62 protein-coding genes and 5 pseudogenes (2 of these 67 only partly in view) are annotated in these 56392 nt (G+C 38.7%); 43 read left to right on the top strand and 24 right to left on the bottom strand.

Going from position 1 to position 56392, the window contains the following annotated elements; translation table 11 throughout:
• Positions 1–438 carry the 3' portion of a spore coat putative kinase YutH gene (gene yutH, locus AZF08_RS13740; RefSeq protein WP_033672987.1) on the top strand. 564 nt of this gene lie to the left of the window's left edge, so 438 of the gene's 1002 nt are visible here — the last part of the coding sequence; its start codon lies off the left edge, out of view; the stop codon is at positions 436–438.
• A 410-nt stretch (positions 439–848) separates the two neighbouring features.
• Here the strand turns inward: yutH and AZF08_RS13745 are convergent, their stop codons facing one another.
• On the bottom strand, positions 849–1085 hold the full coding sequence (locus AZF08_RS13745; protein WP_000431179.1) for a NifU family protein: 237 nt from the start codon (positions 1083–1085) through the stop codon (positions 849–851).
• Positions 1086–1293: 208 nt separating this feature from the next.
• Between AZF08_RS13745 and AZF08_RS13750 the strand changes: the two genes are divergently transcribed.
• Both AZF08_RS13750 and AZF08_RS13755 read left to right on the top strand, forming a co-directional pair.
• Entirely contained in the window at positions 1294–1602 is a 309-nt protein-coding gene (locus AZF08_RS13750) for a YuzD family protein (RefSeq protein ID WP_033673568.1), read from the top strand.
• Between the two features lie 89 nt (positions 1603–1691).
• Complete coding sequence (locus AZF08_RS13755; RefSeq protein ID WP_033672985.1) at positions 1692–2492, top strand: nucleotidyltransferase domain-containing protein; 801 nt, start codon at positions 1692–1694, stop codon at positions 2490–2492.
• Positions 2493–2774: 282 nt separating this feature from the next.
• On the opposite strand, the gene AZF08_RS28695 is transcribed toward AZF08_RS13755, so the two are convergent.
• The gene (locus tag AZF08_RS28695) at positions 2775–2933 is read right to left on the bottom strand and encodes a YqbF domain-containing protein (protein ID WP_082245988.1); all 159 of its coding nucleotides are present in this window, start codon (positions 2931–2933) and stop codon (positions 2775–2777) included.
• A 296-nt stretch (positions 2934–3229) separates the two neighbouring features.
• On the opposite strand from AZF08_RS28695, the gene AZF08_RS13760 reads away from it, so the two are divergent.
• Positions 3230–3562 (top strand): zinc ribbon domain-containing protein YjdM, encoded by a 333-nt coding sequence (locus AZF08_RS13760; RefSeq protein ID WP_033672983.1) that lies wholly within the window; start codon positions 3230–3232, stop codon positions 3560–3562.
• A 152-nt stretch (positions 3563–3714) separates the two neighbouring features.
• Here AZF08_RS13760 and AZF08_RS13765 read toward each other — a convergent pair whose 3' ends face one another.
• The 4 genes from AZF08_RS13765 to AZF08_RS13780 form a co-directional block, all read right to left on the bottom strand.
• Positions 3715–3999, bottom strand: coding sequence for a zinc ribbon domain-containing protein (locus tag AZF08_RS13765; protein WP_033672981.1), 285 nt, complete (start codon positions 3997–3999; stop codon positions 3715–3717).
• A 70-nt stretch (positions 4000–4069) separates the two neighbouring features.
• Entirely contained in the window at positions 4070–4858 is a 789-nt protein-coding gene (locus AZF08_RS13770) for an ABC transporter permease (RefSeq protein ID WP_033672979.1), read from the bottom strand.
• The gene (locus AZF08_RS13775; RefSeq protein ID WP_033672977.1) at positions 4842–5501 is read right to left on the bottom strand and encodes an ABC transporter ATP-binding protein; all 660 of its coding nucleotides are present in this window, start codon (positions 5499–5501) and stop codon (positions 4842–4844) included. The genes AZF08_RS13770 and AZF08_RS13775 overlap by 17 nt, the downstream gene beginning before the upstream one ends.
• 69 nt (positions 5502–5570) lie before the next feature.
• Positions 5571–6641, bottom strand: coding sequence for an NAD(P)/FAD-dependent oxidoreductase (locus AZF08_RS13780; RefSeq protein WP_033672975.1), 1071 nt, complete (start codon positions 6639–6641; stop codon positions 5571–5573).
• Between the two features lie 552 nt (positions 6642–7193).
• Between AZF08_RS13780 and AZF08_RS13785 the strand changes: the two genes are divergently transcribed.
• From AZF08_RS13785 to AZF08_RS13830, 10 genes are all read left to right on the top strand, one after another.
• Complete coding sequence (locus AZF08_RS13785) at positions 7194–7433, top strand: YuzB family protein (protein WP_000595025.1); 240 nt, start codon at positions 7194–7196, stop codon at positions 7431–7433.
• 103 nt (positions 7434–7536) lie between these two features.
• Positions 7537–8763: a NupC/NupG family nucleoside CNT transporter gene (locus AZF08_RS13790; RefSeq protein WP_033672973.1), complete on the top strand. Its 1227-nt coding sequence runs from the start codon at positions 7537–7539 to the stop codon at positions 8761–8763.
• 166 nt (positions 8764–8929) lie between these two features.
• Positions 8930–9796: a diaminopimelate epimerase gene (gene dapF / locus AZF08_RS13795; RefSeq protein WP_033672972.1), complete on the top strand. Its 867-nt coding sequence runs from the start codon at positions 8930–8932 to the stop codon at positions 9794–9796.
• A gap of 41 nt (positions 9797–9837) precedes the next feature.
• Positions 9838–10191 carry a HesB/IscA family protein gene (locus AZF08_RS13800; protein ID WP_000611448.1) on the top strand — a complete coding sequence of 118 codons (354 nt, stop codon included), beginning with the start codon at positions 9838–9840 and terminating at the stop codon, positions 10189–10191.
• Between the two features lie 242 nt (positions 10192–10433).
• Positions 10434–11471: a tyrosine-type recombinase/integrase gene (locus tag AZF08_RS13805; protein ID WP_033672970.1), complete on the top strand. Its 1038-nt coding sequence runs from the start codon at positions 10434–10436 to the stop codon at positions 11469–11471.
• A 658-nt stretch (positions 11472–12129) separates the two neighbouring features.
• On the top strand, positions 12130–12693 hold the full coding sequence (locus tag AZF08_RS13810) for a hypothetical protein (protein ID WP_033672968.1): 564 nt from the start codon (positions 12130–12132) through the stop codon (positions 12691–12693).
• Between the two features lie 76 nt (positions 12694–12769).
• Complete coding sequence (locus tag AZF08_RS13815; protein ID WP_033672967.1) at positions 12770–13087, top strand: hypothetical protein; 318 nt, start codon at positions 12770–12772, stop codon at positions 13085–13087.
• A 12-nt stretch (positions 13088–13099) separates the two neighbouring features.
• Complete coding sequence (locus tag AZF08_RS13820) at positions 13100–13291, top strand: hypothetical protein (RefSeq protein ID WP_033672966.1); 192 nt, start codon at positions 13100–13102, stop codon at positions 13289–13291.
• Positions 13292–14002: 711 nt separating this feature from the next.
• The gene (locus tag AZF08_RS13825; RefSeq protein WP_033672963.1) at positions 14003–14209 is read left to right on the top strand and encodes a hypothetical protein; all 207 of its coding nucleotides are present in this window, start codon (positions 14003–14005) and stop codon (positions 14207–14209) included.
• A 126-nt stretch (positions 14210–14335) separates the two neighbouring features.
• Entirely contained in the window at positions 14336–15355 is a 1020-nt protein-coding gene (locus AZF08_RS13830; RefSeq protein WP_033672962.1) for a hypothetical protein, read from the top strand.
• Positions 15356–15441: 86 nt separating this feature from the next.
• Here the strand turns inward: AZF08_RS13830 and AZF08_RS30480 are convergent, their stop codons facing one another.
• Both AZF08_RS30480 and AZF08_RS13835 read right to left on the bottom strand, forming a co-directional pair.
• Entirely contained in the window at positions 15442–15618 is a 177-nt protein-coding gene (locus AZF08_RS30480; RefSeq protein WP_161486790.1) for a hypothetical protein, read from the bottom strand.
• A 436-nt stretch (positions 15619–16054) separates the two neighbouring features.
• Positions 16055–16624: a recombinase family protein gene (locus AZF08_RS13835; RefSeq protein WP_033672961.1), complete on the bottom strand. Its 570-nt coding sequence runs from the start codon at positions 16622–16624 to the stop codon at positions 16055–16057.
• A gap of 1258 nt (positions 16625–17882) precedes the next feature.
• Here AZF08_RS13835 and AZF08_RS13845 point away from each other — a divergent pair.
• From AZF08_RS13845 to AZF08_RS13885, 10 genes and pseudogenes are all read left to right on the top strand, one after another.
• Positions 17883–18287, top strand: coding sequence for a hypothetical protein (locus tag AZF08_RS13845; RefSeq protein WP_201030640.1), 405 nt, complete (start codon positions 17883–17885; stop codon positions 18285–18287).
• 604 nt (positions 18288–18891) lie between these two features.
• Positions 18892–19074 carry a Thoeris anti-defense Tad2 family protein gene (locus tag AZF08_RS13850; protein ID WP_033672957.1) on the top strand — a complete coding sequence of 61 codons (183 nt, stop codon included), beginning with the start codon at positions 18892–18894 and terminating at the stop codon, positions 19072–19074.
• Positions 19075–19377, top strand: a complete 303-nt coding sequence (locus AZF08_RS13855; RefSeq protein WP_033672955.1) for a helix-turn-helix transcriptional regulator — start codon at positions 19075–19077, stop codon at positions 19375–19377.
• Positions 19374–19838 carry a hypothetical protein gene (locus AZF08_RS13860; protein WP_033672953.1) on the top strand — a complete coding sequence of 155 codons (465 nt, stop codon included), beginning with the start codon at positions 19374–19376 and terminating at the stop codon, positions 19836–19838. The genes AZF08_RS13855 and AZF08_RS13860 overlap by 4 nt, the downstream gene beginning before the upstream one ends.
• On the top strand, positions 19810–20412 hold the full coding sequence (locus tag AZF08_RS13865; RefSeq protein ID WP_033672951.1) for a hypothetical protein: 603 nt from the start codon (positions 19810–19812) through the stop codon (positions 20410–20412). The genes AZF08_RS13860 and AZF08_RS13865 overlap by 29 nt, the downstream gene beginning before the upstream one ends.
• A gap of 21 nt (positions 20413–20433) precedes the next feature.
• Positions 20434–21192 carry a hypothetical protein gene (locus AZF08_RS13870; RefSeq protein WP_033672950.1) on the top strand — a complete coding sequence of 253 codons (759 nt, stop codon included), beginning with the start codon at positions 20434–20436 and terminating at the stop codon, positions 21190–21192.
• Positions 21193–21268: 76 nt separating this feature from the next.
• On the top strand, positions 21269–24631 hold the full coding sequence (locus AZF08_RS13875) for a phage tail tape measure protein (RefSeq protein ID WP_033672949.1): 3363 nt from the start codon (positions 21269–21271) through the stop codon (positions 24629–24631).
• A 148-nt stretch (positions 24632–24779) separates the two neighbouring features.
• Positions 24780–25358 (top strand): hypothetical protein, encoded by a 579-nt coding sequence (locus tag AZF08_RS13880; protein WP_033672947.1) that lies wholly within the window; start codon positions 24780–24782, stop codon positions 25356–25358.
• A 291-nt stretch (positions 25359–25649) separates the two neighbouring features.
• Positions 25650–25742 (top strand): annotated as a pseudogene (locus tag AZF08_RS29890) (iron-sulfur cluster assembly accessory protein); the annotation flags it as partial.
• A gap of 144 nt (positions 25743–25886) precedes the next feature.
• Positions 25887–26240: a YxeA family protein gene (locus AZF08_RS13885; RefSeq protein ID WP_033672945.1), complete on the top strand. Its 354-nt coding sequence runs from the start codon at positions 25887–25889 to the stop codon at positions 26238–26240.
• A 32-nt stretch (positions 26241–26272) separates the two neighbouring features.
• Here AZF08_RS13885 and AZF08_RS13890 read toward each other — a convergent pair whose 3' ends face one another.
• Positions 26273–26725 (bottom strand): DUF523 domain-containing protein, encoded by a 453-nt coding sequence (locus AZF08_RS13890; RefSeq protein WP_033672943.1) that lies wholly within the window; start codon positions 26723–26725, stop codon positions 26273–26275.
• Between the two features lie 85 nt (positions 26726–26810).
• Here AZF08_RS13890 and AZF08_RS13895 point away from each other — a divergent pair.
• Positions 26811–27689, top strand: a pseudogene (locus tag AZF08_RS13895) (helix-turn-helix domain-containing protein).
• A 16-nt stretch (positions 27690–27705) separates the two neighbouring features.
• On the opposite strand, the gene AZF08_RS13900 reads toward AZF08_RS13895, so the two are convergent.
• The 3 genes and pseudogenes from AZF08_RS13900 to AZF08_RS13910 all read right to left on the bottom strand — a co-directional run bounded on the left by AZF08_RS13900 (position 27706) and on the right by AZF08_RS13910 (position 30600).
• Complete coding sequence (locus tag AZF08_RS13900; RefSeq protein ID WP_033672942.1) at positions 27706–28953, bottom strand: MFS transporter; 1248 nt, start codon at positions 28951–28953, stop codon at positions 27706–27708.
• A 334-nt stretch (positions 28954–29287) separates the two neighbouring features.
• Positions 29288–29608 (bottom strand): annotated as a pseudogene (locus tag AZF08_RS13905) (GyrI-like domain-containing protein); the annotation flags it as partial.
• A 149-nt stretch (positions 29609–29757) separates the two neighbouring features.
• Complete coding sequence (locus tag AZF08_RS13910; protein ID WP_033672940.1) at positions 29758–30600, bottom strand: LysR family transcriptional regulator; 843 nt, start codon at positions 30598–30600, stop codon at positions 29758–29760.
• 119 nt (positions 30601–30719) lie between these two features.
• On the opposite strand from AZF08_RS13910, the gene AZF08_RS13915 reads away from it, so the two are divergent.
• Positions 30720–31460, top strand: coding sequence for an SDR family NAD(P)-dependent oxidoreductase (locus tag AZF08_RS13915; RefSeq protein WP_033672938.1), 741 nt, complete (start codon positions 30720–30722; stop codon positions 31458–31460).
• 114 nt (positions 31461–31574) lie between these two features.
• On the opposite strand, the gene AZF08_RS13920 is transcribed toward AZF08_RS13915, so the two are convergent.
• Positions 31575–32564 (bottom strand): NAD(P)/FAD-dependent oxidoreductase, encoded by a 990-nt coding sequence (locus AZF08_RS13920; protein WP_033672937.1) that lies wholly within the window; start codon positions 32562–32564, stop codon positions 31575–31577.
• A gap of 463 nt (positions 32565–33027) precedes the next feature.
• Between AZF08_RS13920 and AZF08_RS13925 the strand changes: the two genes are divergently transcribed.
• Positions 33028–34236: an NAD(P)/FAD-dependent oxidoreductase gene (locus tag AZF08_RS13925; protein ID WP_033672936.1), complete on the top strand. Its 1209-nt coding sequence runs from the start codon at positions 33028–33030 to the stop codon at positions 34234–34236.
• Positions 34237–34316: 80 nt separating this feature from the next.
• Here the strand turns inward: AZF08_RS13925 and AZF08_RS13930 are convergent, their stop codons facing one another.
• On the bottom strand, positions 34317–34751 hold the full coding sequence (locus tag AZF08_RS13930) for a DUF5391 family protein (protein WP_033672935.1): 435 nt from the start codon (positions 34749–34751) through the stop codon (positions 34317–34319).
• A gap of 260 nt (positions 34752–35011) precedes the next feature.
• Between AZF08_RS13930 and AZF08_RS13935 the strand changes: the two genes are divergently transcribed.
• The 5 genes from AZF08_RS13935 (at position 35012) to AZF08_RS13955 (ending at position 38580) form a co-directional block, all read left to right on the top strand.
• A complete protein-coding gene (locus AZF08_RS13935; RefSeq protein ID WP_033672934.1) occupies positions 35012–35518 on the top strand; it encodes an NUDIX domain-containing protein in 507 nt (168 codons plus the stop codon).
• Positions 35515–35832 (top strand): YuiB family protein, encoded by a 318-nt coding sequence (locus AZF08_RS13940; RefSeq protein ID WP_033672933.1) that lies wholly within the window; start codon positions 35515–35517, stop codon positions 35830–35832. Before AZF08_RS13935 ends, AZF08_RS13940 begins: the two co-directional genes overlap by 4 nt.
• A gap of 83 nt (positions 35833–35915) precedes the next feature.
• Positions 35916–36542 carry a 3D domain-containing protein gene (locus AZF08_RS13945; RefSeq protein WP_033672932.1) on the top strand — a complete coding sequence of 209 codons (627 nt, stop codon included), beginning with the start codon at positions 35916–35918 and terminating at the stop codon, positions 36540–36542.
• An 82-nt stretch (positions 36543–36624) separates the two neighbouring features.
• Positions 36625–36999, top strand: coding sequence for a DUF309 domain-containing protein (locus tag AZF08_RS13950; RefSeq protein WP_033672931.1), 375 nt, complete (start codon positions 36625–36627; stop codon positions 36997–36999).
• Between the two features lie 96 nt (positions 37000–37095).
• Positions 37096–38580: a leucyl aminopeptidase gene (locus AZF08_RS13955; RefSeq protein WP_033672930.1), complete on the top strand. Its 1485-nt coding sequence runs from the start codon at positions 37096–37098 to the stop codon at positions 38578–38580.
• 38 nt (positions 38581–38618) lie between these two features.
• Here the strand turns inward: AZF08_RS13955 and cdaS are convergent, their stop codons facing one another.
• Positions 38619–39224, bottom strand: coding sequence for a sporulation-specific diadenylate cyclase CdaS (cdaS, locus tag AZF08_RS13960; protein WP_033672929.1), 606 nt, complete (start codon positions 39222–39224; stop codon positions 38619–38621).
• 143 nt (positions 39225–39367) lie between these two features.
• Here cdaS and AZF08_RS13965 point away from each other — a divergent pair, with 143 nt between their 5' ends.
• Both AZF08_RS13965 and galU read left to right on the top strand, forming a co-directional pair.
• On the top strand, positions 39368–41092 hold the full coding sequence (locus AZF08_RS13965; RefSeq protein WP_033672928.1) for a phospho-sugar mutase: 1725 nt from the start codon (positions 39368–39370) through the stop codon (positions 41090–41092).
• Positions 41093–41319: 227 nt separating this feature from the next.
• A complete protein-coding gene (galU, locus tag AZF08_RS13970) occupies positions 41320–42198 on the top strand; it encodes a UTP--glucose-1-phosphate uridylyltransferase GalU (RefSeq protein ID WP_033672927.1) in 879 nt (292 codons plus the stop codon).
• Positions 42199–42253: 55 nt separating this feature from the next.
• Here the strand turns inward: galU and AZF08_RS13975 are convergent, their stop codons facing one another.
• Together AZF08_RS13975 and AZF08_RS13980 are read right to left on the bottom strand one after the other, a co-directional pair.
• Positions 42254–42844, bottom strand: a complete 591-nt coding sequence (locus tag AZF08_RS13975; RefSeq protein ID WP_033672925.1) for a biotin transporter BioY — start codon at positions 42842–42844, stop codon at positions 42254–42256.
• Between the two features lie 49 nt (positions 42845–42893).
• The gene (locus AZF08_RS13980; protein WP_033672923.1) at positions 42894–43637 is read right to left on the bottom strand and encodes a DUF3298 and DUF4163 domain-containing protein; all 744 of its coding nucleotides are present in this window, start codon (positions 43635–43637) and stop codon (positions 42894–42896) included.
• A gap of 95 nt (positions 43638–43732) precedes the next feature.
• Here AZF08_RS13980 and AZF08_RS13985 point away from each other — a divergent pair, with 95 nt between their 5' ends.
• On the top strand, positions 43733–44116 hold the full coding sequence (locus tag AZF08_RS13985) for a hotdog fold thioesterase (protein ID WP_033672922.1): 384 nt from the start codon (positions 43733–43735) through the stop codon (positions 44114–44116).
• Positions 44117–44260: 144 nt separating this feature from the next.
• Here the strand turns inward: AZF08_RS13985 and AZF08_RS13990 are convergent, their stop codons facing one another.
• The gene (locus AZF08_RS13990) at positions 44261–45637 is read right to left on the bottom strand and encodes a glycine--tRNA ligase (protein WP_033672921.1); all 1377 of its coding nucleotides are present in this window, start codon (positions 45635–45637) and stop codon (positions 44261–44263) included.
• A gap of 682 nt (positions 45638–46319) precedes the next feature.
• Positions 46320–47041, bottom strand: a pseudogene (locus AZF08_RS13995) (DNA alkylation repair protein); the annotation flags it as partial.
• A gap of 112 nt (positions 47042–47153) precedes the next feature.
• Here AZF08_RS13995 and AZF08_RS14000 point away from each other — a divergent pair.
• On the top strand, positions 47154–47615 hold the full coding sequence (locus tag AZF08_RS14000) for a hypothetical protein (RefSeq protein ID WP_033672919.1): 462 nt from the start codon (positions 47154–47156) through the stop codon (positions 47613–47615).
• A 285-nt stretch (positions 47616–47900) separates the two neighbouring features.
• Here AZF08_RS14000 and AZF08_RS14005 read toward each other — a convergent pair whose 3' ends face one another.
• Positions 47901–49235, bottom strand: coding sequence for an ArsB/NhaD family transporter (locus AZF08_RS14005; RefSeq protein ID WP_265182887.1), 1335 nt, complete (start codon positions 49233–49235; stop codon positions 47901–47903).
• 286 nt (positions 49236–49521) lie between these two features.
• Between AZF08_RS14005 and kapD the strand changes: the two genes are divergently transcribed.
• On the top strand, positions 49522–50145 hold the full coding sequence (kapD, locus tag AZF08_RS14010; RefSeq protein ID WP_033672917.1) for a 3'-5' exonuclease KapD: 624 nt from the start codon (positions 49522–49524) through the stop codon (positions 50143–50145).
• Between the two features lie 40 nt (positions 50146–50185).
• Here kapD and AZF08_RS14015 read toward each other — a convergent pair whose 3' ends face one another.
• Entirely contained in the window at positions 50186–50569 is a 384-nt protein-coding gene (locus tag AZF08_RS14015) for a kinase-associated lipoprotein B (RefSeq protein WP_033672916.1), read from the bottom strand.
• Positions 50570–50711: 142 nt separating this feature from the next.
• Between AZF08_RS14015 and AZF08_RS14020 the strand changes: the two are divergent.
• From AZF08_RS14020 to AZF08_RS14030, 3 genes and pseudogenes are all read left to right on the top strand, one after another.
• A pseudogene (locus AZF08_RS14020) lies at positions 50712–50864 on the top strand (DJ-1/PfpI family protein); the annotation flags it as partial.
• Positions 50865–50887: 23 nt separating this feature from the next.
• Complete coding sequence (locus AZF08_RS30770) at positions 50888–51064, top strand: hypothetical protein (RefSeq protein ID WP_063177297.1); 177 nt, start codon at positions 50888–50890, stop codon at positions 51062–51064.
• Between the two features lie 69 nt (positions 51065–51133).
• On the top strand, positions 51134–51673 hold the full coding sequence (locus tag AZF08_RS14030) for a superoxide dismutase family protein (RefSeq protein ID WP_033672915.1): 540 nt from the start codon (positions 51134–51136) through the stop codon (positions 51671–51673).
• Positions 51674–51708: 35 nt separating this feature from the next.
• Here AZF08_RS14030 and AZF08_RS14035 read toward each other — a convergent pair whose 3' ends face one another.
• Positions 51709–52860, bottom strand: coding sequence for a MalY/PatB family protein (locus tag AZF08_RS14035; RefSeq protein ID WP_033672914.1), 1152 nt, complete (start codon positions 52858–52860; stop codon positions 51709–51711).
• A gap of 118 nt (positions 52861–52978) precedes the next feature.
• Between AZF08_RS14035 and AZF08_RS14040 the strand changes: the two genes are divergently transcribed.
• The gene (locus AZF08_RS14040) at positions 52979–53230 is read left to right on the top strand and encodes a DUF1871 family protein (protein ID WP_033672913.1); all 252 of its coding nucleotides are present in this window, start codon (positions 52979–52981) and stop codon (positions 53228–53230) included.
• A gap of 137 nt (positions 53231–53367) precedes the next feature.
• Here the strand turns inward: AZF08_RS14040 and AZF08_RS14045 are convergent, their stop codons facing one another.
• Together AZF08_RS14045 and AZF08_RS14050 are read right to left on the bottom strand one after the other, a co-directional pair.
• The gene (locus AZF08_RS14045; protein ID WP_033672912.1) at positions 53368–54207 is read right to left on the bottom strand and encodes an alpha/beta fold hydrolase; all 840 of its coding nucleotides are present in this window, start codon (positions 54205–54207) and stop codon (positions 53368–53370) included.
• A gap of 112 nt (positions 54208–54319) precedes the next feature.
• Positions 54320–55300 carry a 2-hydroxyacid dehydrogenase gene (locus AZF08_RS14050; RefSeq protein ID WP_033673564.1) on the bottom strand — a complete coding sequence of 327 codons (981 nt, stop codon included), beginning with the start codon at positions 55298–55300 and terminating at the stop codon, positions 54320–54322.
• Positions 55301–55395: 95 nt separating this feature from the next.
• Here AZF08_RS14050 and AZF08_RS14055 point away from each other — a divergent pair, with 95 nt between their 5' ends.
• Positions 55396–55893, top strand: a complete 498-nt coding sequence (locus tag AZF08_RS14055; RefSeq protein ID WP_033672911.1) for an Lrp/AsnC family transcriptional regulator — start codon at positions 55396–55398, stop codon at positions 55891–55893.
• Positions 55890–56392, top strand: the start of a protein-coding gene (locus tag AZF08_RS14060; RefSeq protein ID WP_033672909.1) for an aminotransferase. 688 nt of this gene lie beyond the right edge of the window; 503 of the gene's 1191 nt are visible here — the first part of the coding sequence; its start codon is at positions 55890–55892; its stop codon lies beyond the right edge, outside the window. The genes AZF08_RS14055 and AZF08_RS14060 overlap by 4 nt, the downstream gene beginning before the upstream one ends.

The following is a 56392-nucleotide window of genomic DNA, read 5'->3' on the forward strand; positions in this document are numbered from 1 at the left end:
GCGGCAACGATTTGCCAAGAACGTTTTACACCTTTATTATGGCAGCAAACGAAGCGATTAAAAGTCCCTATTGATTGGGTATACGATCATCCAAGCAGAGATGTGGCAGAATGGATTCGATACGTATCAATGGAGAAGAAGAAAGATTGGGAACAAACAATTTTTCAGTTCGTGACTGACTACGAACGAAATTATCCATTCTCTTCTTTTGGGTGGCGTCTATTATTTGCGCGTCTTCTCTTTCCGTTGCAATACTTTGAAACGATAGAAGGATACTACTCAGCAGGAAATGAAGATCAAAAAAGTGTATATAGAGATCGCTTAGAAGCCATTTTACACGATGTGAACCGCTCAGAGCAATTTATGAGAAAATTTTATGAATCCCTTCGAATTCCTACTGATAAATTAGGTATTCGAAAATTGGATTGGTTATCTTAATAGAAATTTATAAAAAAGAGACCATAGTGGTCTCTTTTTTATAAATTATCTAGTTGTAGCGGCTAGAATTTCCGGCCGTTTCGCCTCCTCGGACGAAGCGAAAAGCGCTTCTCTGTCAGAGGGCTCCAACGTCCTGCGATTCTGAGCAAGCCGCTTTCACTTTTAGATTATCCAGCTCTGCCTCCTAGCCCTTCGCGTCTAAGAGCCTTCCGTACGAGAAAGTAAAAAGTACTTTCTGTACGAAAGAACCTTAGCCGTCAGGGCTGAACAGTCGGCTCCGCTTTTAGTGATATCCAGCTCCAGCGGCTAGAATGTTCGGTGGCTTCGCTTCTTCCGCCGAGGCAAAAATCGCCTCTATGTCAGAAGCTCCATCCTCCTCACATTCTAAGCAAGCCACTTCCGCTTTTAAATTAAAATACTTGTTCTACTTCGATTACGCCTGGTACTTCTTCAAGTAGTGCGCGTTCGATACCAGCTTTTAATGTGATTGTAGAACTTGGACAGCTACCGCATGCACCCATAAGGCGTAGTTTAACGATACCTTCTTCAATATCTACTAATTCAACGTCACCGCCATCACGAAGTAAGAACGGACGTAATTTATCTAATACTTCTAGTACTTGTTCTTGCATATTTGGGTTTTCCATTTTTATCGACTCCTTTCATCCATTTTATTATAATCAAGATACAGGGGAAAATCTATTTTTTCTGTTCCTGTTTTATTGTCAAAATATTGTAGCATGTTTACAATGTGTTTTTTCAGTATAGGGGACAAGAATGAAACTTGTAAAGAGATGTGTTTATAAGGTAAGACATCTAAGCGTATTGTTAGAGCAGAGAAGTGGGGGAGAAGGAATGGTAAATGTTCAAGTATATGGGGCAAAAGTAATTTGTGCGAGCTGCGTTGGAATGCCGTCTTCGGCCGAAACATTCGAATGGCTACAAGCAGCAATTGGTCGTAAGTATGAAGGGAAAGATGATAAATTCAAGTTTGAATACATTGATATTCAAGAAGAGCAAGAAGACACGGATAAGCAAGCATTTGTAGAACGTGTAATTGAAGAGGATTTATTTTATCCGGTTGTTCTTGTGAACGGGCAAATCGTTGGAGAAGGAAATCCTCGTTTGAAGGACGTATACGAAGAAATCGAGAAATATTTATAATATAAAAAGCCTTTGTGATTGCAAAGGCTTTTCTTATACATGTATATGGAAAAAAATTATAATAGGAGATTTTATCAAGGGGGATATATATGGAGAGTGTAGTGAAACATAGTCTGCCAAAAGAAGTAAAAGGCTTAATGGAGCAATATGTGGATGGATTACGAGCTATTTTTCTAAATGAAGAGTTAATCGGGGTATATGTATATGGTTCAATTGCGTTAGGGGCATTTCATCCGGATACAAGTGATGTTGATTTTGTTACGGTAACGAGACAACCAGTCAGTGAAGCCCAGAAAATACAAATAAGTGAGTTACATAAAAAATTGAGTAAAAGTATGCTCGGAAAAAGAATGGACGGTATGTATATTCCACTTGTTGATTTAGGAAAATACAATGAGGAAATGCCGCAGTATGTCTATTGTGCGGATGGGAAAATTAACGTAGGTCACTGGGATGTGAATGCTGTTACGTGGTGGACGTTAAAGAATCGTGGTATTACCGTCATTGGGAAAGAAGCGAGCGAGCTACCGTTTCAAACGCCATGGAGTAAAGTTGTAGAGACAATGAAATATAATGTGGAACAGTACTGGAGTGGAAAGGTATCACGCCCGTACTTATTTCTGATTGAAGAATGGGTGGAATCAGCTGTTGTGACGATGGGACGTATTTTGTATACATTAGAGCATAAAACAATTGTTTCAAAAGATGAGGGATTACAATATATGATGAGGTCTTCCACTGAAAAATGGCTGCCTTTATTACAAGAAGTTGAGCGGATACGTCATAATAAGGGAAAGAAACGAACGATTTCCGTTTGGAAACGGGCAGATATGACGAAGAGGTATTTGCTTAGTCAAATTGAGGAGTGTAGGAAGAAGTGGGAAGGGTAAAAAAGCAGCCATACTAGAAATAGTATGGCTGCTTTTTTGTATTGAATTTTACTTTGGCTATGCCAGTAGCATTCAATCAGTAGGTTTATCTTAATTCATATAACTTCCTCTACTTTAAAGGAAGTAAAAGTTTAACTTGGTGTAAAAAAACAATGTTTATATAAGTATTCTAATATATGAGTGTCGTGATTTTTACTATATACATCTATTTGTTTTTGTAATTTATTAAATGAGAAGAAGAATCCACCGAGGATTCTTCTTCTCGTTTTACGTGTAATTTTATTATGATGCGGAAATATTTTCATCTTTACGTACTTCAAAAAATTCATTTTTACACAGGTATTTAAAGATTCTTTGTGTAACTTGTTCCTCTTGATCTAATAAGAATCGATGATCAAAAGCATAAAAGGATTGCCCCTGAATTAGTTTCACATAATACATCACGTATACCTCCGTTATATACAATTACATATTTATCATTATGATATCCAATATTTGGATGGTGATACCTAGATATTCTGTAAATTGTATTTTAAAAGTGAAATGGAAATTAAGAATGTAAGGAGAACTTGTCATTAGAAGAAGAGTATGGCAGTATATAAAAATGTAGGAATTCCATATATTATTATGTGAATTTCAAGATATTACTTTCTATTCTCACGAAATTGTAAAAAAAGGAAATTGAATATAATTCTTATAGATTAGAATTAATGATAATGAGTGGAGGAAATAAAATTATGTCTAATTTACCAAATTGCCCAAAATGTAATTCAGAATACACGTACGAAGATGGAGCTCTTTTCGTTTGTCCAGAATGTGCGCATGAGTGGAATTTAGAAGCAGAAACTGAAGATACAAAAGTTGTGAAAGATGCAAATGGAAATGTGTTACAAGATGGTGATTCTGTATCAGTAATCAAAGATCTGAAAGTAAAAGGAACTTCATCGGTTATCAAAATCGGTACAAAGGTAAAAAGCATCCGTTTAGTTGATGGAGATCATGATATTGATTGCAAAATTGATGGTTTTGGAGCTATGAAATTAAAATCTCAATTTGTTAAGAAGATATAAGAAAGTTTTTATTGTAATAAATATGAGAAATAAAAGACGCTCATTAAGGAGAAATACCATCTTAATGAGCGTCTTTCTTGTAGTCTCACTTTATTAAGACTTAAATAAAAATGCTTGGATAGCAAAGACTCTAACATATTGTGACTAAGATGTTAGAGTCTTTTCGTCTTATTAGGTGTACCGCTCCATCGTTCTAGTTTATGAATACTTCTTGTAAAGAATTTAGATAAAAATCTCGGGAAGCCAAATGAAACAATTTTATTTTCAACAATTTGTTTCATTCCATCTACTGTGATATGAGGTAGGGTGAATGCTCCATTTTCATAACAATGACTGCAATACCTTGTACTTTTTTCTCCATTTTTTTCTGTGCCGCCGTCCTTTGCATCTTTTGAAAATGGCATGCCGCAACTTTGACAGTTTTTATACTTTTTCATGAGATCAACCTCTAAATTATATGTATTCTCAATGATTATAGTATGTTTATGTTAGAGACACAATTACCCTTTAAGACTTTATCTCTTTCAACTGACACCGCTTATTAAAGAATGTTTTATAACCAAGTTGTAAAAAGATGATAACAGAAAAAGCTGTACTCCCAGAAATCCCAAGTATAATAGCAATTTGATACTGAATAGCGGTAAATGGTGAAACACCAGATAAAATTTGTCCTGTCATCATACCAGGAAGGCTGATGATTCCCATTCCAACCATGGAATTAATCGTTGGTAAAATGGCTGAATCAAAAGCATCTCTTACAAGTGAGGCGGTTGCTTCTTTTGGAGTTGCTCCAAGCATAAGTGCACCTTCGATATGATCTCTTTTTGATTTCATATTGTTTAAGAAGTTATTTGCACCAAGAGAGATACCGGTCATGGCATTCCCAATTAGCATTCCGGCGATTGGAACGATATATTGCGGCGCATACCAAGGGTCGTGTCCAATAATGACAAAGATAAATAATAAGAGCGGTCCGATTGATCCAGCAATCATGGAAATGGCGGCAACTCGTTTTAATTCTTTTGACATAGGCACGTTTATCCGTTTATAGATGTTAAATATTGCAAATGTAGTAATAGAAGTAATGATAGCGATTGTATAAAATGGATTACTATTTTCAAATATGTATGTAAGTACGTATGCGACGAGCACAAGCTGAATGGTCATACGTAATGTTGCGATGGTGATTTGTTTTTCGCGCGGAATTCCTTTTAGTTTTACAAGTCCGATTAAAATGATAATGAAAATATATGCAGCGGCAAGTTGCCAAATTTGTAGTTCAATAACGCCCTTCAACTGCGAGCACGTCCTTTCGAGTAGCGCCGTTTGTTTTACTAATTTCGATAATATCATCTGCAATTTCTTCTGGAAGCTGTTGTGAATGGGTTATGAAGATAACGGTTTTCTTTTTTTGTTTAGCGACTGCAGCAAACTGTTTCATGACGCGCTTTTCTGTTTCAGCATCTAATGCAGAAGTTGGCTCGTCTAATAAATAAACGGGCGGATCCATTAGTAAAACGCGAGCTAAGGAAAGTCTTTGTTTTTCACCGCCAGATAAGGAGGAGGCATTATCTTCTAAGTCTTTGTCTAAACTAACAGTTGCAAGTGCTTGTTGTAAGGCATCGTTAGGCGGGAAAGTTTTTTCGGAAAAACGAAGCCCCATTAGCAAGTTATCTTTGACTGTTCCTTCAAAAATAGGTGGCGTTTGCCCAAGCATCACGACTTCGCGGCGCAGTTGAATGGGTGAATAGGACGGAATAGGCATTCCGTTATATTCAATAGAGCCAGCTGTTGGGGATTGTAAATCATTTAGCATACGGAGCAAGGTACTTTTCCCGCTGCCACTTTCACCGATAATACAGGTGATTTTTTCTTTGTGAATCTCTAAGTAAGGAATGTGTAGGATATCTTTATATGCTACGTCTTTTAATAGAAACATAATCTTCTCCTTTCTGATTCTATTTATATCGTAACAAAAAACAAGAGCGGAGCGCCCTTGTTTTTATTCTTAACCATTATGATATTTATACATCCAAAGAATACCGGACTTTAATAATCTAGGTACACGTCCCATTAACGGCTGATTTGCTAATAATCCGAAGCCATGCTTTTTACCGAGAGAGCCGAGAACACCTTTTAGTTTAATAACAGGTAGTTCATCAGGCAGTGGTTCATTGTTCCAACGTTTTAATAATATTTGGACAATTTGTTCACCTTGGCCCTCAGCAAGTTGTGCAGATGGTGCGTGCGGAAGTGAAGCACAGTCACCAACAACATAAACGTGTTCGTTATTCGGAATATTGTGATATTTCGTTAATGCGACCCGTCCACTATTATCTTGTTCGACTGGAAGGTTTCGAACAACTTCATTTGCTTGAATGCCAGCTGTCCATACGATTGCATCACATTCAAGTGGTTCATCATGGTTGTACACAATGTTTGGTTCTACTTTTGTAATGTTAGAGTTTCGTATAATTGTAACTTTATGCTTTACGAACCACTCTTCTACATATCTACTTAATTTCTCTGGGAACGGGAATAGAATGCGATCCTTTCGATCAAATAAGTAAATCTTTAAATCAGAACGGCTTTCACGAAGTTCACTTGCAACTTCAACACCGCTTAAACCAGCGCCAACAACAGCAACTGTTGCGTTTGGCTCTAAACTGTTTAATTGTTCGTATGTTTTACGCGTTTGCTCAATAGATTGCAGGCTATGCGTATATTCCTTTGCACCTGGAACGTCATGATACTTGTCTTCACAGCCAAGTCCGATAATTAAATCATCATATTGGATTTCTTCACCGCTATCGAGATGAACGGCTTTATTTTCGAGGTCGACATTCGTCACAGTGCCATATTGAATGTTGAGACGCGGATGCTCTGGAAACGGAATGCGAATATGCGTTTCTGAAATTGTACCCGCTACTAATGCATAATATTCTGTTTTAAAACAGTGGTATGGTACTTTGTCGATTAATGTCACTTGGACATCATCTGGAAGTTGATTGTTTGGAAGAAGCCGCTGCAGAATTCTCATCCCACCGTAGCCACCACCCAGTAATACGAGGTGTTTCATGATGGATTACCCCTTTTCTGTTGAAATATCCCCTAATCATACAATTATATATTGAAAAAATATTTTGACTTTACTCACTCAAATTATATCGAATTTGTGAACAAATAACAATGCATGAATGAGTACTCTGTTGTACAATAAGAGGAAAAGTGGAGCAAACTGTTTTAATTTGTCTGTTGAAGTTCTGTATTTAAAATAAACACCTTCTTTTAGGTTGGAGAGAGCGTCCGACGATGGATAGAAGCGGTCAGTGCCTTTTTTCGCCCCATGCCGTGTGAAACCAGAAGGAGGAAATGAGTGGAGATCTTTTTCTGTTTTCATAGCAGTGATGTGTATGTTGGGAAATCAAAGTGGATTGGCTCAACTAACCATAAGTGGGGGATGAAGAAAACTCCCACTGATGGAAGCTTCACTTTATATAGAGAAGATCTTTTGATTTGAAATGAAACAGTAAAGTAGCTAAATATTTTAGTAAGTGTAATTAAAACAACAAGAAACAGCTTAGTTTTCTTAATTATAGATTTATTTTTTAGAAATACAGGGGGGATAGTTTTGATTAAGCCATTAATCGAATTTTGTGTAGGTAACCTTGCGAGTGGTTCGCAAGCAGCATTAGAAAAATTAGAAAAAGATCCGAATTTAGATGTTATGGAATATGGTTGTCTCGGGTATTGTGGCATTTGTTTTGAAGGACCATTTGCACTAGTGAACGGTGAAGTTGTTCAAGGTGCAACGGTCGAAGAACTTGTAAACAATGTGTATGATTATTTAGATGAAAATCCGATGTTTTAAGACGTTGCTAATGAGCAACGTCTTTTTTTCCATCTGTTTCACCAGAGTAAAAGCTCTCTTGGAGGAAATGCTAACAAAGAATTTGAATCTTTGAGGTGACAGAATGAATATCATTTGGGGACTTGCTGGAATTATCGTTATTCTTCTTATTGGATATTTACTTTCAAATAATAGAAAGGCGATTTCACCACGTACTGTATTTGGGGGACTCGCAATTCAATTGTTATTTGGTTTTATCGTGCTTGAGTGGGAGATAGGCCGAATCATTCTAGAGAAAGTAACGCAGTTTGTGCAAAAAATTATGGATTTTGCGAATGCTGGTATTTTATTTTTATTCGGTAGTTTAGGGGATCCGACGAAGATGGCGGGATTTGTATTTGCCTTTCGTGTATTGCCAATTTTAATTTTCCTATCATCAGTCATTGCCATTTTGTATTATTTAGGAATCATGCAATGGATTGTTCGAATTATTGGAGGCGCACTAGCAAGGCTTCTAGGTACAAGCCAATCGGAATCATTATCTGCAACAGCAAATATTTTTTTAGGGCAAACTGAGGCACCGCTTGTGATTCGACCATATATGCCGCGTCTGACAAAATCAGAGTTATTTGCCGTTATGGTCGGTGGTTTAGCGTCCGTATCAGGGTCAACACTTTTTGGATATGCTGCACTTGGTGTTCCGCTCAAATTTTTATTAGCTGCGAGTGTTATGGCGGCACCAGCAGGACTTATTATGGCGAAACTACTGTTTCCAGAAACAGAAAAGCCGGAAGTACATAAGGCGCATGAGGAAGATACGAAAGATGATGACAAAAAGCCAGCAAACGTCATTGATGCAGCGGCACGTGGAGCTGCTGATGGGTTATCGCTTGCTTTAAATGTTGGAGCAATGTTAATTGCTTTTATTGCGATTATTGCACTCTTGAATGGAATTGTTGGTGGCATCGGTGGTCTTTTCGGTTATCCAGATTTGTCACTGCAACTTATATTAGGATATATTTTTTCACCGTTGGCGTTCGTCATTGGTGTACCGTGGACAGAAGCAATTACAGCCGGGAGTTTCATTGGAGAAAAGTTAATTTTAAATGAGTTTGTAGCATTCACTGATTTCGCTCCTCATATGGGGAAACTCTCAGAGAAAACAACAGCAATGATTACATTTGCACTTTGCGGATTTGCTAATCTCTCCTCTGTGGCCATTTTACTCGGTGGACTTGGAGGAATGGCACCGACTCGCCGCAGTGACATTGCTAAATTCGGATTAAAATCAATTATAGCCGGAACGCTTGCGAACTTATTAAGTGCTGCAATTGCTGGGATGTTTGTATAAATAAAAAAAGGCCCTTTTCGCGAAGGGCTTTTTTCTTACACAATTTGTGTAAGAACGGCTTCTATATACAAGCCGTTAAATATAAGAAACGGGGGACGTTCTTATTGTGTTCCAAAAGCATGCATTTTATACTTAAAACAACAAATTATTTTTGGAGTGAATGAGGATGAAACAATTTTCTTTTACAAAAATGCATGGTCTTGGAAATAGTTATATATATGTAAACATGTTTGAAGAACAGATTCCGGAAGAAGAACTATCTCTTGTGGCGGAAAAAGTTTCGAATATTAATACTGGAATTGGTGCAGATGGAATGATTTTAATTTGTCCATCAGAAGTTGCGCCAGTGAAAATGCGCATGTTTAATAATGATGGTTCAGAGGGAAAAAGCTGCGGGAATGGACTGCGCTGCGTAGCCAAATATGCGTATGAGCATAAACTAGTAGAAGAGACTGTTTTTACGATTGAAACATTGGCTGGAATTGTAACAGCTGAAGTAACAATAGAAGATGGTATCGTTACATTAGCTAAAATCGATATGGGAGCGCCGCGTTTAACTCGCGCAGAGTTACCGATGCTTGGCGAGGGAGAAACACCATTTATTCGTGAAGACTTCCTATACAATAATCATCGTTATGCGTTTACAGCTGTTTCGATGGGAAATCCACATGCGGTCATTTTTGTTGATGATGTGGAAAAAGCACCTCTTACAACACTAGGCCCAGTACTTGAGACACACGAAATGTTTCCAGAACGAGTGAATGTTGAATTCATTGAAATTGTAAATGAAGAGGAAATGAACTTCCGTGTGTGGGAACGTGGATCAGGTGTTACACAAGCTTGTGGAACAGGAGCATGTGCCTCTGTCGTAGCGGCAATTTTAAATGGGAAAATGGAACGCGGTAAAGAAATTACAGTTCATTTAGCAGGTGGCGATTTAATGATTGCGTGGACAGAAGAAGGGACGGTTCTGATGAAAGGACCAGCCGAGGTAATTTGCCGCGGAGTGTATGAGTACAAGATAGAAGCGTAAAGATGTATAATAGAACGAGAGAAGAAAGGAAGGTGGATTTCATGATTAATGTAACAGAACAGGCTGCATATCAAATTAAAGATATGTTAAAAGATGCTGAAGATGGAGAGAAATACGTTCGCCTTGCTGTACATGGCGGTGGATGTAGTGGGCTTTCTTACGGCTTAGGATTTGAAAGAGAACCAAATGAAGACGACACAGTTCTTGAATTTTTCGGTGTTGAATTTGTTATTGATAAAGAAAGTGCTCCGATTGTAAAAGGAGTTAACATTGATTACAAGCAATCTATGCTTGGCGGTGGGTTCACAATCGATAACCCGAACGCAATCGCATCATGCGGATGTGGATCATCTTTCCGTACAGCGTCGAATGCTGGTAAGCCGGAAGAGTGTTAACGCTAGAAAGTGCGTCAAATCAACGTTTTTAGTATCGAGATATTAGCGTGTAATCTTTTCGCAAACATAAAGCGCATAGAGTGAAGGTAAAGGAATGAGGGCGATAGATAACGTCTGAAATTCTAGCATACACAAGTAACTAAGTGTATCTACGTAACCCTACTGCGCATCTATAAGGATTGATAATACCGACCCTTCTTGACGGTGAATTACAAAATTCATTCGTTGAGGGGGTTTTTTTGTTGGCATTAAAACGTAAGAAGAAGCGAGCCGAGCGCACTACGCACAAGTTGTACCCTAAGATAACTTTACAGCAAGCGCTTGATATAGCAATAGCAGGTAAAAAAGCAGAGGGGCTGCGAGAACGAACGTTAACGGATTATATCAAGATGTGGCGATATTTTACCGATTGGCTTAATGAAAATTATTCCGATATAGAGTATGTTAACGAGCTTACAGCAGATATTTTCCGTAACTATGTTAATTATTTGCAGTACGATGCTATACGTTACGATGGTCACAAGTTTATTACCAATCGAGAAGAAAGAGGTCTAAAAGAAACGACAATTAATATACGGCTGCGTACATATCGCTCTATGTTGAATTACTTAGAGCGTGAGGAGCTAATAGAGTACAATCCGATGGATAATGTACGGCTGCTGCGTCAAGATGTAGACCTTACAAACTGTCTAACAGACGAAGAAGTAAAAGCGGTATTAGCGCAACCTAATCAGCGAGAATATGTAGGTTTTCGAGACTTTGTAATTATTAATTTGCTTTTAGATAGCGGATTACGTATTAATGAAGCTCTTAATTTACGAATGGAAGAGATTGACTTTAAGACACGCTTTATAACATTGACAGGCGAACGAAACAAAAACCGTAAGCCTAGATATGTACCGATATCAGCATTTGTTGCGAAGCTCTTACTACAACTTATCGAAGAGAATAGGGCGCATTTTAAAACAGACCGTATATTCCTTTCATGCTTCGGTGAGCTACTAGGGGCGAATCACTTTAATAAGCGTCTAAAGTATTACGCAGAAAAGGCAGGTATTAAAGGTAAGAAGGTAACTGCGCATGTCTATCGTCATACGTGGGCTAAAAATATGATTCTAAACGGTTGTGATCCATTTACATTACAGAAAATGGGCGGATGGGCTGATATGCGAACGATGCGCAGATACATTCAAATGGATACAGAAGAAATACGGCGTAGTCATGACGACTTTTCGCCAATAGCAAAGCTATATCAGCGAGCTACTAAAAGAGTTTACTAAAAAGAAAAAGTCCCCAGCGCCAACTGGAGACTTAAAACATTCGCATATAACTAAATAACCGACGATACCGTCATTCAGTACCTTCATTTTATCGAAAATTTTCGAGGAATGCAAGGCTTCTTAAGTGCTGTCTTTTTTAGGTACTGCTGCGGTAGAGTCACGACGTGGAAGCCGTACCAAGTCGTTAAATTAAAACACGTAAAAGGGGAGCTGAACCGCCGCAAACATCAGCGCTACACATTCAACACGCATCCCTTCCACGTGTGTGTAGGCTAGGTGGTCGCTACCATGCGAAAGCAAAAATGCGAGGAGTGGACGAGCTTTGTTACTACGGTAACAGGGTCTTCGGTAAGATATGTATCGTGGGAAGCTCTACGATATAGAAAGACCGAAGGGTGAGAAATCGCCAAAGTTGGAAGGGGCATACTTAGAAACCTCAGCAATCGACCGATGCTAGTATCGTGCTTTACCTCTTATTCGCATTGATGATTTTATCTTTGCGAGTAGGGGTAAGCTGCGCCGTTATTTCCTAGACGCTCTCCCTCTGCTAGTAATTTTGTTAACCATAGTCAAGTATAAAATCGAAAATATTAGCCATTGGCGAAGAGTTGCGGAACGGCGTAGGTAAACATAATACGCAGTAAGGGGAAGCAACATAATGGTAAGCAAAAAGCTAAACGCAGCAGCTATCGAAGCTAAGAGGGATACAGCGAGAATGTGGGCTATTAAATTGCACTATATGCCGCTAATAGAACGGCTAACATTCGAAAATTGGTACAAGATGAATAATGAAACGCATTTTATAGACGACTGTTACCGTAAGATTGAATACGCAGTGAGGTCGTTTGATATAAATAAAGGGAGCTTTGATAATAGAGTAAAGGCGCTTATATATCAGAGTGTAAGGCAATATTGTGGTAATCGAGGGAATAGGCGTAGAGTATTGCAGCTAGTTGGTGAAGGTTTGGACACAATAGATAAAATAGATACGAATACAGATGTAGAGGAAAAGGCGTTAGAAGCAATCGTAAGAGAAGAATTTTACGAGAAGCATTGTGAAAGGGAGACCGATAAGCTAATAGTGGATATCGTTTTTGATACGGATTACATAGAAAATAAGAGTGAAATTGCTAGAAGGTTAGCAGAGAAAACAGGACGTACATTCCATAGTGCTAGAGGCGCTGTGCGTTCATTTATAAGTCGTAAGAGGGTTGCGTCTTAGTGGATGATTAATTACATAAATTTACTGTTTGCGGTACAATAAAGAGTAGAATGTATCGGGATAAGGGGGAAATTGTATGTACATCAGCATAGAGAGAAAGGCAGAGCTGTTCGAAGGGCTTTTAAACCGTTTGCGAAGTGACCAAACTATTATGGTAGGTAGTCTTTCACAGTTTAACTTATCTAATGTGAATACAATAAGAAAGTTACATATTATTCGCAATTGGGATATTAAAACAGTCTATTGTCGTAAAACAGGAGTAGCTGAGGAGTATATTCAACCTTTAAATTCAGAGAAAATACGCCTGTTTTCGGGTGGGGTGTGTAAAGTCTGTGTGAAAAAGTGGATTAAAGAAGAGTTTGATAAGCTATTGCAGGAAGAAAAAGATAGATAGGAGCGGATATCTATGAGCGAAGACAAAGTAACCTTAACCATGCTAGCGATATTAACTGTAGCGCTGGTATTCGTCGGCGTCTCGTCTAAGTTCGATAGCCTTGTCGTTGATATCATCGCCGTACTGTTCCTGCTGGTGTCTACCGTAGTAGGTGCGGCGATTATAACCGAACGTAGGCTGCGCAAAAAGAACGCAAGGTGGTAGCGGTATATGCAGAGGCGTATGCGTAAAGAATGTTGTTTACGCTTTTGAGGCGAAAGCATTGCGCATATGCAGTGAATGCAAAATGAATTGTTAGTGTTAACGTTAATGTTAATACTAATGTTAATGTTTGTGTTGAAATATTCGAGAGAGCAACGGTATAATAGAAATAGTTGTACTGGAGTATACTTTAGTGTACTTTAGTGCACTTGAGCGCACGTGATTTCACTTAACTGCGCCTATTGCTTTTAAATGCTACCAAATTTTAATGGTACTTAATGTACTTCTTAGAATAGTTATTGGTATTTGAGGAATACTATATAAAGAAAAAAGCCTCTCAGTGCGCTAACACTGAAAGACTTTCAATAAAAAATATTACTTCTTTCCTTTGCTCATGTTAATCATTCCCATAACGACCATGAGTAAAGAACAAACCGCAGTAACGGTGATTGCGTCCATGTATGTATTCACCACCTTGCGAAAAGCCTTTCGTACGCTAATACGATGGGCTTTTTTTCATATACTTGTATTATAACCCATTCTGTTTATAGATTCCAAAAGTTATTTTTTATACAAAATCATATATAGCGTGTTTTGTTTTGAAGTTATATACAGTGCGATTTAATTAGAGTTAACAATGTAATTTAAGAGAGAGTGACGAAAAAATAAAAGGACGTAATGTCTTCTTACTTTTGAAAGGAGAGGAATGCGCATATGAAAATAAAAGTAAAAATAAAAAAAGGGAAAAAACATTCAGCTATACTTTTGTTAATAGCGTTCATAGGGCTAGTCGTTACGGATATTATCGGAAACTTGTATCTTGATGCAGCCGCAGTAATATTCGGGCTGGCTGTATTCGCAGCAATTATTACAGATATGATTGGAGAGTGGCGAAAGAAAAAGGAGAAGGGGACGCATTAAGGTTCGATTCAGTAAAGAAGGCGGAAGAAGCCTGTTATTCGATGAACAATACATAAATGAGTACATTCAAAATAATCATGCGTGGGAAGTTGAAGCACTGGACATAGTAAAAGGGGATATCAAATAATGAATACATATAAATCAATTAAAAAAGTAATGTTAGTAGGAATCACGGCAACAGCGCTATTAAGTGGGTGCGGTGGTTCCAACGAAGGTAACACTAACGAAGGTAAATCTAACGAAATCAATACCGAAAAGTCACCGAAAGAGGTTGCACAGGAAATGTACGAAGCTGAAAAGAAGTCGAAGGAAGTCGAAAAAGAGCTGAACGCATTACGCGAATCTGAGAACAGTGAATTCCTTATCGACCTTGACATCAAAATTGACGGTAAGAAGCCGCAGAAACTAACGTTTGATGTTGATAACGGCGGAAGTTTATCCATAGATTCATTTAAATCGTTAAAAGTCGGTATGAGTGCGGAAAAGGTAGCGAAAACACTAGATAAAAACGTTGCATTTGCGTCATTCATGCGCATCAAACAGTACGGAAAGAAGTGGGAAGGTACAATGTACACATATAAGTACGAATCTAACGGAATAGAAACGCGTATTGAAGTGTATTTCACTCACGAAGACGACGAATTGAAGTTATACGGCGCGCATCGTACGGAAATAAACCGCGCTAATGAGTGGAAACAAACGACGCTAGACAATAAACGTGGATTCATCGGACAAGGAGCGGATACGGCAAAGGATGCACCTAAGAATGATAGCGTAGCAGATACGACTAGCGAGGCTACTGACAAGCCCACATCGAGTAAGGCGGATACACCTGCAAAGAGTACAAAGTCTGCTATTCCTAACGATTATTGCGGACATGGACACGATGAAACGAAGCAAGAAGCGCATGGCTGCGATAAGATTATTGATGAAGAAGCGCACAAAAGACATCTGCAACAACAGGAACGAGAATATGAAGAACAACAGCGCAAGGAAGCGAAGCAATACCAATCGGAAATGACCGAAGAGGACAAGGCGAGAATCCTACGTCAAGAAAAGCGCTGGAATACGCCTAGTGGTGGTATTGGTGATAAGTGGCAAGATGAAATGAAGGAAATGGAAGAGCAGGAAGGTGCGCAACAATGAAATTAGTTTGGACATGGACACGATGAAGCGAATAGGATACGAAGGTGGGACGCTGTAATAGGCGTCTCTTTTCTTTGTATAAGGTATTATATAATCGCCGTAGTATCGCCCGAAGCGAATGCCTGCCCTACTGCCGTTTGTAGGCACATTTCTTCGTTAATATCCATTGTTTTAACGTCTGCACTCGCCTTCTCTTCGATATTTAGCAGTTGAGTGCGTACTTCTTTCGCAAGGCAATCGACAGGCTCGAAACATTTGTGCATAATAGGTACATTATTGGTACGTAGCATAGGATATCGGAATGTATCAGTATCTATTAATACGGAGTAATCAACGAAATGGCGTTTGATGCTCGATGATTAGTGGTATATAGCAGTACATATCGGTACATATTGAAATGTAGTATTATATAGTAATACTCGATGGGAGGGTTACGCCGAGAATGCGTGGCTCTTTTTATATGCGTAAAGTAACAACGATTTACGCCATGTAAACTATCTGATAAGTTAACGTAAGATGTCGCAAAGCTATGCGGCTCTAGGGGTTACGCTAGTTCGTGTGTAACTTAAATGATTACAACCGTTTACGCTACAGGCGAAATCACGGGGCTGTAAACCTGCTGCGAGGTCGGGCTGGGGACACTTTCTAAAACTCAAGGGGTCACGTAGACAACAAAAAAGACGCCCTTATGAGCGCCCCTTATACTTCTCGTTTTAAATCACGTTTCTTTATTTCACGATAGAGGATAGATTTACCTACGCCTGTACTTTCTTCGATTTCTTTAATAGTTTTATCGCCTTGTTTCCATATTTCAATCGCAAGCTCTACCTGTCCTTTCGCTTTACCCTTGCGCCCTAGTTTAATGCCTTTACGTTTCGCATTCTCTAGCCCTGCGTTACGCTTCTCCGCTAGTAGTTCTCTTTCGTTTTCAGCAAGCGCAGATAGAATCGTAAGGAACATTTTCCCGTTTCTATGCGTTACTTCCATTCCCAGTTCGATTACAAATAGCGTGATGTTTCGTTTCTGTAATTCGTTTACTAGCTCTAGTAGCTGCTGCGTATTACGCCCTAAGCGGTCTACACGAGTTACTACGATAGTATCGCCGTCCTGCGCAGTCTCGAGTAATCTTTCTAGCTCTGGACGCTTAAACGTTGCGCCTGTCATCTTTTCCTCTATAATTACATCGCATTTTCTAGTTTTTAATTGCTCTATTTGCGTATCTAAGTTTTGCTCTCTAGTCGAAACCCTTGCATATCCAAATGATGTCATTATGTATTCCCCGTTTTCTTATATTGTTGTACCTATTCTAACATATTATTTAGGGAATGAAAATAGGGAATGTTTAAACCCGCATAAAATAAGGGCGGCACTTCGATTCCCTTTTATTATACTTTTAGGGAAACATTATCAAACGCCCCTATATTCAATTATTACGATGACAGGGCGGCATATGTTCTCACATTTCTATCAATACGCCCGCATATATCCTTACACGCCGATACGGTACGGCATAGGGCGATAGGCGGCTGCACAGGCTTGCGCACACGGGCTTATATGCGATGAGGTACTGTAAAATTGTATTCGAACGTCCTAGAACGTCTCCATGAACCTTGTGCGTCTTTTTGCAGCGTCTATGTCTTTATGGTGGGCGCAGTACTTATACATGGACACGCTAAGGCTGCACGCTGCTGGGTGTATGGTACATGCGGTACTACCTAATGCTATGCGTCTTCTAGTATCGCAGCTGTAAGTATTAGAAGGTAATTGAATGCGAGGAAAGCAGCGAGTCTTTGCAATGTCTTTGTTTCTTTTAATCGTATTACTTTGCGAAGTCTTTTGCGTTGTCTTCGAAGAGTAAAGCAAAGTTGATCCTAAAAAGAAAAGCGATTAAAGATTGAATGCGAAGTCAATCGAAGTCGAGTCAGATTGCAAGCGCAGCAAAGAAGATTACTTGCGAGGAAAGAAGCGTCCGAAAAGGAATCACAATCAAAGCTTATCATCGAAGTGAAGAGCAGCGAAGCCAGTGGCGAGGACTTTGCGAGGAAGGAAGGTGGCGAAGCGAATACACCGAGCCACCCGAAGCGAATCGACCATTTCCCCCATGGTTGGGGGCAGATACCGCTGCAACTCGTGTACGCACCTTGCTTACATATTTTTAAATCTGAGGGGTTACGCATACCAGTATTACTAACTACCTGCGCCTAGAGAAACGGAAGGGCGGCTAGGGTTGTCCGCTCACTACAACGTCATACTACACTCTTTTTCTTCGGACTACGGCTTATGTCGTGGTCTCTTTTTTTGCGTAGAATACCAGCCTTTCGAATACTAAGCGCCTATAGGTACGCATGGGGCGGTTAGCCCACATCATAAAAACAAGAAGGAGAGAACGAGAATGACAGTAGAACAAAACAACCCAGTAACACAAGTAAATGATAAGCAGGGGCTGCTAGATGCAGGCGGCTATGATATTTACAACGTTAAGTTAATGCAAGATGTATTTCCTCGCATTATAAAGGAAGTACACAAGATGTACAAAGCGAAGGGAAAGAAAGTACCGCAGATACGTGACGTAATAGCTTTTTACTTCACACTACATGCTTATACCTATAAGAAGGACGAAATGGACAGCTTTTTCGGCGCATGTTTCCAATCGTATGAGGGGATTATGGCGCATCTAAAAGTAGATAGAAAGCGTATTAAATGGCTCGCAGACATATTAGAGGCAAACGGACTGATTAGACGAGAACGACGACGTGAGGGATTACGCAATAGAGTGCTATACTTCCCGAGCTATGCGCCCCGCATTTCCGATGATGGATATTTAGTAGACGAGAACGGCGCTAAAATCGTGCCTAATATGGAAGTTTACGAGCTTACGAAGCCAGTAGCTGCGCCAGTGTTGGTTAAGCCTACTAACGATAGTGCCGCTTAACCCTACTAACGATAGTACCGTCTACCCACACGGTAAATATATAAACGTTAAATATATAAACGCTAAATATATAAAGAGTTTGTCTCGTATTAACATACAAGACAATGTTAACGCAGTAACTACTAAGTATTTAAAGAGGAAGGAAAGAATGCGTATATAAAAGATAAAAGATATAAGAAGAGAAAACGAACAGTACCGCTAGACCACACTACGTGCAGCGAAGAATATAGCGGAGCGGATACCAAGTAGGCAGGAAGACTGCGCCTAGAGAAACGGAAAGGTTGGGTGAATTCTTTCTAGTGAATCAACTGCGTAAAAAATATAAAAAAGTTTCGTTCCAGTATACACGTTTTGAGTCTATAGCCGTACATATAGGTGAAGGGAATAGGGTACGCACCTGTTCTCAATCTAGTTAAGTAAGTACCAAGCTCGTATGCGCTTCGGGTTCGTACTTATTGCGCAGCTATATTCAATCCTGCCGTATTAGAGAGGGCGCTAGTTGCGGGGCGGGGCGCCCAACCCTAATTTTAACCTACGATGTCTGTCACTTTTTTTAAATATTAACCGTACATAAAGTATGGAAATACAGGAGGTAGTTACATATATGGATTTTCTTAAGGCAATGCAATTAGTAAAGCAAGACAAAAGATTAAGAAGAAAAGCATGGCGCAAAGGGGAATTTATTTATTTTCCCTATAGTGAGTGCGTTGTAATGAAAACTGGCTCAAAACGAATGTATAAGCCAACGAAAGAAGACGTCAACACAGATGATTGGGAGGTGTGTTAAATGAATGCTGCGACAATCCGTTTTACAAGAAAACTTCTAGATTTAACGCAAACCGAGTTAGGAAATCTGGCAGGTGTTAATCGACAAGCTGTAAATCGATGGGAGAGGGGGTTACAAAACCCGAATAGAGATAGTGTAAAGCGAATCCGAACGGTGCTTGGTGACGAAGTCCTTGCAAAGATAGACGTATTTATGTACGAACAGGAGCTAAAAGAGCTAAAAGATTCAGTTAAAGCGCAAGTAGCCGCACGAGCTAAAGTTAAAAGAAAAGACGGAAGTACGAAAGCGGGTGTAAATGTATGAGACCTCTCATGGTATGTAACGTCCACGAACTGTGGGGGCGCTCCTTCTTATACGCTTATGTATACGACGATAATTATTTACTCGCACAAATTATCTCGCCTGTAGAAGATGAGCCAATAGCCAAGAAGATACGAGAAATAGTGTGGAGCAACTGCGACGACTTACCAGCGTTCGATGTATGGACAAGCACCGAATCTATTTATCTAGCGTGTTTAGGTGAACCCGATATGACGGGACACTTTAAAACGCAGGAAGATACCTCGGAAACATTCAGAAGTTTCGAAGACGAGAAGATGCAAATAGCTCTAATCGACATGTATGAATTAAAAGATCCGAATGAAATAAAACAAATAAAACAAATACCGAAGTGGCGCACAGTATTAATCGAGTGGCTGCGTAAAGGTATTCAACTATTAGAGGGGGAAACGAAAGATGGAATGGGAACTATACGAGAAATATAAGGCACAAGACGATAAGGCATTAGAGTTCACAGAAAGATACGCACAGAAGGTAAGAGATGCGAAAGAGAGTGTAGCAGCTGCTGTAGTGGTATATGAAGATGTACTGCGCAAGGGGTTTGCAGGCGAAAGTGTCGGGACTCAAAAGAAGAAGGCGCTAGGGGATATCGACAAGGCTAAAGCTGCGCTGCAAGTAGCAGAGAAAGAGGCGAGTCAAGCGAATGAGTACGCCGAACAGGAGCTACAAGGGAGAATCACTGTAGAGGATTTATGGGCGGACTGGGATAACAGTATTGAACCCAAGGTTCAAAAAGAACGTGTACAACCAATCATAGAACGAGCGCAGAAGGCTATATTGGAATACTACCGTTCCATCGTGGCGTACTACGAGTTAAATAATGAGTTTAACGAAATAGGTTCTGACTTAAATAGTCTAGCTCGTGGACGTAAGGGTGCGCAGCGATACTTTTACGGAGTATTTCAAGATGCCGATATGCCAAAAATAGACGAGCATATCATAGAGCAGATTCATAGATATCAAAAGCTACCTGTAGCACTTCAAGAAAAAACTAACTAATTAAAGGAGACAGAGGAGACAATGGCAAACACTACTAACATTATTCAAGAAAACATCGACAAAGCTAGAGAAATTAAGAAAGGTACAACAAGTTTCATGAGCGGTTTAATGAACGAATTTTACCGCCCAGAGCGTAACGCAATCGAAATGGACAAAATGCTAACGTACGAAGGGAAGAAGGAAAAGGCGAAGAAACTTAGTGATAAGTACGAAGTAGCCTTTATGCGTGAGATGCAGAAGCGTCGTGATGAATACGAAGCGCTGCTGCAAGAAGCGAAACTAGAAGCCGAAAAAGTACTAATCGCTACTGCGCCAAAAGTCGAAGAACATACGCAGAAACTATTCGATTTAAAAGCGGGTAAAGTGAAAAGCGCAGTAATGTTCGCATCATCTAGTACAAGCGCTATTAAGTCGCTAGAGCAGCTCGTATCTGCTGAGAAAGAACCTGCATTAGCTCAACAGGCGCTAGCTTCCTTTATGGATATGTCGCAGCAAGTACTAGAGCTAACACCAGCAGGACAAAAGGTGGCAATACGTAAGCAACTGGGCGACATGTACAAGCGTTTAGAAGGTCAATCGGAAGTGGGAGATGCGACAGGAGCTAGAGCGGCTATTCAAGATATAGAGAGTCTAGCAGGTGCGCCATTCGCTATCGGATTCATTCAAAAGGCGGCAGCCGAAATTAGCGAGGATACAGCGAAATACATGAACGAGCCTAGTCGATACTTCGAAGAGAAAACAGGCTTTGTACAGGAAGTAGAATCGGTACGAACACGATAAAAGTTAAGGCGCGGGATGATTTAGACCCTCGCGTCTTTTTCTATGTGAAAAATACATAATACGGAGGGGAAACTAAATGGCAGGCGGAGCAAATGCGGGCGAAGTACGGGCTAGACTCGTACTCGACAACGTCCAGTTTAGACAAGGAGTACAACAAGCTCGAAACGATATGCAAGGGTTAAGCAATAGTAGTAGACAGTCAGCGCAAGGAATGTCAGCATTAACTACAGCTAGTGCAGCAGTAGGTACGGCAGTAGTAGCAGCAGTAGGCGCAAGTGTTGGCGCAGCAGCTAACTTCGAGCAATCAATGGCTCGTGTAAAGGCGATTAGTGGTGCAACAGATGGGGAGTTCGCAAAGCTATCGCAAACAGCGAAAGACCTCGGAGCAAGTACGCAGTTTAGTGCGACACAAGCATCGGAAGCACTTTCGTATCTATCTATGGCTGGTTTCAAAACAGAGCAGTCAATTAAGGCATTACCGTCGGTACTTAACTTAGCGGCAGCGGGACAAATGGACTTAGGACGAAGTGCGGATATAGTATCTAACATCATGACGGGGTTCGGTGTATCAGCAGACAATACGGGACACGCAGTAGATGTATTAGTTAAAACGATGACCAGCGCAAACACCGACTTACCAATGTTAGGAGATGCGATGAAATACGTAGCCCCAGTAGCATCAAGTTTAGGCATTTCGATGGAAGACACGGCTACAGCAGTAGCGAAGATGTCCGATGCAGGTATACAGGGTTCGATGGCAGGTACAGCGTTACGTGCGGCATTACTACAGTTAAACAGCCCAGTAGGTGCAGCACAGAAGGAAATGGAGAAGCTAGGTCTTAACGTTAAAGATGCGCACGGCAACATGCTACCACTACCACAAATTATCGGTAAAGTAAACGAGAAAACGAAGGACATGACAGACTCGCAGAAAACAGCGACAGCAGCCCACTTAGTAGGTACAGAGGCGGCGAGTGGGTTCGTAGCCCTGTTAAAAGTAGGCGAGCAAGGTCTAGCGGATTACTCGAAAGGATTAGAAAACAGCGCAGGCACAGCCGAGCGAGTGGCGAAGGTTCAGCAGGAAACGCTAAAAGGTGCGTGGGACGGTCTTACGAGTGCGGCGGAAGGTTTAGCTATCGGAATCGGCGAGAAGATGCTACCAGCATTTACAGCAGTAGTAAAAGGCGCAACAGGGTTCGTAGATGTACTAGCAAAACTAGACCCACAAATGGTAGGCGCAGGATTAGCAGCAGCGGGTACAGCGGCAGGGGTCGCGCTATTCGCGACGGGAATTACGAAGGCAATTACGGCAGTGCGTGCGTTTAGTGTCGCCCTAATAAGTAACCCAGCTACAGCATGGATTGCAGGGATATCTATCGCAGTCGGTGCGTTAACTGGCGTACTCGTTGGTGCGAAAAAGGAAACCGAAGAGTTTAAAGAGGTATCTTTCGATACTTATAAATCGTTAGACCAACAGAGCGAAGGATTAAAGAGTGCAGCAGACGAGTATGACAATCTTCGAAGTAAGGTAAATCTAAGCAACGAAGAGCTTTTAAAATACCGCAGCTTACAACAGGACTTAGAACGTGCAACAGACCCACGAGCTAAACAAGAAATCCAACAGGCACTAGATACGCTTATACAAAAGAGCGGTGCAAATAACGACCAAATTCAAAAGACTATCGAACTTTCGGACAAGGTTATAGAACAAGCCCCAGGAACAGCTCGCTCGTTCAACGATAGAGGACAAGCCATCGCCACAAGTACAGACGCAGCACGCCAGTACGTAGAGGAGTTAAACAAGGCGAAAGAAGCAGAGCTAGAGCTACAAAAAGCTAACGCTATGAAAAACCTACATAAAGACTTAACGACATATAAGGATTCGATAAAGACAGTAAATGACCTTATCGACGATACGCCGAATAAAGTCAAAAAGGTAGAGGAAGCACAAGCGAACCTTGCTACTCGTGAGGAAGTTATGGTTAGGGTGCGAAAGAATGGGTCAGAAAAACAGATAGAGTTACAGCAGCAAATCATAGACAAATCCAAAGATCAACTTAATACATCTAAGCAAGAGCTACAAGAACACAAGGCGAAAATCTACTCGAAACAAGCCGAAGTAACCCTAGCAGAGCAAGCGCTGCAAAAGGGTAATGCATCATTCGACCAAATCGTATCTATTAAGATGGCGCAAGCGGGCATTAACTACGAAAAGGGAAAAGAAATCGAAGCTATCGACGTAGCTATTGCGAAAGAACAGGAGAAAATCGGCAAGCTCAACGAAGTTAAGAATGCGAATGGCGGTTTAACCGAAGAACAACAAAAGCAGTTAGACGCAGCTAATCAAAATGTAAGCAAGTATGGAGAGTTAAAGGGCGCTATCGTACAAAACAAAAGCGAGCAAGAAACGTTCAACATGACAGTACGTGATGGTAAGCGAGAGGCGGGCGAACTACAGGAGATTTTAGATAAGCCAGTCGATAAAAAGGTTAACGTAGACACCGCCGAAGGTGAAAACAAAGTAACTATCTTAGACAGACTCGCAGCGCTAGAGCAGACGAAAAAGGTCAATGCCGATACATCGCAAGCGGATGGAAAGATTAACGATACGAATGCGAAGGCAGAAGAGGAAAAAACGAAGCCTTTAGACCTTAATCCAACGGTAGCAAACGCTAAGATTATCGAAACGAATCTAAAAGCTGAAGAGAAGAAAACGAAGCCGATTCTTGGTAATCCGATGGATGCGTTTAGCAAAATAGCGCAAGTAGATAGCAAAGCGGAAAGAGAGAAAGTAAAAGCAATCCTTGCAAACCCAGCGGACGCATTCGCAAAGATAAAGGAAGCCGACCAAAAGGCAGAGGCAGCGAAAACGAAGCCTATCGACGGAAACCCGACGCAAGCAAACGCTAAGATTCTTGAAACGAATCGAAAGATAGAAGAAGGTAAGACGAAGAAGGTAGATGCGAATACATCTAGTGCGGACTCTAAAGTAGAAAGCCTTAGCAAAAAAGCGTCAAAAGACGAAACCAAAAACGTATTCGTTAAGATATGGGAGACGTTAACAGGAAGCGGCGACAGTAAGCGACATAACGGCGGTACTACACAGAGTATTCGACCTAAGTACCATAATGGTGGATCACCGAGGGCGCAGAGACCTAATCGTCCGAAGTTCGACGAAGTGGACGTACGACTACTTAAAAACGAAATGGTACTTACCGCAGGGCAGCAGGAGAATCTATTTAACATGATTCGAACGTTTAACGCAGGTACGGCAATGAGCGTAATGAAGGCACAAGAAACGGCGACAAGTGGTAGTAGTGGAGTTTCTATAACGAATCATATCCACGAAATGAATGTCCGTGACGATAATGATATAGAAAAAATCGCTAAAGAGTTAGGGCGCTTAGAAAAGCAACGACAACGTGCTAGAGGGTATTAACATAAGTGAAAGTGGAGGGTGTGGCGCTATTCGCTACACCTTTTCTACTTTTATATGTTATATTGAGAAAGTAAAATTAAATTATTTGAATTATACAAAATTTACGCAAGGAGCGTAAATGTAGTCGGAAAGGAAAGGGCAATAAGATATGAAAATTCAAGAAGTGATAAAGGCGTTAAGAACGAATAGCGCTAAGGTAGTTGGAAAAGAAGTTGGTATATGTGATAAAAGGTTGTTAAGGGGGTTGAAAAACGCGGGGTATGAATATAGTAAAAAAAGTGGTGTAGGTTGGCGATTTACAGGGCAGGGAGAAGCTCCTTTACATCAAAACATAAAAGATTTTATAACAGACACTAATAACGCACCAAAAAGGGTATCCAACGTTGATATAAATAGCAGTTTCACAACTAACGAAATGAAAGATTTACGTAAAATGATGGAATGGTGGGGAAGCGTTAATGGAAAAGACGATGCGATTTCAAAGCGTAAAGAATGTGCTGTACAATCAGATGATTCTTCCAAAAACGTAGAGCCTCTTTACTCGCTATACATACGTACAAAAGAGCTTGCATCGAAAGACAAAGTGCGTAGGACGATGAATTTAGACAAAGAATTATGTGCGAGGGTAGATAGCTTTGAAAATCAGTACAGCTTAAATCGAGACGATATCGTAGAGGCTGCATTGCGGGTATTCTTTGAGAAATATAGCGACGAGTATAAGGCGTAAAGACTTAATTGCGAGTCTATGATGTATAAGTACGTTAAAGAGAAAAAAGAAAATTGAGGCGGGGTCTTCGTACTTACGTCTCCTTTTTATACATATGATTGCGTAAAGGTACGCCGAGATTCGATACATTTTTACTTGTCAATGCGGAAAAGTTTGGGTATGATGGAGTTAACGTAATAGACCGTTAAGTAAGAGCGGTATTATTAACCCTTAGAGCGAAAAACAATCATGCTAAATGCTTGAAAACATTGATATTATCGCATTTTAATCTGCGTTAAACAGACCGATAAATTCACAATCGATAACCCGAACGCAATCGCATCATGCGGATGTGGATCATCTTTCCGTACGGCGTCGAATGCTGGTAAGCCAGAAGAGTGTTAATCATAACCTTCTCACGAATAAGTGAGAAGGTTATTTTTTTGTTATCTTACAAAAGTGTAATGTTCATGTCATGTTTTTGAATTTCTCCTCAGACAAAAAGGGATTATGATAACAACATAATAAAAAACACATGAGGTGAATGACATGAAAAGATATATGGCACTTTTTAGTATTTTAGTTGTATTTGCTACGATGTTAGTTGGTTGTGACTTGAATCGTATGGGAAAAGATGAGTACTATGTTCAAATTACAGTTGATGGAAAAGAAGACAAAGGGAAGGCTAGTGATGGTACTCCTTATACAGATTATCAATATAAATTAGCTGGATTTGATAAAGATGGTAAAGAAAAAACAATGGAATTTAATGTGCAAAAGAACCTTCGTAAAGAAGCATTCTTACGTGTATTCCACTCTGATAAAAAAGGTGTAACAGCTTGGGAAGAAGTGAAGAAGGACGAGCTTCCTGCAAAAGTGAAAGAAAAGTTAGGCGTAAAATAATGAAGAAGGAGTTGACCTGTGGGTCAACTCCTTTATTTGTTTGCAAAATCCTCTTCTGAGATTACCGTAAATCCATGTCTTCGGAATAATGCTGTTGTTACGCCGTAACCGTTTTGTTTGTTCCCGTTAAATTCCCCTGTATAAATGGTAGAGCTACCACAAGACGGGCTACGTTCTTTCAAAATAATGTATTCGGGATTTAAATCTTTTATTTCTTTCAAAGCTTTATAAGCTCCTTGAATAAAAGCTTCTGTTACATCGTGTCCGTCCTTATCCATTACTTTGGCTTTTCCATCTAGTACATCGTCGCCATTGCCACCGATGATTTCTGCGGAAGGACGAGGTGTAGGCAAGCCTCCTAACACTTCTGGACAAACGAGAACAGTTTCTTCTTTCTGTAACAGTTCCTCTATTTTTGAGACGAGATTGTCATTCCCATCATAACGACAGGCAATACCACCTAAACAAGCACTAATTACAATCATGTTTTTTCTACCTCAGTTCATCAAAAATTATAAAAGAAGCGCCAATTATGCTTTTACACTCCTATTTATATAAGGGGTGATGAGAATGGGAACTTTCTATAATTTAATGAAAACATACAGCGAATTTCAAAGTAAAGAAGAATTTAATACATATCAGCAGCAAATTTTAACTCGTTATCAAGCAAATATAAACAAGACGGATTTTTTAGTGATTCGTTTTTTAGGAAAATATGCGATTAATGAGAAGAGAAAAACAGTTGGTGTTGCTTGTCCATTAATGACAACGATTGCGGATAAGATTGGGAAAAGCATTCGGACGGTGCGGCGCTCTGTTGCAAAACTAGAATAACTTGGGATTATTAAGCGAGTGCCTACAAAAGAGCGGCACAAGCGAGGGGGATATAGTGCAAACTTATATGTGTTTCGTAAAGATGCGATTGACCGCATGGATGACCGTATGAAAATGACCGCATGTAAAAAGGAGGAGAGTGTAGAAGGGAGTAAGAAGGAAGAGCTGCGAGAAGAAAGGGAAACGATTTATTATAAAAACTCTTTTCAAATACAAAAGAATAGAATAACGTATGAACTCGATGAAACATATTGTCGTCATGATATTCCAGATTGGTTTGTACATGCGATTGTACCGATGTCACGAAATCCGCAAACAATTAATACACTTTGGAGTAAGGTGGAGCTTGCTTATAAAAAGAGTGGTCTATTAGAGCAAGGTGTATGTTTGGAACAAATAACTGTGGATGAAGATACGAAGGAACAACTCATTCGGCGGATAAAAAGTGTTGTCAGAGCATACAAGTTAGGGGAGATTCGTAAAGATGTTAGGGCTCTTTTGTATAGTACGGTGCGAGCACTATTTTGGGATATTGGATTAGAGTGGGGTGCTGCGATCAGAAGGAGTACAAAGGTAACATTATTTGATCCATTTAAAAAAGAGTCATGTTTGTAGCACATGACTCTTTACATCAATCAAATTTACGTACAACGGGAACACGAATTGCCACAAATAATACGAAGACAATGACAGCAATTGCACCACTTTTCATAATCGTTACAATTGGAATACCAGCAGCGAGTGCAAGTGATGTGATTGCATAGGAAAGCGGGATAAAGCCCATGGACGATAGCATGAGCAAGCTCATAACGCGCCCCATCATTTCTTCTTTTACAGTAGCTTGAATCATCGCCATTAACGGGACGATTGCCATAGCAATTGTAATACCGTAAAATGCGCCTGCTAATAATGCTTGCCAAAGCGATGTACTAAAGTTAATTGATAAGAAGAACACGCCAGATAGCAGCATCATGATGATACAAAACAAGCCGCGTCTACGATTAATGTTCTTAAGACCAACAATGATAGCACCAATCCCCATTCCTGCACCAACAGCCGCTTCTAAATAACTAAATTGAAGTGAGTCACCATGCAAGACGTTTTTGACGAATAATGGGAAGCCGACTTGCATCGGACCGATTAAAAATAAGTTTAAAAAGGCACTGCAGATGAGGAATGTTGAAAGAAAAGGGGATTCTTTTACATATAAGATACCTTCTTTAATAGATGTAAACATTCCTTTGTCTTTATCAGGTTCGACTTGCAGTGTGAACTGGATTTTTTGGACGAGTATGGCGGCGACAATTAATAAAAGAATTGTAATCGTAAAGATTGTCTCATAATTACTAAATTTGATGAGAATCCCTCCGAGTACAGGCCCTAAAATGACCGATGCTTGATTCGTCATTTGTGTAAGTGAATTTGCTTGTGTTAAACGATCCTTTTCTACGAGTTCAGGCAGAATGGAACCGTCCGCTGACCAAAAGAAGGCATCTGCTAATCCGAAAAATAAAGCAAACAAAGCAAATGTATATAATGTTACATGACCGACGATGAACCAAACAAGAATCGTTGCTACAAGAATTGCACGAATGATATTTGAGTAAAACATAATGTTTTTTTTCGGGAATTTATCTGCCAGAGCCCCGCCAACAATCATAAAGATAAGTCTTGGCACGCTGAGAGCAACAAAGACAACGCCCAGTGAAGCTTCAAGGTTTAATGTTTTCGCTATGTACCACGTTTGAGAAAAGGTAAAAAAGGCTAAAGCAAAACTTGAAAAAAGAGTAGCTGCCCAGAGAAAAAGGAAATTTGTATTCTGTAATAACGGCTTCCCGTTTTCCTTTAAAGCAGATTTATTTTGTTGTAGTTCCTCCATATTGCTTCCTTTCTATGTATCAATTTTGAATGTGTATAAAATCCTATTAACAATCGTTGTATACAGTTTCTAATATTTCTATACTGTACTTTTCAATTGTAGACAATAATAGCACATTTGCCCAGTGGATTTTTTAGGGCAAAAAACTAAGAAGGTGCGAAAGGCACCTTCTTAGTATCCCGCATTAACGGACAGTAAGCCCCTCACCTCAAACTTCAGCGAGAGCCAAGAAGTTAAGTAGGGGATCAACTGTCCGTAAAAGCCCGATTGGTTCAACTAATAATCCGTGAGGGGATAAAGCCCCCCCACGGATTAAAGTTTCACTTTATATGGATTAGGCTAATGCAATATATATGTCAACTTGCGCATCATTTGGATCAATCGCTCTTTCATCATAGAGCTCAAAGTCAGTAGTGAAAGCACGCTTATTTTCTTTTGACCAGTTCCAAATGTCTTGCCATGTTTCATAAACAACTTCTGATACGGGCCCTTTACGTGTTGTAAATACCGCATATGTACTAGCGGGTATTGTAAGAGATGTCATATTTTCGGGTGTTGTTTCTAGGGAAGAGACTGGCATACCGATTGTATATTTATATGTTCCAGTTTCGTCGGACTCGTAATCTGAATACAATGCTATTGTTGCGTTTTGCTTACTATTTCTAGAGATTTAGATAATCTTGGTGAGGAGCTACTGTATTAAAACAGATATTCTAATAAAAGAACCCAACAATCTGGAGGACGGTTGGAATTTGAAGAGAGCGTATCTACAGCTTAAAGTTGAAAGAGGATAAATTATAAAAATTATAAATCTTGCAAAAAACGAATGAATTTCTTCAAACTTTGTGTTTGCTGTTTTTTACGCTTAATAACAAAACTGATCTCGATTTTTTCAGGTAATTCCTGATAATGAATTGTTTTTTCATTTGTTCGGCTATATATAATATCTGCTGGGAGTATGCTAATACCAAGTCCATCGTTAACAGCCTGCAGAATGGATTCAAGGGAATCAAATTCCATTATATTTGGCTGATTAAGGTTACTTGTACAAAACAAGTCTAGTAGCTGATTTCGATATATACAATTCGGATTGCTATTTACAATTAAAGTCTGATTATGCTGCGTTTCAAGTTGAGCAGTTTTTGGTGAAATGAGTACGATATTTTCAAAATAACTGTAAACGACTTCGAACTGTGAATCATTATAAGAACCACTTAGAAAAATCCCATCAATTTCTCCATAAGAAAGCATTTCTTGTAATTTGAGATTATCATTTGTTTTTATTTTTACATCAATATTTTTATGTGACTTCAAAAAAGAAGAGAGTAGATTAGGAACTTTAACAGCAGAAATTGTTTGAGATGCTCCAAGTGTTAAAGCTTCTCTCCACTTATTAGGATTTATCTTTGATTTAGCTTCATCCATTAAAAGCATAATTTGATTTGTATAATCTAATAAAACTTTTCCTTGCTCAGTTAACGTTACTCCTCTGTTATTACGCTTTAATAATTTGACGCCTAGTTCATCTTCTAAACTTTTAATTCGCTGACTTATATTTGGTTGTACATATCCTAGTTTTTCAGCAGTTCTAGATATCGATTGTAGTTCTGCAACATGTTTAAAAATCCACAAGTCATGACTGTCCAAAAATACATCCCTCCACTGATATCATTTAAAATGATATCGGCCTCATTATTCTGTATTATACTCCTCAAATGAACGAAGATACAATGGTATCAAACTAGATCAGGTGAGGAGAGTTTAAAATGGATGTAAAAGATAAAGTAGTAATTATAACAGGCGGTGGCACTGGTATTGGAAAGGCTGTTGCTTTGAAATTAGCCGGTGTAGGAGCAAAAGTTGTGATTAATTATAGTCGTTCAGAAAAAGAAGCGTCAGAAACTGTTAATGAAATTAAACAGCGAGGAGGTACAGCACGCGCCATTAAGGCAAATGTAGCAAAAGAAGAAGAAGTGAAGGCGATGGTATTTCAAACTGTTCAATTCTTTGGGACCGTAGATGGTTTAGTGAACAATGCCAGTATAACAGCTCAAATACCTATGGATGACTTAGATTCTGTAACAGATCAAGTGTGGGATTCCCTTTTTAATGTAAACGTAAAAGGGATGTTTCATTGTGTAAAAGCTGTTGTTCCTTATATGAAGAAACAAAAATCCGGTGCGATCGTGAATATGGGGAGCGTTGCCGGGATAACTGGATTAGGTTCATCTATACCGTATGCGGCAACAAAGTCCGCCATTCATACAATGACAAAATCATTGGCAATTGCATTAGCACCGGATATTAGAGTGAATTGCATTTCTCCTGGCGCAGTTCATACGAGATGGTGGTCAGGTAATGAAGCGAAGATGTATCAACTTGCGGGAAGCTTACCACTTAACAGAATTTCAACACCGGACGATATTGCAGAAGCTATCCTGTTTCAATTGACTCAGGAATCTATTACAGGACAGGTATTTACAATTGATAATGGACAGACGCTTTGAGATTTTAGAATATTATGTATGATGTAATGCAGTTCATAACGATTTTTTATTTATAAAATAAAGAAGGCACAGTTTCTGTTGTAGAAATTATGCCTTCTTTATCATATCTATAAATTAAAACATACTAGAGCTATGCATTGGTTGCAGTTTCGCGTTTGGATCAAAGTAAGCTTTTGCATTGTTTACTGCTGTTGGTGCTTCACCAAAGCCACATGCAATCAGTTTTACTTTTCCTTCATATGTACAAATGTCACCAGCTGCATAAATGCCAGGAATGTTTGTTTCCATTTTAGAGTTTACAACGATGTTGTTCTTTTGAATGTCTAAGCCCCAGTTTTTAATTGGACCGAGGGAAGAAACGAAACCGTAGTTTACGATGACATCGTCAACATCAATGACAACTTTCTCTTCTGTTTTCACATGCTGCAATACAACTTGTTCAATTTTGTCCTCACCAATTAGTTCAACTGGAACGTATGGTGTCGTTACTTCTGCGCGAGAATTCATTAAGGTTTCTACGCTATGTTCATGTGCACGGAATTTATCGCGTCGATGAACGATTGATACTTGTTCAGCGATTGGTTCTAACATCATTGTCCAGTCTACTGCGGAGTCCCCGCCGCCAAATACAACGACGCGTTTTCCAGCGAATTTATTCATATCTTCAACGAAGTAGTGTAAGTTTTTCTTTTCGAATTTTTCGATACCATCTAACTCTAATCGACGTGGTTGGAATGCACCGTTACCAGCTGTAATAATGACAGATTTAGAGTAGTGCGTTCCTTTATTTGTCACAAGCTTAAATACGCCATCAGCTTGCTTTTCAAGCGTATCCACTGCTTCTTCTAAGCAAACAGTTGGTTCGAATTTTTTCATTTGCTCTTTTAAATTATCCACAAGTTCTTGTGCACGTACTTTCGGGAATCCCGCTACGTCGTAAATATATTTTTCAGGGTATAGTGCGGACAATTGTCCTCCAAGCTGTGGTAAACTTTCAATGATTTTTACACTGGCTTGTCTCATTCCGCCATAAAACGCTGTGAATAATCCAGTTGGACCTCCACCGATAATCGTTATGTCATAAACTTTTTGATTTTCTGTCACTATTTATTCCCCCCATAGATGGAATTTTGATATTGATTCCATATATTTTTCATATGTATACGGAAATCCTGCAAATGATTGCACTTTAACATAGATGATAACATATTTCAGTTAAGAATACGTAAGGAAACGACTGAATTGTGTGTAAGCTTGTGCATAGATAGGCGAGAAATGTATAAAATATACCAATAGGAAAATACATGAAAAAAAGGCTTAAAAATCCTTGAAAACGCTATGTTATTTTAAAATATTGATAATTCTCTAGGTGCTTGAATTCTGAAATGAAACCGACTAAGATAGGAAAGTATTATGTTAATTTTTTATGACAAATTTCGTAAGATTTTTTGAATACGTATTGTTATAATTTAGAATGTGATAAATTCCACATTCTTGACAAAATAAGTTTTTAGGAATTTGGTCTTATTTTTTATTACTATTATATAAAGAAAAGGGTTGTGATTGAGTGAAAACTCCAAAAATCGTAGTTTTAGGTGCAGGTTATGGCGGGATGATTACGACTGTTCGTCTGCAAAAAACATTATCTGTAAGTGAAGCTGAGATTACGTTAGTAAATAACAACAGCTATCACTACCAAGCAACTTGGTTACATGAAAGTGCAGCTGGCACATTACATCATGATAAAATTCGTCTGAACATTAAAGACGTTATCGATACAAACAAAGTAAACTTTGTACAAGATACAGTTGTAGAAATTAAAGCAGCTGAAAAACGTGTTATCTTAAAAAATGGTGAGTTAGAGTATGATTACTTAGTAATCGGCCTTGGTTTCGAATCTGAAACATTTGGTATTAAAGGATTGAAAGAGCATGCATTCTCTATCACTAACATTAATGCAACTCGTCAAATTCGTGATCATATGGAATACAAGTTCTCTCAATATGCGACTGAAAAACGCGATGAGTTAGTAACAATCGTTGTCGGTGGTGCAGGATTTACAGGTATCGAGTATGTAGGTGAACTTGCAAACCGTATTCCTGAACTTTGCAAAGAGTATGATGTTCCACGTGAAAAAGCACGTATCATCTGTGTGGAAGCTGCTCCAACAGCACTTCCTGGTTTCGATCCAGAATTAGTTGAGTACGCTGTAAAACAGTTAGAGAAAAAAGGTGTAGAATTCCGCATCGGTACAGCAATTAAAGAAGCAACTGAAGAAGGTATTCTTGTTGCAAATGGTGACGATGCTGAATTACTTAAATCTGAAACTGTAGTTTGGGCAGCTGGTGTTCGTGGTAACGGTATTGTGGAAGAGTCTGGCTTTGAAGCAATGCGCGGACGTATTAAAGTTGATGAGTATATGCACGCTCCAGGTCATGAAGATGTATTCATGGTTGGTGATGCAGCGTTAATCATTAATGAAGAGATTAATCGTCCATACCCACCAACAGCACAAATTGCAATTCAAGAAGGGTACAACATTGCACATAACTTATCTGTGTTAATTCGCGGTAAAGGTGAAATGAAAAAGTTCGCATTCGATAACAAAGGCTCTGTATGTTCATTAGGACATGATGATGCAATGGGTGTTGTTATGGGTAAAAAACTAACGGGCTGGAAAGCTTCCTTCATGAAGAAAGTAATCGATAACCGTTACTTATTCTTACTTGGCGGACCGTTACTAGTTCTTAAAAAAGGTAAATTGAAGTTCTTTTAATATATAGTAGAAAAAAGCAGAAACGGCTATGAGTCGTTTCTGCTTTTTTGTGTAATACAAGCTTTTCTTAAACTTCTATTTCATCGTACATTTAGTGTATAAGTAGAAGTTCTTTTTGAGCGAAAAGCAACAAAAAACCAAATTACATTTGTGATTGATACCGCTGCGCAAAGAATGATGACTCCTAAGAAAGAGGAGGCGTTATAGTCACTTGCGCGTATTATAATAAATACGACTGCAAGTATCACAAGATTTACGAATAGCCCCATACCGCAAAGAAAAGCCATGATGAATCGCATTGCCTTCACTCCTGCGATATAAAGAAGTAGAGGTACGATATAAAATAGTAAAATCATGCCGATTGATTTCCACATGCCTAAAGAGTTAAATTTATTTGCATTAGGTCCTAAATCAGCAAGTGGTGAAAGTGAAATTGCGACTAGTATTGAGCAGAAAAGTAAGGCAGAAACAAATGTCATAAAGAGAATACTGTATTTCTTTGAGTGATTTGCCATTGTATGATGACTCCTTTCTTAATGAATATTTGCGGGGGAGCATCCAAAAACAGAGGAAATACTTTGAGATGAGTAGGTATTTATAATAAAGAAATCCCCTATATTCTCATTATATCAAAAATATGGAAAATTAATATAATAGAATGACACGGAGAAACGTGCGAAATCAGGAAGATTATATAATTCTCCACTTAAAATATAGTATAATATATGAAAAAGAATGAATATTCTGTTCGTTTGATTGGAAGGGGTTTTACATCATGGGGAAACGTGGGAATGTTTGGCTAGCTGTAAGCGGGCTTGTAACTACAAAAGATGGTCGTTGGCTCTTTGTTAAGAAGAAATACGGAGGTTTGAAGGGGAAGTGGTCATTACCAGCTGGTTTCGTAAATGAAGGTGAAACGATTGACCAAGCTGTGAAACGTGAAATTTTAGAAGAGACAGGTATCATTGCACATGTAAAAGGGGTACTTGGCATTCGCTCTGGTGTTATTCGTGATGAAATTAGTGATAATATGATTATTTTTTTATTGGAGCCAGAAGGAGAAGCGGTTACCGTCCAGGAAGAGGAACTATCTGAAGTGGCGTTTTTACATCCTAAAGATATTGCATACGATCAAAATACTTCTATATTAGTTCGATATTTATTAGAGGAGAATTCGGAATCGCTTCTTAAGGTGGATACTACATTAAATCCAGGAGATCAATTTGGTTATACGGCGTACCATGTGTTTACTGCGGGAGAGAAGGAGATGGGAAACAAGTGAGTATTCCAGTATTACTTATTTCAATGATGTTGTTTTTTATTCTTTTCTTTGGAATTGGTTTTTTGCTTAATATGATTTTACGTGCTACGTGGGTGATGGTTGTCATCTATCCGATTGTTTGTATGCTTATTATTAATAAAGCGAGTGTTTGGGAATATTTCTCAAAACCGAAAGAAACATTTTCTTCCTTTGGAACAAGTATATCGCATCTTGGACAAGCTGATATCTTTATTTTATCAACCGGATTAATCGGAGCGATTTTGTCTGGTGTTATCATAAAAAAATTGCGTCAAAGCGGCTATCAAATGTTTTAATCTCCAGTTTCTTGGGGATTTTTTTTGCATATTTCTACATCGTATGGGGAATGACTAACGATGAAGGAGTGTGGAATATTAAAATGTTAAAACGATATGGTATCCGCATTATGATGACTTGTTTACTTGTAGCAGCATTATGTGTGACATGGCAGGCGCTAACAGGAATCTCTCTACTAGAGGTTGTACGAACATATCAAGGAAACAAAGTGCAAGAAGTACATGCCGCAGAAACCTCAACCCGGGTTGTTCCGAGTAAAGAAGTGATAAGTGCTTTAGAGCAGGCAAATGAATGGTCTAAATATCGTGTAATGGAAGTCACGGCAACTGGTTATACATCAGGTATAGAATCAACTGGGAAAAGACCTGGACATCCAGAGTATGGTATTACATATTCAGGTGTAAAGGCAAAAAGGGATATATATTCTACAATCGCAGCTGACTTACGAGTGTTTCCCCTGGGAACTATTCTTTTTATACCTGGATATGGATACGGTGTTGTAGCAGATAAAGGCGGCGCTATAAAAGGGAACAGGCTTGATTTATATTATGAAACAGTAAAAGAAGTATATAGCCAATGGGGTAAGAAAAATGTAAAAGTGTATGTTGTAAAAATGGGAGATGGAAAGTTAACAGAAGATCAGTTAACGATGCTAAACCAAGATGAAACACTGCAGGTGTTTCGTGGTCAATATTTGAAACAGAGATAGTCTAGTGAGATTAACGCTAGACTTTTTTATTTTGCTGTGTTCAAAATAAAGAAAAATGAGAGCTATGCAAAGGAGTGGAGAAATGGAAGAGTATCCTTTCGCGTACTATGAGTTCTTTGTGAAATATAATGAAGGGGATTATTATACGTGCCATGACTTGCTAGAAGAAATGTGGCTAGAAGATCGTAGTAATCTATTTTTGAAAGAGCTATTGCAAATGGCAGTTGCCCAGTATCATTACAGCTATGGAAATGTAAAGGGAGCAAGGCTCATGATGGAAGTCGCGGAACAATATTTGACGCCATATTGCCCTATGTACTGGGATTTAGATGTTAAGCAAGTTGTGATGTTTATTCAAAGGTGTCGTAAAGTTATTCCTGAAAAGATAGAGAAGGTTTCATATGAAGAAGTTCATACTTTACCACCATTACCTGTACTTTTTCTATATATGAAGTGACAATGAAAATATTTGAAGTGCAAGAGAAGTTAGAATTATCGCATTTTAGGAAAAATACAGTTATAATGAAAATAGAGAAATCTAGGGGGTCTGAACATGTTTCAAGTGCAAAAAGAATTAGCAAGTCATGAAGCAGTAATTGTTGCTTTATTTGAAGAAGAAAAAACGAGCAGCTTTGTACAAGAGTTGGACAAAGCATTTGAGGGACAATTACAAGTTTTATTAGAAGAGAAAGAGCTTTCTGCAAAGAAAAAAGCAATTTCAAAAGTACATAGCTTAGGAAAAACAAATGTAAAACGTTACTATTTTGTTGGTCTTGGCAAAAAAGAATCATGTACAACAGAAACGTTACGCGCTGCGCTTAGTAAGACTTTTAAAACACTACAAGCTGCAAAAGTAAAAGACGCTGCGATTTTACTTGATTCTTTCGTAACAGATAAATTGGATGCAATCGATGTTGCGCATATTGCAGCTGAAGTATCTAACCTTGGTACGTATGAGTTACAAACATATAAAACGGACAAAAAATACAGTGTAGAGTTAGAAAAATTTGTAGTCATTACAGCAGAGGACGCAAAAGAGGTTGAGGCTGCGTTAACAGTTGGATATGTGCATGGACGTGCTACAAATTCAGCTCGTACACTTGTAAATATGCCGCCAAACGTATTAACAGCAACAAAACTTGCAGAATATGCAGTTGAATTAGCTGAAAAATACGATATGGATTATAAAGTGCTTGAGAAAGAAGAGATGGAAGAGCTTGGTATGGGTGCGCTGCTTGCGGTAAACCAAGGTTCTACAGAGCCACCGAAAATGATTGCTCTTATTTATAAAGGTAAAGAAGAGTGGACGGATGTTGTGGGGCTTGTTGGTAAAGGGATTACATATGATACAGGTGGTTACTCTTTAAAACCACGCGAAGGCATGGTTGGAATGAAAGGTGATATGGGCGGTGCGGCAGCTGTTCTTGGTGCCATGGAAATTATCGGAGAACTCCGCCCTGAGCAAAACGTAATTGCTGTCATTCCATCAACTGATAATGTTGTGAGTGGTACAGCATTTAAACCAGATGATGTGATTACATCTATGAGCGGTAAAACAATTGAAGTATTAAACACAGATGCAGAGGGACGTCTAGCGTTAGCTGATGGTATTACGTATGCGAAGAAACTTGGAGCAAATTATCTTATTGATATCGCGACGTTAACAGGTGGTATCATTGTTGCTCTTGGAAACCATACAACGGGTGCAATGACAAATGACGAAGCATTGTTTGAGCAAGTATTAGAAGCATCAATGGAAACAGATGAGCCGATTTGGCAATTGCCGATTTTCGAGCGTGATAAAGAGCGCGTTCGTGGCAGTAAATTTGCAGATTTAAATAATTCACCAGGCCGTGATGGTCATGCGATTATGGCTGGAGCGTTCCTTGGGGAATTTGCAGAAGAAACGCCATGGGTACATTTAGATATTGCTGGAACATCGGAGACAAAAGGTGCTCATGATTTAGGACCAGCTGGAGCAACGGGTGCAATGGTGCGTACACTTGCAACACTTGTTGAACGTTTTGGAGAAGAATAAGAACTTTGGAAAAGGCAGCTAAGGTAGCTGCCTTTTTTTCATAAAGAAATCGTATATAATGTTCCATCTAAAGCGAAGGACGTGCGGCCTGTTTCTTCAGAGACAACTAATATGAGTGAATCGCTTTTTTCTGATAAGCCGATGGCAGCACGGTGGCGTGTTCCTAGTTTCGAGTCAATTTCTGTATTTTTCGTTAGAGGAAGAATATTTGCTGCCGAAATGATATTATTGTTTTTTATGAGAACCGCGCCATCATGAAGTGGATTTCCTGGATAAAAGATAGATTCTAATAAAGGGACTGTTAAATACGCATTGAGCCTTGTCCCGGTTTGAATAAGGGAATCAAGAGAATCGTTCCTTTCTACAACAATTAAAGCACCATGTTTTCGATCTCCTAAATGCTGAATTGCTGTCGTAATCGTTGCATAGCTTGTTGTATAAGGGGATAAGTATGTTTTTATATAATAAGTAGCTGCAATTGTTTGGACATTACTTAGCAGATGATGGATTTCTTCCATTTTGCATAAAATACATTCACCCTCTTGTTCAATTGCTTGTTTCATGTGAAACAGTTCGGTTTCGACAATTTCAATCATTTGTTTCGTTTCTGTTTTTAACTCTTCTGATAATCCGCGTTCTTCCATTTTGCTCACCTTTTTATCTGAAGTATATAGCGTTAGTGTATACAAATAATAACAGTAAAATCCTGCTAGATTTTAAAATATATTGAGATACCTGTCGTTTTTTTCATATAATGAGGTTATGACATGCGAGAGGAGATAAGAAAATGGATTGGAAACAAGAATATAGTCGCTGGCTTTCATATGCGAATTTAGATGCAGAATTAAAAGAACAACTAGAAAACATGAAACAAGATGAAAAGAAAATAGAAGATAGCTTTTATAAGAACTTAGAATTCGGGACAGGTGGCATGCGCGGTGAAATTGGCGCTGGCACGAACCGTCTGAACGTTTATACAGTTCGAAAGGCGACAACAGGGTTAGCACATTTTATTGAAAAATTGGGTGAAGAAGCGAAGAAACGCGGTGTTGTTGTAGCGTATGATTCTCGTCATAAATCACCAGAATTTGCAATGGAAGTAGCAGCTACACTTGGTGCACATGGTATTACAACATATGTGTTTGAAAGTTTACGTCCAACGCCAGTACTTTCTTTCGCAGTTCGTCATTTACAAACAGTAAGTGGAATCGTTCTTACGGCAAGCCATAATCCACCTGAGTACAATGGATATAAAGTGTATGGAGAAGATGGTGGACAATTGCCTCCGAAAGAAGCAGATGAGTTAATCAGCTACGTAAACGCAGTAGAAGATGAATTAACAGTTGAAGTTGCTGATGTGGAACAATTGAAAGAGAATGGTTTATTACATATCGTTGGACAAGAAGTAGATGATGCATACTTAGAACAATTAAAAACAGTGATCATCAATAAAGAGATGGTACAAGAAGTTGGGAAAGACTTAAAAATTGTCTTTACACCACTACATGGAACGTCAAATATTCCAGCACGCCGCGGTTTAGAAGCAGTTGGATTTACAGATGTAACAGTTGTAAAAGAGCAAGAGTTACCAGATCCAAACTTCTCAACAGTAAAATCACCAAACCCAGAAGAGCATGCGGCGTTTGAACTTGCGATTCGTGATGGTGAAAAGGTAGGAGCAGATGTACTAATCGCAACAGATCCAGATGCAGACCGCCTTGGCGTAGCTGTTCGCAATCATGCTGGTGAGTTCCAAGTGTTAACAGGAAACCAAACAGGTGCGTTAATGCTTGATTATTTATTATCACAAAAGAAAGAAAATGGTACACTTCCAGAAAACGGTGTTGTGTTAAAAACAATTGTAACTTCTGAAATCGGACGTACGATTGCAAAAGCATACGGTTTAGATACAGTTGATACGTTAACTGGATTTAAATTTATCGGTGAGAAAATTAAGCAGTATGAAGAAAGTGGACAGTATGAATTCCAATTTGGTTATGAGGAAAGTTATGGCTATTTAATTCGTCCATTCTGCCGTGATAAAGATGCAGTACAATCTGTTCTATTTGCATGTGAAGTAGCAGCGTACTATAAATCACAAGGGAAAACATTATATGATGGTTTATTAGAAGTGTTTGCGAAACACGGCTTCTTCCGCGAAGATCTTGTTTCACTTACATTAAAAGGAAAAGATGGTGCGGAGAAGATCCAAGAGATGATGGCATCATTCCGTGAAAATCCACCAAAAGAAGTAGCTGGTTTAACAGTAACTTCAGTAGAAGATTATAAGGCAAGTATTATTACAACACTAGAAGATGGAAATAAAGAAGAGATTCACTTACCGAAATCAAATGTGTTAAAATATCAATTGATAGATGGTTCTTGGTTCTGCTTACGTCCATCTGGAACAGAACCAAAAATCAAGTTCTACTTTGGTGTGAAAGGTGATTCCTTACAAAATAGTGAACAAAAGCTACTTACTATTAAAGAAGATGTAATGAATCGTTTATAATAGAATAGAGTGTTATTTCCATGAATGGAAGAGAAAAGGGGAGAACGGAGAACGGCCTCCTCTTTTCATATATTTAGAAGAATCTTGCTCCTTTAAAAGGAGAAAAGAATTGATGTAGTATACTGTCTGTATGATTTACTTGAGGACGGATTGTAGATTTTGTGATTTCACACCATATAAGTAAGAGAATAAATTTGAGGATTAGAATAGAAGAGAGGGTATGTGTAATGAAAAAAGTGAGAAAAGCGATTATTCCTGCTGCTGGATTAGGAACGCGCTTTTTACCAGCAACAAAAGCAATGCCAAAAGAAATGCTTCCGATTGTAGATAAGCCAACGATTCAATATATCGTAGAAGAAGCAGTGGCGTCTGGAATTGAAGATATTATCATTGTTACTGGTAAAGGGAAACGTTCAATTGAAGATCATTTCGATAATGCATTTGAATTAGAACAGAACTTATTAGAAAAGAAAAAATATGAGTTGCTTGAAAAAGTACAAGCTTCTTCTAAAATGGTAGATATCCATTATATTCGTCAAAAAGAGCCAAAAGGATTGGGACATGCTGTTTGGTGCGCACGTAAGTTTATTGGTGATGAGCCATTTGCTGTTTTACTAGGTGATGATATCGTTCAAGCTGAGAATCCATGTTTACGTCAATTAATGGATGAATATGATAAAACACTTTCTTCTGTTATTGGTGTACAAACGGTTCCAGAGGCAGAAACACATCGTTATGGAATCATTGACCCATTAGAGCAAGATGGCCGTCGTTATCAAGTTCGACAGTTTGTTGAGAAGCCAGCGCAAGGTACAGCGCCTTCAAACTTAGCAATTATGGGACGTTACATTTTAACTCCTGAAATTTTTATGTTCTTAGAACAACAACACATCGGTGCTGGTGGCGAAATTCAATTAACTGATGCGATCCAAAGTTTAAATGAAATTCAACGTGTATTTGCTTATGACTTCGAAGGAAAGCGTTACGATGTTGGAGAAAAATTAGGCTTTGTTCAAACGACAATTGAAATGGCGCTTCAGCATAAGGAATTAAGAGAAGATATGCTTGTGATGATGAAGAACATTTTAGAAGAACAAACGAAATAAGAATTATAATAAAAAAAGAGTTACTCCATACGTAGGGAGTAACTCTTTTTCAGTGTTATAGTGTTGAATGAGAATGTTGATAAGCAGAACGACGCACTGCATAATATATACGAGGTGCAATGACAGCACTAATTACTGTAAAGATAATATCTTTAATAGCAAACCACATCATAATTATCCAAGCCGCTTTGTAACTCATATTTCCGCCCATCCAGACGTTTACAGCCGCATACATATAAGTAGTACCAATTACATACGTTAAGATAATTCCAGTCGCGGAAGCAATCGCAAATGTACCGAACTGCGGTTTTTCTTTTTGTTCTACAAGTTTTCCCGTTACATAAGCAACAACAATAAAGGCGATAATGAAACCGCCAGTAGGATCTAAAAGTGCTCCAAATCCAGCCTTAAAATTTGCAAAAATTGGTGCGCCTGCAACCCCAACAAGCATATAAACAGTCATAGATAAGGCCCCAAGTCTGCTTCCAAGAAGAAGACCAGCTAAAATTGCGAAAAATGGTTGCATAGACAGTGGAACACCAGCTACTTGTAAAAATGGCGCCCAAGATACAATATTCGCACCAATAGCCATAAGAGCGACAAACATAGCAGCCAGTGCTAAATCTAAAGCACGTAATCGGTTCATAATGTTAACCTCCTGTTGTTTTCGGTTAACAACATCGTAGCTAATTTATTTATCTATTGTCAATCAAAATGTTTTGATAGTTAGGTTTCAGTGATTCCCTAAGTAACGTGTATGGAATACGAAATTGAGGAATCCCGCTTGAATAAGGAGCAATCTCATATAATGAGAAATAGACGACAAGATGATCGGGCTCTAAATAATAGTTAAATTTCTTTGTGCTCATCACTTTTTCAGCAGCATCGGGAAAATAGATACTTTCATTTTGTTTAATCTGTCTAACGATTTCTGTGCGGATGATATCTTTATATGTACTGTCTTTTTGAAATAAATCATTCAAACTGAGTAACTTTTTTTCCTTTAAATCAAATGTATTTGCTTTCCATGTATATAATCCATGGGCTCCACCTGTATATTGATAATAATTTACATAGAGGCTAAGTAAGGGATATTTTTGCAATGTGACTTTATAGTCAACATTTGTGACATATGGATGAAAAAGAGAATCTGACTCTCCAACTTCTTTATAGTATGTTTTTGCCTCTTTTTCCAGCGCTTTTTTAAAGCGAGTTGCCTCTGTTTCATAGTACGCATTCAACTTATTTTGAAATTTTGAATCTGAAAAATTTTGAAAGTAGGGTCTGCTAATTTGATATTCAAAATAAGGTTTCTTACCTTTTTGTGTAATAGTCTTAATATCGATTGTCAGGTTAGATGTTTGGGCAGCATCCGTACAATTTGGTACAATAATGAGCAAGGAGAGTAACAAGGATAGTAGAAAGAATTTCTTTTTCATGTAGATGAACCTCCTTATATAATTTCTAAGGATAGTTTGAAAGTAAATAGGTAAAATTATACATTTTTTCTCGTGAGGAGAAGGGGGGAAACGATATGTCGAAAACATTAATGGACACACTTGGGATTGAGCTGTTAGAAATGACAGAAGAGAAAGTGGTAGCAACTATGCCAGTAGATGGACGTACACATCAGCCATTTGGTTTTTTACATGGCGGAGCATCCGTTGCATTAGCAGAAACTGTGGCAAGTGTTGGATCATATAATTTAATTGACCAAGAAAAGTGTATTTGTTTTGGACTAGAAATTAATGCGAATCATATTCGCTCTAAACGCGAAGGAATTGTAACAGCGATTGGAACCCCGATTCATAAAGGGCAAACAACGATGGTTTGGGATGTTCGAATTATTGATGAGGACGATGATTTGCTTTGTATTTCAAGATGTACAGTGGCTATTAAAGAGAAGCGCGAAAAATAAAAGAGGCTGCCCAGGGGCAGCCTCTTTTTTGTGAGCAAATGAATATATCGGCGTTTTTTCAAATATATCGATCGTTTCGCCGTATATATCAGCGTTTTTTCGAATATATCGGCAATTCGACACAACATATCGATCGTTCTTCAATTAAAACTGGATTTTCTTCTCTAAGAAGCCTTTTAGTTCGCTAATTGGCATACGAACTTGCTCCATTGTGTCACGGTCACGTACTGTAACAGCTTTATCTTCCACTGAGTCGAAGTCATATGTGATACAGAATGGTGTACCGATTTCGTCTTGACGACGGTAACGTTTACCGATAGAACCAGTTTCGTCATAGTCTACCATGAAGTCTTTTGCAAGTTCTGCGAACACTTCACCAGCGCCTTCAGATAACTTTTTAGATAGTGGTAAGATTGCTGCCTTATATGGTGCTAAAGCAGGGTGGAAACGAAGAACTGTACGAGAGTCGTTTTCTAATTGCTCTTCTTCGTATGCATCACATAAGAATGCTAATGTTACACGGTCTGCGCCAAGAGATGGCTCGATGCAGTATGGTACGTAACGTTCGTTCGTTTGTGGATCAATATAATTAAAGTCTTCGTTAGAATGTTCCATGTGACGTTTTAAGTCGAAGTCTGTACGAGATGCAACGCCCCAAAGTTCGCCCCAGCCGAATGGGAATTTAAATTCGATATCAGTTGTTGCGTTACTGTAGTGAGATAATTCTTCCTCACCATGGTCACGAAGGCGCATGCTTTCTTCGTTCATACCAAGTGATAGTAACCAGTTTTTACAAGTGTTACGCCAGAACGTGAACCATTCTAAATCTTCACCTGGTTTGCAGAAGAATTCAAGCTCCATTTGTTCGAATTCACGTGTACGGAATGTAAAGTTACCAGGCGTAATTTCGTTACGGAAACTTTTACCAATTTGACCGATGCCAAATGGAAGCTTCTTACGCATAGAGCGTTGTACGTTTTTGAAGTTTACGAAGATACCTTGTGCTGTTTCAGGACGAAGGAAGATTTCGTTTGTGCTAGATTCTGTAACACCTTGGAATGTTTTAAACATTAAGTTGAATTGACGGATTTCTGTGAATTCTTCGCTACCGCAATCTGGGCATTTTACTTCGTGTTCTTTCATTAATCCAGCCATTTGATCGAAAGTAAGACCATCAACGATCATTTCGATGCCTTTTGCATCTAATGCATCTTCGATTAATTTATCAGCACGGTGGCGCGCTTTACACTTTTTACAGTCGATCATTGGATCGTTAAAGTTACCAACGTGACCAGATGCTACCCAAGTTTTTGGGTTCATTAAAATCGCTGCGTCTAAACCAACGTTGTATGGAGATTCTTGAATGAATTTTTTCCACCAAGCTTTTTTTACGTTATTTTTTAATTCGATACCAAGTGGACCGTAGTCCCAAGTGTTTGCAAGACCACCATAAATTTCAGAACCAGGGAAAACAAAACCGCGATGTTTCGCTAAGTTTACAACTTGTTCCATTGAATACATAATAAAATCCTCCTTTTAAAAGTTAACGTATTGGCGATGACAGGGTGTACTTACTGAACGGGAAGTTTCTGAGCGAGCCGCTTGGGCTTTTCGGTATGATCTAGCTCCAGCGGCTAGACTGTTCGGTGGCTTCGCTTCTTCCGCCGAGGCAAAGAACGCCTCTATGTCAGAAGCTCCATTCCCCTCAAAGTCTGAACGAGCCGCTTGGGCTTTTCAATCAATACAAAAAAGCTCGTCTCTAGGCATTTTTGCCTAGGGACGAGCTTGTATATACCCGCGGTTCCACCCTAGTTGATGAGTGTGTAAACACGCATCCACTTTATCACGTATTGCTCAAGACTGCCGTTTCCTCGCTTTTTCAGGCTTTCACTATTCCTGAATCGCTTTTGTGCAAGTACTTATAAGTCCGTCATCGCTACTATATTTAATAATAATGACCATATTCTATCACGTTCCTTTTTAAATCACAATAGAGGAACGAGCGTATCTATATAAATACAAATTGAAAAAACGATATAAAACCATTCTTTTTAGGTGGGAGAGAGGATCCGGCCATGCATAGAAGCGGTCAGCTCCTTTTTCAGCCCCATGCCAAGTGAAAACAAAAGGAGAAAATAAGTGGAAATCTTCTTTTGTTTTCATAGCCGTGATTTGTATGTTGGAAAACCAAAATGGATATATATGATAGAGTTTCGCCTATTCCACTACTCTTTATTCTGTAGAAGCGCTCATTGCACTGCGAATATGTTTGATTGCTTCGCGCTTACTTAGGGGAGCGAGCTCGTTGTTTTGAACGTATTCCCATACCACATTAGGGCTTTTTTTCGCATATTCACGAAGTACCCAGCCAATTGCTTTTTGAATGAAAAATTCTTTTGAAGAATTGAGCTGACCGATAATCGAGAAGAGAAGTTGTTCATCAGTCTGTTGTTTATATTTGAGCTGGAATAAGATTGCGGAACGTTGTAACCATATATTTTCTGAGGCAATCCATTTTGGGATATAGGTAGAAATCGCTTCTGGATGTTTCAAGAAGATGTCTCCTAAGAATGTAGGGACGATACCATCAACGGAATCCCACCATGATTTCGTTATAATGAGCTCCTCTAAAAACGGGATGTGAGAATCATCTAGGTGCTTTTTATATTTCTGTAATATGTCGAGACTGGCGGCTTGAAATTCACGTTCTGGTAAAGACCAAAGTTCACGAATGATGACCTGGAAATCTTTTTTGTCTGGAAGGTTATGTACTTGTATGACTTCACGTAATAGTGTTCTTCTTTCTGGTGATTGAATACCAAGAAACGGGAAGTGATTTTTCATATAACGAGTCATTGGTTCTGCTTTTTCTGGATTTTGATGTGTGAGAAAGTGTTGCTTTAGGGCTTCGGTAAATGGGTGCATAAAATTGTTCTCCTTTCATGTTTTTGTTCATATTATACAGGGGAGTAAGTGGAATTTGAAAATATAAGTAATAGAGATGTGAAATATACTGAGGGTAGAAAGGAGAGGAGCGATGGAAGAGCAAAGTATATTAGCTGGTTTCTTTGCGCTTGGTTTTGCTTTTATTCTAATCACTGTAATCTGGGTTATTATTGCGTATTTACTAACGGCAGTTGCATTATATACGATGGCAAAAAATGATGGTGCTGACGATGGTGTTCTTGCTTTTATTCCATTTTTAAATAGTAAAATTTTGGGGGATTTAGCGAAAGAGAAGTTACCTGACTTTTTGAAAGAAGAAGCGGGATGGAAAGTGTTTGGTATATATGTTGCATGCTTCATTTTGAATTTTATTCCAATTATAAGTCTGCTAGCAACTGGTGTATCAATTGTTTTGTCCATTTATCTCATATACGCTATTTTAGAAAGATATGGAACAAACGCAATATTATTTACAATTATACATGTGATAACATGCTCTATTTTTTTACCGATTCACTTATTTATTATTCGAGATGAGCCAACGAAATATTAGAATTTACTGAGGATAAGCATGTTGCATATTGTCGAACGGTCGATATGTTGTGTCGAATCGCCGATATATGAGGAGAAGCGGTCGATATATGAAAAAGGCTATCGCATGTGGTGATAGCCTTTTTTGATAGTGATTCTAAGCGAGCCACTGCCGCTTTTTATGGAATCCAGCTCTAGTGGCTAGAATCTCCGGTCGTTTCGCCCCCTCGGACGAAGCGAAAAAGCACTTCTCTGTCGGGTGCTCTAACGCCCTGCGATTCTGAACGAGCCATTGCCGCTTTTTTATCTACATTAAGTAACGTAAATAAATATAAATATGAGAAATAATTAATGACACGATCATAATCGGGAAACCAACTTTTAAGAAATCCATGTAGCTAAATTTATGTCCTTCACGGCTTGCGATTCCAGCTACGATTACGTTAGCGGAAGCACCGATTAACGTTCCGTTTCCGCCTAGACAAGCTCCTAATGCTAATGACCACCATAATACATCGATTTGTGCATCAGAAGGTGATAGACCAAGGCCGACTGCCATATCGTTAATAAGCGGAATCATTGTCGCAACGAATGGAATGTTATCAATTGTTGCGGATGCAATACCGGATACCCATAAAATAAGGATAGATGCGTAGGAAATATCCCCGCCTGTTAAACCGATTACTTTTTGAGCTAACATTTTGATGAGGCCGATATCAATAAGTCCACCAACGAGTACGAATAGACCCGCAAAGAAGAAAATCGTAACCCACTCTACATGAGCAAATACTTCTTCAATTTCATGCTCTTTTACACCGATTAACATAAGTACAGTTGCGCCTGTTAAGGCGATTACTGCTGCATCAATGTGGAAAATGGAATGAGTCATGAAGCCTAGAATTGTAAGACCAAGTACTGTTAAAGATTTTTTCATTAATACAGGGTCTTTAATGTATTGTTTTTCATCTAAGCTCATTAACTTTTTAATTTGTACAGGATCAGCAATGAGCTGCTTACGGTACATAAAGTAAATCATTGTTGCGATAACAGCGATAATGATAAGTACGATTGGTGCTAAGTTGAATAAGAAAGCATTGAAATCTAAATGCTTATTTGCAGAACCAATCATAATGTTTGGTGGATCGCCAATTAATGTGGCAGTTCCCCCGATGTTTGAAAAAATAATTTCGGAAAGTAAATATGGAACAGGATTTACTTGTAAAATGCGCGTAATAGATAGAGTAACAGGAACAACAAGAAGTACTGTTGTTACGTTATCTAAAAATGCGGAACCAATTGCGGTAAGTAAAGAAAGAGAAATTAAAATTTTAATTGGACTTCCTTTTGCCTGTTTCGCTGCTTTAATTGCAACATATTGGAATACGCCGGATTTACTCGTGATATTTACTAATATCATCATACCGATTAATAGCGTAATCGTTCCCCATTCAATATGTTTTGTAAAAGCGTTGTGTAAGTCAACGACGCCAACAATGACCATAAATGCTGCACCAAGAAGCGCGATGACAGCACGATTGATTTTTTCTGAAATGATAATGGCATATGTAATTAAAAAGACTGCGATAGCGAAATAATACTGCCAGTTTGCGATTTCTTGCGTTGTTTCGTGCAAAAATCCCATCTCCTTTCGGTTACTTTTCTTAGTGTGTCATAAAACTTTCGAAAGAAACACACTTAACGCCATTATAAAGTAGAAAAATGTCGGATGTAAATGAAAGGGTTTGTTTTGCCATATTTTCTGTACAAATGAATTTTTCTCCTTTTTAAAAATATTTGCGGTTATTTGACATATACATAAGATACATCCAATCTGAATGTATAAAATATAAGTAGCATTCGAGCTTGTTCGTGTAGGATTGCTAAGTCGAAGGGAATGAAAGTAGACGGAATGATAAGGAAGGGATTATATGGATGAACAACAATTCTTATTTTTGGATTTTGAGTTCACGATGCCTCAAAATAGGAAAAAACCAAAGGGGTTTTTTCCAGAAATTATTGAGGTAGGACTTGTGTCAGTTGTGAATTGCGTAGTGGAAGATACGTATTCATCGTATGTAAGACCGGAAACCTTTTTAAGTTTAACAGATCGATGCAAAAAATTTTTAGGGATTAAGCAGGAAGCTGTGGATGGAGGGATTTCTTTTTTGGAACTTGTCGAGAAACTAGTCCAATATGAAAAAAAATGTCAGCCTACAATTGTGACTTGGGGAAATATGGATATGAAAGTGTTAAAGAATAATTGTGAAACGGCAGGCGTAGCGTTTCCTTTTTCAGGTCAATGCCGAGATTTATCACTTGAGTATAAGCGTTTTTTTGGTGAACGGAATCAAACAGGGTTATGGAAGGCAATTGAGGCATACGGAAAAGTGGGAACAGGAAAGCATCATTGTGCACTCGATGATGCGATGACAACATATAATATTTTTAAACTGGTAGAAAAGGACAAAGAATATTTAGTAAAACCAGCCCCCCCGACATTAGGCGAGCTCGTCGATTTTTCAAAAGTATTAAAGAAAGTGAGTACACAATAAAGACCAAATTACAAATTATGTAATTTGGTCTTTTTGTTTTTTACAGTTTATAATCTTGTTTTAATTGTTGCAGAGTTTGTAAACTCCGCTGTGCGAACGGAGAATCATCTTCTTGAAAGGCACTCATTTGTGTTTCTAATGCCGCTTGCAGGGATTCTTTATAATCCGGAATATCTCCCTCGTACTTTTTCACCATTTGCTGCGGAACGTTGGTTTGCTCACGATAAGCCAAAGCACGTCTTTCATGGAAAAATGGCACGTCAGCTTGTTTTACATTATGTAAATCACCTTGCACCGGATGCTTTAAAACGGCTAATACTTTAACAACATAGCTCCCGGGACGACTGTTTGTAATTTCGCCGATATATTTTCCTGTTTTATAAATACCAGTAACGATTTCCCCAATTTCCAAAGTTTCTTTCATATTTTTCACCTCAATTTTATAGTACGGAAAGCTGTGAATGGAGTCAAAGAAATCATTTACAGGAACATGAATTTGAGAAGTTAAGTGCGCTTGTGAATTGAGAGATGTTATAATTTATAAAAAAACAGAAAATTCTGAGGGGTTGAAGGTATGTAACATATCGACCGCTGCAGGGTGTTTAGCTGCACAAGATTTAGTATCTTGGATTATTGAATCGCTGGTCGGAGAAGACATGGTTCATAAGGTATTGGAAAGTGTACAACCAGTAGGTGAAGCGTTACAGATAGAAAGGTAGTAAAAAACAAAGGAGTGATTGTTATGATGCCTTTATATTTTCCAGAAGATAAAACCGAATATATTATTCCGGGGATTGTGTGTGTGTTATTTATAGTTGGTGCAATTGCAACATGGCGCATGTTCATTCGCGTATCAAAGCGAGAAGCAGAGCGTTTGCAGCAGGTTGAAGAAAAGCTGTTAGCTGAAAAGAAACGCTGATTCGTTTTTGTATGTTTCCCTCTAAGCTCGGACAATCTAAGAGCAGAATGTATTTTGGAGGGAATTATGATGAAAAAACAGCTTTTATTTGGATGTTGTGCGCTGTTTCTTATAGCAGGTTGTGATAAAGGAAATCTAAAAGAAATCGATGTGAAATTATATAATGCTTCTGGTGATACAGTTGGGACAGCGAAAGTGACCCAACAAGCAAGTGGAGTGAAAATATCGATTAAGGCGGAAGGGTTTGCGCCAGGGCCTCATGGATTACATATTCATGAAGTGGGAGAATGTAAAGCACCTCGTTTTATATCGGCTGGTAATCATTTTAATCCAGATGAGAAGAAGCATGGACTGATGAACCCAAAAGGTGCGGAGAATGGTGATCTACCGAATGTTGTAGCAGATGATTCAGGAAAGATTAAGGCGGAAATTGAGGCGCCTCATATATCACTTGAAGAAGGGAAAACGACGATTCACCGAAAAGATGGTGCGTCTATTATTATTACTGAAAATCCTGATGATGGGATGACGCAACCCGCTGGAAATTCAGGTGATCGAATTGCTTGTGGTGTCATTGTAGAAAAGGCATTAGATACTAAGAAAAAGTAGAAGCTACCTTGAGCAGGGTAGCTTTTTTCATTTAACTATGAAAATGTATACCTAAGTCTGTTTAAAATTTCTTCTAGTACCTCTCTTGGACAACCGATGTTAATACGAATATACTGTCCTCCGCCTGTCCCATATTTTTCGCCGGGTTCAACGATAATTTTCCCTTTTTCTTCGAGGTGTTTTGTTCGCTCCTTTTGAGAGAGTCCGAGGCGTGAACAATCTACCCAGAGTAAAAACGTACCTTCAGATTTGGTGACAGAAAGGGTAGGGATATTCTTTTCAATAAATTCACGAGCGAACTGAGCGTTTCCTTCTATGTATAAACGAATTTCTGCCAGCCACTCATTACATTCTGTATAGGCGCTTTGCATTGCTGTATAAGCAAATGTATTTAACCCGTGAAAACCTTGTCTTTGTTGCACAGATGTAAAGGCATCTCGAATTTTTGGATCTGGAATAATAATAATTGATGCTTGTAATCCGGCAATATTAAATGTTTTACTTGGTGCCATGCAAGTAATAGTGCGTGCTGCTAATGATTCAGACAAGGAAGCGAATGGCGTATGTGTATAATTTGAGAAAATGATGTCTGCATGAATTTCATCTGTAATAACGGTTACTTTATATTGTTCACATAATGTTCCAAGCTTTGTAAGCTCATCTTTTGTCCAAACGCGTCCAACCGGATTATGTGGACTGCAAAGGAGCATAAGTTTTATCCCTTGCTTAAACTGTGTCTCTAAATGCTCAAAATCCATTGTGTATGAGTCGTTTTGTAAAAGTAATGGACTTTCACATACAAGGCGGCTATTTTTTGTAACCATATCAAAGAATGGGGGATAGATAGGTGGTTGTACAAGTACGGATTCACCCTCGTTTGTCAAAGCTTGGACACTTGTACTAAGAGCCGGAACGATGCCTGCGCTAAATACAATCCACTCTTTTTTTATCTCCCAATTGTATTGGCTTTTTGTCCAATGACAAAGAATATCTGTGATTTCTTCAGGAGGTATTGTATAGCCGAAAATAGGATGTTCAAGCCGTTTTTGCAGTGCGGTTTGAATTGGTTTTGGTACTTCAAAGTCCATATCAGCAATCCAAGCATGAAGAAGCTCTTCACTTTTATGTGTATCCCACTTTGTACTATGGGTTCCGCGGCGATTAATCGTTTTGTGAAATTGCTGCATATGTTGGCTCCCTTTCTCTTTAAAACCGTTAATTTGTGAAAGTTCTCTTTCTTCTTCTAGAATAGCTGATATGATACGATAAAGAAAAGATTAAAAAAGTGGAAAAGGCGGGAAGTAGATGGGTGCATATGAAAAGATGGTAGAAATGGTGAGAAATTGGGATCCTTTTCAAATGGGGCCTGAATTTTATGAAACAGAAGCAAGTGATGTTGTGAATGTGGTAAGCGCGTTTGACGACCCGAAATATATTGCAAAAAAAATACAAAACATTTACTTTATGTCGTTTGAAGAAGTACTAGCTATTGAGAAGTGTGAGAAATTAGCAGAGGAGCTACTTTTATTAAAAGAAGGCGGAAGTTGCTCATTGTAGGCTGTCGGAAATTCCGGCAGCCTTTGTTTTTTCAAAAAATCTATGTCGCATTTTGTAGAGTGGTCGATATGTTGTGTCGAATCGCCGATATATGAGTGGAAACGGTCGATATATTAAACAACGCTAATATGCGGATACTACTGTGCGGAGAATGCCATGATTTCTTCATATACATGCTCTGGTTTTTCCTCTGGTAGTAAGTGACCTGTATTGTCGTATGAAATAAACTTAGAGTTTGGCAAATCTTCGTGCAAACGATGGCCAACATGAACAGGAACGACGCGGTCCTTCTCGCCCCAAATGAGCAGAGTTGGCGTTTCAATTTTTCGTAATTCAGCTGATGACAAATCACCCTCGCGATCCCTGATCATTCTTGTTAGAGCAAGGAAAATTCGATTGTCGTAAAAGGGAGCAGCGTAACCTTCCATCATTTCATCATCAATTAAATTATGGTCATGAACGACATTCATTAAATTATGAACAATGCCTCTTCGCACGATCCAGTTCTTTACATACAAATGGAAAAACGGTAAATAGGAGGAATAAATAAGCGGCAAATTTGCCCGTGTTAAGTAACTAGAGCTACATAGTAAAATGGTTTTTGTAATTAGATCAGGCCGTATGCGATTGACGTAAAGTGAAATCTGTCCACCCATTGAATGACCAACTAATATAATCTTGGTAAGATCTAAGTGTTCGACTAAATCGATAATGACTGTCGCTAAATTATGATAGGAATATGTGAAATGATTAGATTTATCGCTTTTTCCAAATGGTGGTAAATCAAGAGCGAGTACTGTTCCTTCTTTTGCAAGCAACGGAATTAATCTTCGATAACTAAATGAAGAAGAGAGAAACCCGTGAATGAGTACGAAAGTTGGGCGTTCTTTTTTATTACTGTGTTCATATAGCTCATAATGAACAGTAGTACCGCGAGTGGAAAAAGTGAAGTAAGGATGCTCTGGTTCGTGGTTCATTTTTTGTCACTCCATTGATTTTTTGTTCATATCATCTCCTATTAGAAACGGATTTATGATGACAAAAAAAGGCAAGACGGAGGGCCATCTTGCCTTTTACATATTATAAGTTTTATCCACGTACAACATTTGGTGGTGTATTTCCCTGTAACCCAGCAACTAAATTTTCAGCAGCGGTCATTGCCATTTTTTGTCTTGTCTTTAATGTCGCAGATCCAATATGGGGTAAAGTAACAACATTTGTTAAAGATAAGAGTGGATTATCTTTTTGGACAGGTTCTTGTGTAAAGGTATCAATGCCTGCTGCAAAGATTTTCTTTTGTTTCAGTGCATCGATTAATGCCAATTCATCTACTGTTTTACCACGGGAAGCATTAATGAAAATCGCTGTTTCTTTCATTAATGAAAATTCCTTCTCTCCAATAAGATGATATGTTCCTTCGGTTAATGGCGTTAGAAGAACAATGAAATCAGATTGCGTTAATAGTGTGTTTAAATCACAGTATGTGGCATCGAATTTTTGTTCAGCCTCTTCTTTACGACGGCGATTATAGTAAAGAACATTCATGTCGAATCCGAATTTTGCCCGCTTGGCAACCGCTTCTCCAATTCGGCCCATTCCAATAATCCCAATTGTACTATGGTGTACATCGAGTCCGAAGTGCTCTTTTGAAATTTCGGCATTCCAATTTCCGCTTTTTACATAAGAATCAAGCTCGCATACGCGGCGGCCGGCCGATAACATAAGAGCGAAAACAAGGTCAGCAACTGTATCATCTAATACATATGGTGTATTCGTTCCAATCACATTTTTGCCCCGCATCGCTTCTAAGTCAAAATTATCATAGCCAACAGAAATGTTACTCACCACTTTTAGGTGAGGGGCTGCTTGTAATAACTCTTCATCGATCTGTGAACCGAAGTTAAGTAAGCCATGTTTATCTTTCATTTTGTCTAATAAAATTTCACGTGGTATTTTTTCATTACTGTCCCATGTTTCATAATCACAGTGTTCAGAGAGATATGTTTCTACAAATTTTGGAACGGGTTCAGCAATATATACTTTTGGTTTCACGGTTTCATCCCCTTTCATTTTTATTTTTACATAATTCTCTAAAAAAATCTTCTTTTCAAACATAAAAGGATATCTGTATAATTTAGACACAAACAAAAGGGAGGGTGAATTATATGATGACTGAAAAAGAATTGGAATTGTTAGCTTGTCTTGAAAAAAGCAGTCGTTTATCCGTAGAAACTTTAGCGAAAATGTTAAATATAGAAGTAGCAGTAGTAAAAGAAATGGTGGAGAAATTAGAAAGAGAAAAAATCATTGTTGATTATGTTACACATATAGATTGGACAAAGGTGAGAGAGCATAGCGGCTTAACAGCGATGATCGATGTGAAAGTTACACCAAAGCATGGAGTTGGCTTCGATGCAGTTGCAGAGCAAATTTATCGTTATTCAGAAGTGAAATCGGTTTATTTAATGTCAGGGACATATGATCTTTCTATTACGTTAGAAGGAAAAAGTATGGCTGAAGTGGCAACTTTTGTTTCTGAGAAGTTAGCAACGATTGAATCTGTTGTTTCCACAACAACACACTTTATTTTGAAAAAATATAAGCATGAGGGACTTATCTATGACAAAACTGATGATGATAAACGAATTGTGGTGGCACCATGAAACAATTTGAACTATCAAGAGCAGCAGAGTCTTTACAACCATCGGGAATTCGTAAGTTTTTTGACTTAGCAGCTGGTATGAAAGGTGTTATTTCACTTGGAGTAGGAGAGCCGGATTTTGTTACACCATGGCATGTAAGACAAGCATGTATTCGCTCGTTAGAGGAAGGATACACAGCATATACTGCAAATGCAGGATTATTAGAGTTGCGTCAAGAAATAGCAAAGTATCTTCAAAAGCAATTTCATGTTTCATATGATCCGAACGAAGAGATTATTGTTACAGTTGGAGCAAGTCAAGCATTAGATGTTGCGATGCGTGCCATTGTAAATCCTGACGACGAAGTCATCATTATTGAGCCAAGTTTCGTATCGTATGCACCGCTTGTTACATTAGCTGGTGGTGTACCAGTTCCAGTAGCAACTTCTTTAGAATCGGCATTTAAAGTACAGCCGGAGCAAATCGAAGCAGCCATTACAACAAAAACAAAGGCAATTTT

It is taken from the genome of Bacillus gaemokensis (assembly GCF_001590835.1).
Classification (GTDB): domain Bacteria; phylum Bacillota; class Bacilli; order Bacillales; family Bacillaceae_G; genus Bacillus_A; species Bacillus_A gaemokensis.

What these genes read in the sequence shown, in the direction of transcription:
- AZF08_RS13775 (WP_033672977.1), bottom strand. Translation starts at nt 5,501, where the DNA reads ATGTTTCTATTAAAAGACGTAGCATATAAAGATATCCTACACATTCCT.
- AZF08_RS13980 (WP_033672923.1), bottom strand. Translation starts at nt 43,637, where the DNA reads ATGAAAAAGAAATTCTTTCTACTATCCTTGTTACTCTCCTTGCTCATT.
- AZF08_RS13945 (WP_033672932.1), top strand. Translation starts at nt 35,916, where the DNA reads ATGTTAAAACGATATGGTATCCGCATTATGATGACTTGTTTACTTGTA.
- AZF08_RS13935 (WP_033672934.1), top strand. Translation starts at nt 35,012, where the DNA reads ATGGGGAAACGTGGGAATGTTTGGCTAGCTGTAAGCGGGCTTGTAACT.
- AZF08_RS13755 (WP_033672985.1), top strand. Translation starts at nt 1,692, where the DNA reads ATGGAGAGTGTAGTGAAACATAGTCTGCCAAAAGAAGTAAAAGGCTTA.
- AZF08_RS14035 (WP_033672914.1), bottom strand. Translation starts at nt 52,860, where the DNA reads ATGCAGCAATTTCACAAAACGATTAATCGCCGCGGAACCCATAGTACA.
- AZF08_RS13950 (WP_033672931.1), top strand. Translation starts at nt 36,625, where the DNA reads ATGGAAGAGTATCCTTTCGCGTACTATGAGTTCTTTGTGAAATATAAT.
- AZF08_RS13975 (WP_033672925.1), bottom strand. Translation starts at nt 42,844, where the DNA reads ATGAACCGATTACGTGCTTTAGATTTAGCACTGGCTGCTATGTTTGTC.
- AZF08_RS13880 (WP_033672947.1), top strand. Translation starts at nt 24,780, where the DNA reads ATGAAAATTCAAGAAGTGATAAAGGCGTTAAGAACGAATAGCGCTAAG.
- AZF08_RS13825 (WP_033672963.1), top strand. Translation starts at nt 14,003, where the DNA reads ATGAAAATAAAAGTAAAAATAAAAAAAGGGAAAAAACATTCAGCTATA.
- AZF08_RS28695 (WP_082245988.1), bottom strand. Translation starts at nt 2,933, where the DNA reads ATGTATTATGTGAAACTAATTCAGGGGCAATCCTTTTATGCTTTTGAT.
- AZF08_RS13865 (WP_033672951.1), top strand. Translation starts at nt 19,810, where the DNA reads ATGGAATGGGAACTATACGAGAAATATAAGGCACAAGACGATAAGGCA.
- AZF08_RS14050 (WP_033673564.1), bottom strand. Translation starts at nt 55,300, where the DNA reads ATGAAAGGGGATGAAACCGTGAAACCAAAAGTATATATTGCTGAACCC.
- AZF08_RS13860 (WP_033672953.1), top strand. Translation starts at nt 19,374, where the DNA reads ATGAGACCTCTCATGGTATGTAACGTCCACGAACTGTGGGGGCGCTCC.
- AZF08_RS13745 (WP_000431179.1), bottom strand. Translation starts at nt 1,085, where the DNA reads ATGGAAAACCCAAATATGCAAGAACAAGTACTAGAAGTATTAGATAAA.
- AZF08_RS13885 (WP_033672945.1), top strand. Translation starts at nt 25,887, where the DNA reads ATGAAAAGATATATGGCACTTTTTAGTATTTTAGTTGTATTTGCTACG.
- AZF08_RS13765 (WP_033672981.1), bottom strand. Translation starts at nt 3,999, where the DNA reads ATGAAAAAGTATAAAAACTGTCAAAGTTGCGGCATGCCATTTTCAAAA.
- AZF08_RS13990 (WP_033672921.1), bottom strand. Translation starts at nt 45,637, where the DNA reads ATGTATTCAATGGAACAAGTTGTAAACTTAGCGAAACATCGCGGTTTT.
- AZF08_RS13965 (WP_033672928.1), top strand. Translation starts at nt 39,368, where the DNA reads ATGGATTGGAAACAAGAATATAGTCGCTGGCTTTCATATGCGAATTTA.
- AZF08_RS14045 (WP_033672912.1), bottom strand. Translation starts at nt 54,207, where the DNA reads ATGAACCACGAACCAGAGCATCCTTACTTCACTTTTTCCACTCGCGGT.
- AZF08_RS13830 (WP_033672962.1), top strand. Translation starts at nt 14,336, where the DNA reads ATGAATACATATAAATCAATTAAAAAAGTAATGTTAGTAGGAATCACG.
- AZF08_RS14015 (WP_033672916.1), bottom strand. Translation starts at nt 50,569, where the DNA reads ATGAAAGAAACTTTGGAAATTGGGGAAATCGTTACTGGTATTTATAAA.
- AZF08_RS14000 (WP_033672919.1), top strand. Translation starts at nt 47,154, where the DNA reads ATGGAAGAGCAAAGTATATTAGCTGGTTTCTTTGCGCTTGGTTTTGCT.
- AZF08_RS13855 (WP_033672955.1), top strand. Translation starts at nt 19,075, where the DNA reads ATGAATGCTGCGACAATCCGTTTTACAAGAAAACTTCTAGATTTAACG.
- AZF08_RS13845 (WP_201030640.1), top strand. Translation starts at nt 17,883, where the DNA reads ATGTACAAAGCGAAGGGAAAGAAAGTACCGCAGATACGTGACGTAATA.
- AZF08_RS13890 (WP_033672943.1), bottom strand. Translation starts at nt 26,725, where the DNA reads ATGATTGTAATTAGTGCTTGTTTAGGTGGTATTGCCTGTCGTTATGAT.
- AZF08_RS13760 (WP_033672983.1), top strand. Translation starts at nt 3,230, where the DNA reads ATGTCTAATTTACCAAATTGCCCAAAATGTAATTCAGAATACACGTAC.
- AZF08_RS13790 (WP_033672973.1), top strand. Translation starts at nt 7,537, where the DNA reads ATGAATATCATTTGGGGACTTGCTGGAATTATCGTTATTCTTCTTATT.
- AZF08_RS13780 (WP_033672975.1), bottom strand. Translation starts at nt 6,641, where the DNA reads ATGAAACACCTCGTATTACTGGGTGGTGGCTACGGTGGGATGAGAATT.
- AZF08_RS13810 (WP_033672968.1), top strand. Translation starts at nt 12,130, where the DNA reads ATGGTAAGCAAAAAGCTAAACGCAGCAGCTATCGAAGCTAAGAGGGAT.
- cdaS (WP_033672929.1), bottom strand. Translation starts at nt 39,224, where the DNA reads ATGGAAGAACGCGGATTATCAGAAGAGTTAAAAACAGAAACGAAACAA.
- AZF08_RS14040 (WP_033672913.1), top strand. Translation starts at nt 52,979, where the DNA reads ATGGGTGCATATGAAAAGATGGTAGAAATGGTGAGAAATTGGGATCCT.
- AZF08_RS13800 (WP_000611448.1), top strand. Translation starts at nt 9,838, where the DNA reads ATGATTAATGTAACAGAACAGGCTGCATATCAAATTAAAGATATGTTA.
- kapD (WP_033672917.1), top strand. Translation starts at nt 49,522, where the DNA reads ATGGATGAACAACAATTCTTATTTTTGGATTTTGAGTTCACGATGCCT.
- AZF08_RS14030 (WP_033672915.1), top strand. Translation starts at nt 51,134, where the DNA reads ATGAAAAAACAGCTTTTATTTGGATGTTGTGCGCTGTTTCTTATAGCA.
- AZF08_RS13820 (WP_033672966.1), top strand. Translation starts at nt 13,100, where the DNA reads ATGAGCGAAGACAAAGTAACCTTAACCATGCTAGCGATATTAACTGTA.
- AZF08_RS13900 (WP_033672942.1), bottom strand. Translation starts at nt 28,953, where the DNA reads ATGGAGGAACTACAACAAAATAAATCTGCTTTAAAGGAAAACGGGAAG.
- AZF08_RS13835 (WP_033672961.1), bottom strand. Translation starts at nt 16,624, where the DNA reads ATGACATCATTTGGATATGCAAGGGTTTCGACTAGAGAGCAAAACTTA.
- AZF08_RS14055 (WP_033672911.1), top strand. Translation starts at nt 55,396, where the DNA reads ATGATGACTGAAAAAGAATTGGAATTGTTAGCTTGTCTTGAAAAAAGC.
- galU (WP_033672927.1), top strand. Translation starts at nt 41,320, where the DNA reads ATGAAAAAAGTGAGAAAAGCGATTATTCCTGCTGCTGGATTAGGAACG.
- AZF08_RS13850 (WP_033672957.1), top strand. Translation starts at nt 18,892, where the DNA reads ATGGATTTTCTTAAGGCAATGCAATTAGTAAAGCAAGACAAAAGATTA.
- AZF08_RS13915 (WP_033672938.1), top strand. Translation starts at nt 30,720, where the DNA reads ATGGATGTAAAAGATAAAGTAGTAATTATAACAGGCGGTGGCACTGGT.
- AZF08_RS13875 (WP_033672949.1), top strand. Translation starts at nt 21,269, where the DNA reads ATGGCAGGCGGAGCAAATGCGGGCGAAGTACGGGCTAGACTCGTACTC.
- dapF (WP_033672972.1), top strand. Translation starts at nt 8,930, where the DNA reads ATGAAACAATTTTCTTTTACAAAAATGCATGGTCTTGGAAATAGTTAT.
- AZF08_RS13955 (WP_033672930.1), top strand. Translation starts at nt 37,096, where the DNA reads ATGTTTCAAGTGCAAAAAGAATTAGCAAGTCATGAAGCAGTAATTGTT.
- AZF08_RS13930 (WP_033672935.1), bottom strand. Translation starts at nt 34,751, where the DNA reads ATGGCAAATCACTCAAAGAAATACAGTATTCTCTTTATGACATTTGTT.
- AZF08_RS13870 (WP_033672950.1), top strand. Translation starts at nt 20,434, where the DNA reads ATGGCAAACACTACTAACATTATTCAAGAAAACATCGACAAAGCTAGA.
- AZF08_RS30770 (WP_063177297.1), top strand. Translation starts at nt 50,888, where the DNA reads ATGATGCCTTTATATTTTCCAGAAGATAAAACCGAATATATTATTCCG.
- AZF08_RS14005 (WP_265182887.1), bottom strand. Translation starts at nt 49,235, where the DNA reads ATGGGATTTTTGCACGAAACAACGCAAGAAATCGCAAACTGGCAGTAT.
- AZF08_RS13985 (WP_033672922.1), top strand. Translation starts at nt 43,733, where the DNA reads ATGTCGAAAACATTAATGGACACACTTGGGATTGAGCTGTTAGAAATG.
- AZF08_RS30480 (WP_161486790.1), bottom strand. Translation starts at nt 15,618, where the DNA reads ATGCACAAATGTTTCGAGCCTGTCGATTGCCTTGCGAAAGAAGTACGC.
- AZF08_RS13750 (WP_033673568.1), top strand. Translation starts at nt 1,294, where the DNA reads ATGGTAAATGTTCAAGTATATGGGGCAAAAGTAATTTGTGCGAGCTGC.
- AZF08_RS13815 (WP_033672967.1), top strand. Translation starts at nt 12,770, where the DNA reads ATGTACATCAGCATAGAGAGAAAGGCAGAGCTGTTCGAAGGGCTTTTA.